This is a genomic window from Hymenobacter sp. M1-2, assembly GCF_057808495.1.
Genome location: NZ_JBTYZO010000030.1, coordinates 1 through 57671 on the forward strand (window position 1 = coordinate 1; position 57671 = coordinate 57671).

General features: G+C 57.0%; 48 protein-coding genes and 1 pseudogene (1 of these 49 running past the window's edge). 22 read left to right on the plus strand and 27 right to left on the minus strand.

The features are described from left to right. Positions 1–188: 188 nt before the first annotated feature. Positions 189–980, minus strand: coding sequence for an SDR family oxidoreductase (locus ACYSMN_RS22485; RefSeq protein WP_488926171.1), 792 nt, complete (start codon positions 978–980; stop codon positions 189–191). A gap of 184 nt (positions 981–1164) precedes the next feature. On the opposite strand from ACYSMN_RS22485, the gene ACYSMN_RS22490 reads away from it, so the two are divergent. The 6 genes from ACYSMN_RS22490 to ACYSMN_RS22515 all read left to right on the plus strand — a co-directional run bounded on the left by ACYSMN_RS22490 (position 1165) and on the right by ACYSMN_RS22515 (position 6836). Next, positions 1165–1695 carry a 3-hydroxyanthranilate 3,4-dioxygenase gene (locus ACYSMN_RS22490; RefSeq protein ID WP_488926172.1) on the plus strand — a complete coding sequence of 177 codons (531 nt, stop codon included), beginning with the start codon at positions 1165–1167 and terminating at the stop codon, positions 1693–1695. A gap of 3 nt (positions 1696–1698) precedes the next feature. Further along, positions 1699–2994, plus strand: a complete 1296-nt coding sequence (locus ACYSMN_RS22495) for a hypothetical protein (RefSeq protein ID WP_488926173.1) — start codon at positions 1699–1701, stop codon at positions 2992–2994. 27 nt (positions 2995–3021) lie between these two features. Further along, positions 3022–4047 carry an amidohydrolase family protein gene (locus ACYSMN_RS22500; RefSeq protein WP_488926174.1) on the plus strand — a complete coding sequence of 342 codons (1026 nt, stop codon included), beginning with the start codon at positions 3022–3024 and terminating at the stop codon, positions 4045–4047. 27 nt (positions 4048–4074) lie between these two features. Beyond that, positions 4075–5361 carry a kynureninase gene (gene kynU, locus ACYSMN_RS22505; RefSeq protein ID WP_488926175.1) on the plus strand — a complete coding sequence of 429 codons (1287 nt, stop codon included), beginning with the start codon at positions 4075–4077 and terminating at the stop codon, positions 5359–5361. A 139-nt stretch (positions 5362–5500) separates the two neighbouring features. Beyond that, positions 5501–6223, plus strand: a complete 723-nt coding sequence (locus ACYSMN_RS22510; RefSeq protein ID WP_488926176.1) for a hypothetical protein — start codon at positions 5501–5503, stop codon at positions 6221–6223. A 13-nt stretch (positions 6224–6236) separates the two neighbouring features. Then, positions 6237–6836, plus strand: coding sequence for an alpha-ketoglutarate-dependent dioxygenase AlkB family protein (locus tag ACYSMN_RS22515; RefSeq protein ID WP_488926177.1), 600 nt, complete (start codon positions 6237–6239; stop codon positions 6834–6836). A 12-nt stretch (positions 6837–6848) separates the two neighbouring features. Here the strand turns inward: ACYSMN_RS22515 and ACYSMN_RS22520 are convergent, their stop codons facing one another. The 4 genes from ACYSMN_RS22520 to ACYSMN_RS22535 form a co-directional block, all read right to left on the minus strand. Then, complete coding sequence (locus ACYSMN_RS22520) at positions 6849–7991, minus strand: putative sensor domain DACNV-containing protein (protein WP_488926178.1); 1143 nt, start codon at positions 7989–7991, stop codon at positions 6849–6851. 147 nt (positions 7992–8138) lie between these two features. Continuing rightward, positions 8139–10919, minus strand: a complete 2781-nt coding sequence (locus ACYSMN_RS22525; protein WP_488926179.1) for a TonB-dependent receptor — start codon at positions 10917–10919, stop codon at positions 8139–8141. A 308-nt stretch (positions 10920–11227) separates the two neighbouring features. Beyond that, a complete protein-coding gene (locus ACYSMN_RS22530) occupies positions 11228–13948 on the minus strand; it encodes a TonB-dependent receptor (protein ID WP_488926180.1) in 2721 nt (906 codons plus the stop codon). A gap of 281 nt (positions 13949–14229) precedes the next feature. Beyond that, positions 14230–14403, minus strand: a complete 174-nt coding sequence (locus ACYSMN_RS22535) for a hypothetical protein (protein ID WP_488926181.1) — start codon at positions 14401–14403, stop codon at positions 14230–14232. Between the two features lie 318 nt (positions 14404–14721). Between ACYSMN_RS22535 and ACYSMN_RS22540 the strand changes: the two genes are divergently transcribed. Further along, a complete protein-coding gene (locus tag ACYSMN_RS22540; protein ID WP_488926182.1) occupies positions 14722–16107 on the plus strand; it encodes an FAD-dependent oxidoreductase in 1386 nt (461 codons plus the stop codon). Positions 16108–16174: 67 nt separating this feature from the next. Here ACYSMN_RS22540 and ACYSMN_RS22545 read toward each other — a convergent pair whose 3' ends face one another. Together ACYSMN_RS22545 and rpoN are read right to left on the minus strand one after the other, a co-directional pair. Continuing rightward, positions 16175–16801 carry a hypothetical protein gene (locus ACYSMN_RS22545; protein ID WP_488926183.1) on the minus strand — a complete coding sequence of 209 codons (627 nt, stop codon included), beginning with the start codon at positions 16799–16801 and terminating at the stop codon, positions 16175–16177. A gap of 101 nt (positions 16802–16902) precedes the next feature. Then, a complete protein-coding gene (rpoN, locus tag ACYSMN_RS22550; protein WP_488926184.1) occupies positions 16903–18483 on the minus strand; it encodes an RNA polymerase factor sigma-54 in 1581 nt (526 codons plus the stop codon). Between the two features lie 213 nt (positions 18484–18696). Between rpoN and ACYSMN_RS22555 the strand changes: the two genes are divergently transcribed. Both ACYSMN_RS22555 and asnS read left to right on the plus strand, forming a co-directional pair. Next, positions 18697–19761 carry a hypothetical protein gene (locus ACYSMN_RS22555; protein WP_488926185.1) on the plus strand — a complete coding sequence of 355 codons (1065 nt, stop codon included), beginning with the start codon at positions 18697–18699 and terminating at the stop codon, positions 19759–19761. A gap of 87 nt (positions 19762–19848) precedes the next feature. Further along, a complete protein-coding gene (asnS, locus tag ACYSMN_RS22560) occupies positions 19849–21252 on the plus strand; it encodes an asparagine--tRNA ligase (RefSeq protein ID WP_488926186.1) in 1404 nt (467 codons plus the stop codon). 462 nt (positions 21253–21714) lie between these two features. Here asnS and ACYSMN_RS22565 read toward each other — a convergent pair whose 3' ends face one another. From ACYSMN_RS22565 to ACYSMN_RS22575, 3 genes are all read right to left on the minus strand, one after another. Next, positions 21715–23025 (minus strand): alginate O-acetyltransferase AlgX-related protein, encoded by a 1311-nt coding sequence (locus tag ACYSMN_RS22565; RefSeq protein WP_488926187.1) that lies wholly within the window; start codon positions 23023–23025, stop codon positions 21715–21717. 159 nt (positions 23026–23184) lie between these two features. Further along, on the minus strand, positions 23185–24603 hold the full coding sequence (locus ACYSMN_RS22570) for an MBOAT family O-acyltransferase (protein ID WP_488926188.1): 1419 nt from the start codon (positions 24601–24603) through the stop codon (positions 23185–23187). Between the two features lie 118 nt (positions 24604–24721). Then, the gene (locus ACYSMN_RS22575) at positions 24722–25174 is read right to left on the minus strand and encodes a hypothetical protein (RefSeq protein WP_488926189.1); all 453 of its coding nucleotides are present in this window, start codon (positions 25172–25174) and stop codon (positions 24722–24724) included. Positions 25175–25467: 293 nt separating this feature from the next. Here ACYSMN_RS22575 and uvrA point away from each other — a divergent pair, with 293 nt between their 5' ends. Then, complete coding sequence (uvrA, locus tag ACYSMN_RS22580; RefSeq protein ID WP_488926190.1) at positions 25468–28587, plus strand: excinuclease ABC subunit UvrA; 3120 nt, start codon at positions 25468–25470, stop codon at positions 28585–28587. Positions 28588–28695: 108 nt separating this feature from the next. Here the strand turns inward: uvrA and ACYSMN_RS22585 are convergent, their stop codons facing one another. Further along, a complete protein-coding gene (locus ACYSMN_RS22585; RefSeq protein ID WP_488926191.1) occupies positions 28696–29172 on the minus strand; it encodes a hypothetical protein in 477 nt (158 codons plus the stop codon). 400 nt (positions 29173–29572) lie between these two features. Here ACYSMN_RS22585 and ACYSMN_RS22590 point away from each other — a divergent pair, with 400 nt between their 5' ends. Together ACYSMN_RS22590 and ACYSMN_RS22595 are read left to right on the plus strand one after the other, a co-directional pair. Beyond that, on the plus strand, positions 29573–29719 hold the full coding sequence (locus tag ACYSMN_RS22590; RefSeq protein WP_488926192.1) for a hypothetical protein: 147 nt from the start codon (positions 29573–29575) through the stop codon (positions 29717–29719). A gap of 560 nt (positions 29720–30279) precedes the next feature. Next, positions 30280–31014, plus strand: coding sequence for a hypothetical protein (locus ACYSMN_RS22595; protein WP_488926193.1), 735 nt, complete (start codon positions 30280–30282; stop codon positions 31012–31014). Between the two features lie 123 nt (positions 31015–31137). On the opposite strand, the gene ACYSMN_RS22600 is transcribed toward ACYSMN_RS22595, so the two are convergent. The 12 genes from ACYSMN_RS22600 to queA all read right to left on the minus strand — a co-directional run bounded on the left by ACYSMN_RS22600 (position 31138) and on the right by queA (position 41593). Continuing rightward, complete coding sequence (locus ACYSMN_RS22600) at positions 31138–31488, minus strand: hypothetical protein (protein ID WP_488926194.1); 351 nt, start codon at positions 31486–31488, stop codon at positions 31138–31140. Positions 31489–31507: 19 nt separating this feature from the next. Further along, positions 31508–32506, minus strand: coding sequence for a type VI secretion system tube protein TssD (gene tssD, locus ACYSMN_RS22605; RefSeq protein WP_488926195.1), 999 nt, complete (start codon positions 32504–32506; stop codon positions 31508–31510). A gap of 211 nt (positions 32507–32717) precedes the next feature. Next, positions 32718–33656: an HNH endonuclease gene (locus tag ACYSMN_RS22610; protein ID WP_488926196.1), complete on the minus strand. Its 939-nt coding sequence runs from the start codon at positions 33654–33656 to the stop codon at positions 32718–32720. 103 nt (positions 33657–33759) lie between these two features. Continuing rightward, positions 33760–34740, minus strand: a complete 981-nt coding sequence (locus ACYSMN_RS22615) for a phospholipase D family protein (protein ID WP_488926197.1) — start codon at positions 34738–34740, stop codon at positions 33760–33762. 35 nt (positions 34741–34775) lie between these two features. Continuing rightward, entirely contained in the window at positions 34776–35723 is a 948-nt protein-coding gene (locus ACYSMN_RS22620) for an HNH endonuclease (protein ID WP_488926198.1), read from the minus strand. A gap of 443 nt (positions 35724–36166) precedes the next feature. After that, entirely contained in the window at positions 36167–36613 is a 447-nt protein-coding gene (locus ACYSMN_RS22625; RefSeq protein ID WP_488926199.1) for an ATP-binding protein, read from the minus strand. Between the two features lie 122 nt (positions 36614–36735). Continuing rightward, a complete protein-coding gene (locus ACYSMN_RS22630; protein ID WP_488926200.1) occupies positions 36736–37305 on the minus strand; it encodes a DUF4142 domain-containing protein in 570 nt (189 codons plus the stop codon). A gap of 261 nt (positions 37306–37566) precedes the next feature. Next, positions 37567–38271 carry a DUF4142 domain-containing protein gene (locus ACYSMN_RS22635; protein WP_488926201.1) on the minus strand — a complete coding sequence of 235 codons (705 nt, stop codon included), beginning with the start codon at positions 38269–38271 and terminating at the stop codon, positions 37567–37569. A gap of 232 nt (positions 38272–38503) precedes the next feature. Continuing rightward, positions 38504–38740: a hypothetical protein gene (locus tag ACYSMN_RS22640; RefSeq protein WP_488926202.1), complete on the minus strand. Its 237-nt coding sequence runs from the start codon at positions 38738–38740 to the stop codon at positions 38504–38506. A gap of 58 nt (positions 38741–38798) precedes the next feature. Further along, positions 38799–39374: a DUF4142 domain-containing protein gene (locus tag ACYSMN_RS22645; protein ID WP_488926203.1), complete on the minus strand. Its 576-nt coding sequence runs from the start codon at positions 39372–39374 to the stop codon at positions 38799–38801. Positions 39375–39706: 332 nt separating this feature from the next. Continuing rightward, positions 39707–40429: a 2-C-methyl-D-erythritol 4-phosphate cytidylyltransferase gene (locus ACYSMN_RS22650; protein WP_488926204.1), complete on the minus strand. Its 723-nt coding sequence runs from the start codon at positions 40427–40429 to the stop codon at positions 39707–39709. Between the two features lie 111 nt (positions 40430–40540). Then, on the minus strand, positions 40541–41593 hold the full coding sequence (gene queA, locus ACYSMN_RS22655; RefSeq protein WP_488926205.1) for a tRNA preQ1(34) S-adenosylmethionine ribosyltransferase-isomerase QueA: 1053 nt from the start codon (positions 41591–41593) through the stop codon (positions 40541–40543). A 211-nt stretch (positions 41594–41804) separates the two neighbouring features. Between queA and ACYSMN_RS22660 the strand changes: the two genes are divergently transcribed. The 3 genes from ACYSMN_RS22660 to ACYSMN_RS22670 all read left to right on the plus strand — a co-directional run bounded on the left by ACYSMN_RS22660 (position 41805) and on the right by ACYSMN_RS22670 (position 45562). Continuing rightward, the gene (locus ACYSMN_RS22660) at positions 41805–43067 is read left to right on the plus strand and encodes an ABC transporter permease (protein ID WP_488926206.1); all 1263 of its coding nucleotides are present in this window, start codon (positions 41805–41807) and stop codon (positions 43065–43067) included. A 256-nt stretch (positions 43068–43323) separates the two neighbouring features. Further along, positions 43324–44187: an LOG family protein gene (locus ACYSMN_RS22665; protein ID WP_488926207.1), complete on the plus strand. Its 864-nt coding sequence runs from the start codon at positions 43324–43326 to the stop codon at positions 44185–44187. A 196-nt stretch (positions 44188–44383) separates the two neighbouring features. Next, on the plus strand, positions 44384–45562 hold the full coding sequence (locus ACYSMN_RS22670; RefSeq protein WP_488926208.1) for a lycopene cyclase family protein: 1179 nt from the start codon (positions 44384–44386) through the stop codon (positions 45560–45562). A 210-nt stretch (positions 45563–45772) separates the two neighbouring features. Here ACYSMN_RS22670 and ACYSMN_RS22675 read toward each other — a convergent pair whose 3' ends face one another. The 3 genes from ACYSMN_RS22675 to ACYSMN_RS22685 all read right to left on the minus strand — a co-directional run bounded on the left by ACYSMN_RS22675 (position 45773) and on the right by ACYSMN_RS22685 (position 48270). Further along, positions 45773–46516 (minus strand): ABC transporter ATP-binding protein, encoded by a 744-nt coding sequence (locus tag ACYSMN_RS22675; RefSeq protein ID WP_488926209.1) that lies wholly within the window; start codon positions 46514–46516, stop codon positions 45773–45775. Between the two features lie 92 nt (positions 46517–46608). Beyond that, a complete protein-coding gene (locus tag ACYSMN_RS22680; protein ID WP_019948259.1) occupies positions 46609–46830 on the minus strand; it encodes a DUF2795 domain-containing protein in 222 nt (73 codons plus the stop codon). A 141-nt stretch (positions 46831–46971) separates the two neighbouring features. Beyond that, the gene (locus ACYSMN_RS22685) at positions 46972–48270 is read right to left on the minus strand and encodes a DUF349 domain-containing protein (RefSeq protein ID WP_488926210.1); all 1299 of its coding nucleotides are present in this window, start codon (positions 48268–48270) and stop codon (positions 46972–46974) included. 316 nt (positions 48271–48586) lie between these two features. On the opposite strand from ACYSMN_RS22685, the gene ettA reads away from it, so the two are divergent. From ettA to ACYSMN_RS22710, 5 genes and pseudogenes are all read left to right on the plus strand, one after another. Beyond that, positions 48587–50254, plus strand: coding sequence for an energy-dependent translational throttle protein EttA (ettA, locus tag ACYSMN_RS22690; RefSeq protein WP_488926211.1), 1668 nt, complete (start codon positions 48587–48589; stop codon positions 50252–50254). 177 nt (positions 50255–50431) lie between these two features. After that, the gene (locus tag ACYSMN_RS22695) at positions 50432–50827 is read left to right on the plus strand and encodes a hypothetical protein (RefSeq protein WP_488926212.1); all 396 of its coding nucleotides are present in this window, start codon (positions 50432–50434) and stop codon (positions 50825–50827) included. Then, a complete protein-coding gene (locus ACYSMN_RS22700; protein WP_488926213.1) occupies positions 50790–51224 on the plus strand; it encodes a helix-turn-helix domain-containing protein in 435 nt (144 codons plus the stop codon). Before ACYSMN_RS22695 ends, ACYSMN_RS22700 begins: the two co-directional genes overlap by 38 nt. Continuing rightward, positions 51224–51691 carry a hypothetical protein gene (locus ACYSMN_RS22705; protein WP_488926214.1) on the plus strand — a complete coding sequence of 156 codons (468 nt, stop codon included), beginning with the start codon at positions 51224–51226 and terminating at the stop codon, positions 51689–51691. The genes ACYSMN_RS22700 and ACYSMN_RS22705 overlap by 1 nt, the downstream gene beginning before the upstream one ends. A 9-nt stretch (positions 51692–51700) precedes the next feature. Then, a pseudogene (locus ACYSMN_RS22710) lies at positions 51701–51886 on the plus strand (energy-dependent translational throttle protein EttA); the annotation flags it as partial. Positions 51887–52398: 512 nt separating this feature from the next. On the opposite strand, the gene ACYSMN_RS22715 reads toward ACYSMN_RS22710, so the two are convergent. Continuing rightward, complete coding sequence (locus ACYSMN_RS22715) at positions 52399–55599, minus strand: reprolysin-like metallopeptidase (RefSeq protein ID WP_488926215.1); 3201 nt, start codon at positions 55597–55599, stop codon at positions 52399–52401. A gap of 472 nt (positions 55600–56071) precedes the next feature. On the opposite strand from ACYSMN_RS22715, the gene ACYSMN_RS22720 reads away from it, so the two are divergent. Both ACYSMN_RS22720 and ACYSMN_RS22725 read left to right on the plus strand, forming a co-directional pair. Continuing rightward, positions 56072–57193 carry a hypothetical protein gene (locus ACYSMN_RS22720; RefSeq protein ID WP_488926216.1) on the plus strand — a complete coding sequence of 374 codons (1122 nt, stop codon included), beginning with the start codon at positions 56072–56074 and terminating at the stop codon, positions 57191–57193. Positions 57194–57211: 18 nt separating this feature from the next. Then, positions 57212–57671 carry the start of a hypothetical protein gene (locus ACYSMN_RS22725; RefSeq protein WP_488926217.1) on the plus strand. It continues 956 nt past the right edge of the window, so only the first 460 of its 1416 coding nucleotides appear in the window; the start codon lies at positions 57212–57214; its stop codon lies beyond the right edge, outside the window.

Sequence of the window (57671 nt, forward strand, 5' to 3'; positions counted from 1 at the left end):
TTCTCAATGTGTACCAAAGCGCAAATAGGCAGGATGGAAAGTCTGCAAAAGTAAGTTAGATAGCTCAGTATTGACCTGCCAACTAGCTGAATGATGAATTGCTGACAGCAAAAGTGTAATGCAGTCAATTAGCTCATTCAAAGTGTATACAGTCCTAATTAAAACAAGCTCAACAGCAACGGAAGGTCTTATAAGCTGCTTGTGCGCCCGCCATCGACGGGCACGTTGATGCCCGTGATGTAGGCCGCCGCGCCAGAGGCTAGAAACGCTACGGCCGCTGCTACCTCTTCGGCCTGCCCAAAGCGGCCAGTTGGAATTAGCATCCGCATGGTAGCTTCTATTTCAGAAGTGGCTTGCCCAGTCTGCGCTGCTTTCTTTTCGATGAGGGAGGTGTGGCGTTGGGTAACGGTGGCGCCCGGTAGCACGTTGTTTACAGTAATACCGTATGGGCCTAGCTCGTTGGCTAAAGTTTTGGCCCAGCTGGCTACGGCACCCCGAATGGTATTAGAAACTCCTAGGCCTGGCAGCGGCTGTTTCACCGAAGTGCTGATAATGTTGATGATACGCCCGCGCTTGCGTTGTTGCATGGCGGGCACCACAGCCTGGGCCAGCAGATGGTTGCAGATAAGATGCTGCTCGAAGGCGGCTCGGAAAGCCTCGATGGATGCCTCGAGAATGGGGCCACCCGCGGGGCCACCGGTGTTATTAACGAGTATATCAAAGCCTACTGGATGCGCAGACAGATATTCTTGCAGGCGTTGTGCTAGGATAGCAGGTTTGGAGAAGTCGGCGACTAAATAGTCGTGGGCTTGACCCCGGGGCGTAGGTAGAGCAGTCGCAACCTCGCGCAGGCGGATTTCGTCGCGGGCTAGCAGCGTAACGGTGACTCCCAGGCGAGCTAACTCTACAGCTACGGCCCGGCCAATGCCTTGGGTACTACCGCCGACTAGGGCACGTTGGGAAAAAAGGTTGAAATCCACAAGATTGATAGCTGAGTGAAAGGTCAAAACTAAGTAAAATACCTGCCTGAGAACTGTACAAGCTTGGCTCACCTGCTTATTGTCAAAACCTGCGCACTAGAGATTCGTGCAGCTTTTGCGTAAGTTCGGCCACGCTGCCTTGCATTTGGCTAGCCTATTTTTTCTCACCCAACTACCCTTCGTTATGGCTGTTGCCCGTCCTTTCAACTTCCAAAAGTGGATTGATGAACACCGGCACTTGCTCAAGCCGCCCGTTGGTAATCAGCAAGTTTTCAAAGACAACCAGGATTTTATTGTAATGGTAGTTGGCGGACCTAATGCTCGCAAAGATTATCACTTCGATGAGGGCGAAGAATTGTTTTTACAGATCGAGGGCGACATCGTAGTGAAGATCATTGAGGACGGCAAGCCAGTGGACATCGAAATAAAAGCCGGGGAAATGTTCCTGCTACCACCGCGGGTACCACACTCACCCCGTCGCCCAGCGGGTTCGGTGGGGCTGGTCCTAGAGCGCTACCGCACAGCTGGCGAGTTGGATGGCTTCCAATGGTACTGCGAAAACTGTGGCAACAAGCTGCATGAAGAATTTGCTGAAATCACGGACATCGTGAGTCAACTGCCGCCCATCATGAACGCTTTTTGGCAAGATGAGCAGAAACGCACGTGCCAGGTATGTGGTACCGTAATGCCGCCGCCCGCACCGGTAACCTCATAATCAATGCGGGTATATTACCTGCTGCTACTCATTGTTGGGCTGGCAGCACTGCTCATGTTTCAGGATCGGCGCTGGAAGCCGCTAGAGGTTTTTGGTTCAGACCCTGGCGGTTATTATGTGTACCTCCCGTCTGTTTTCGTGTACCACAATTTAGCCCGCGCCGACTCTCTCGTAGCTCTACAGCAGAAATACAAACCGGGCTCGGAAGTAAATATTGGGCTAGTTGCACTGCCACATGGCGGTTACATTACAAAGTATCCGCTAGGAGTGGCCTTGGCCGATGTGCCGTGGTTTCTGGGGGCGCACTTTTATGCCGGCCAAGCTGGGTACCCGCAGGATGGTTTTGCGCGCCCCTACCAGCAAATTATTATGGTAGCTGGTTTAGCGCACGCCCTGCTCGGATTACTGGTGCTGGCCCAGCTGCTGCGCCGCTACTTCGACGACCGTACCACCACGTGGACCCTAGCCGCCGTGGGGCTGGGCACCAACCTATTCTGTTATGCTAGTTTGGAGGCAGCTATGGCTCATGCACCACTATTTTTGTGGCAAGCTGCGCTACTTTATTGCACCGCCCGTTGGTTCGAAACGTTTCGGCTACGCTTTATAATGGGCATCGGTCTGTTCCTGGGACTGGCCGTTCTTACGCGCCCTACCGAAATCCTCTATGTACTGGTGCCATTGCTTTGGGGCATCAGTTCCAGCGTAGAGCTTCGGCGCCGGCCGGCGTTGTGGTGGAGCTACAGAGGACAGTTACTGCTGGCTGGGTTGCTGTTTGGCGCGGTGGTAGGATTGCAATTGCTGTTTTGGCATGAGGCCACCGGGCACTGGCTGCTCTACACGTACCAGCACGAACAATTTGACTTCGCGCATCCGCATCTGTTAGAGGGACTGTTCAGTTTCCGCAAGGGGTGGCTGTTGTATACGCCTCTGGCGGGTGTGGCGCTGTTAGGAATCGGGTTGGGACTGCGCCGGCAACTTGTGGTAGCGTGGCTACCCGTTTTGACGACGGTAATACTGGTCGTATACGTTACCTTTAGCTGGGAGCAATGGTGGTACGGCGGCGGCTTCAGTGCGCGGCCGCTCATCAGCCTCTACCCACTACTGGCCCTGGCCCTGGCGAGCCTATTGGTACAAGCAAGAGTACACAGCCCTACTCGCTACGGGCTTTTGCGCGGGGTGCTAATACTAGGTATTCTGTTGAACCTGTGGCAAACGTGGCAATACGGTGCCGGTACTTTGCAATGGGATAATACCACGGCCAAAAGCTACTTTGGCAATTTCTTCACGCTCAAATACTAACTAGCCTTACCAGGCCGCTTTTCACCTGTGCTTAGCGTCGATATTCACACCCACATTCTGCCGGAGCGGTGGCCTGACCTGCGCGAACGGTACGGCTATGGCGGCTTTATCCGGCTGGAGCACCACAAGCCTTGTTGCGCCCGCATGATGCAGGACGACAAGTTTTTCCGCGAGATTCAAGACAATTGCTGGGACCCGCAGGTGCGCATGCGGGAGTACGACCAGTTTGGAGTGCAGGTGCAAGTGCTGAGCACCGTGCCCGTGATGTTCAGCTACTGGGCTAAACCGTTGGATGTGCTGGATCTGAGCCAGTTGCTTAATGACCATATCGCCGATGTGGTGCGGCGTTATCCTACGCGCTTTGTAGGCCTGGGCACCCTACCGATGCAGGCCCCTAATATGGCCGTGCGAGAGTTGGAACGCTGCATGAAAATTGGGTTGGCCGGCATTCAGATAGGCTCTCACATCAACGATTGGAACCTCGATGCGCCGGAACTCTTCGAGGTGTTTGCGGCCGCTGAGGAGCTGGGCGCTTGCGTATTCATTCATCCCTGGGACATGATGGCCCAGCAGAAAATGCCCAAGTATTGGCTGCCCTGGCTGGTGGGTATGCCGGCCGAAAGCACCTTGGCTCTCTGCTCTTTGGTGTTTGGCGGCGTATTAGAACGGCTGCCTAAGCTACGTGTAGCTGTGGCTCATGGCGGCGGTACCTTCGCCAGCACCATTGGCCGCATCGAGCACGGTTTCCAGGTGCGCCCCGATCTATGCGCCGTCGATAACAACGTGAACCCGCGCGAGTATCTGGGCCGGTTTTGGGTTGACTCGCTGGTTCACGATCCGCTGATGCTCGACTACCTGGTAAAGACCCTAGGCGCCGATAAAATTACGCTGGGCACTGATTATCCTTTTCCGCTAGGAGAGATGACACCCGGAGAATTGATTAAATCTATGCCTTTTAGCGACGACGTGAAAGCCCAAATGCTGGGGCAAAATGCCTTGGATTGGTTGGGCCTGCACAAGCCAGAAGTGGCCCAAATTCTGGCGGGTCGATAGCCATTGGGCCATCTATCTTTGCCTTTGATGAGCACTACCACTTTTGAGCCCACTTCGGATTTCGCTGCCCAGCTTGATGCGCAAGACTCGTTGCGCTGCTTCCGCTCCCGTTTCCACATTCCACTGGGCCCCGATGGTCGAGAGAGTGTGTATTTGTGCGGTAATTCGCTGGGGTTGCTGCCGAAAGCAGCCCGTGCAGCCGTTGAGCAGGAATTTGAAGGCTGGGAACGGCTAGGAGTGGAAGGGCATTTTCATGGTACTTCGCCCTGGATGCATTACCACGAAACCCTAACCGATGCTACGGCCCGCCTAGTGGGTGCCAAACCGGTGGAAGTGGTGGTGATGAACAACCTGACCACCAACCTGCACTTGCTCCTAATTTCGTTCTACCGTCCTACGGCTAGCCGCTATAAAGTGCTGATGGAAGGCGGCGCGTTTCCGTCGGACCAGTACGCGCTGGAAAGCCAGGTGAAATTGCACGGCTACACTCCCGAAGATGCTATTGTAGAATTAGTGCCTCGGCCGGGCGAGCATACCCTACGTACAGAAGATATTGAGGCTAAAATCGAGGAGCTAGGCGATTCACTGGCGACCATTATTATAGGTGGCGTGAATTACTATACAGGTCAGGCTTTTGATATGGCGGCTATTACCCAGGCGGGGCACGCCGTAGGCGCTACCGTGGGCTTCGATTTAGCTCATGCCGCCGGCAACCTGGAATTGCACCTGCACGAGTGGGACGTGGATTTTGCTTGCTGGTGCACTTATAAATATCTCAATTCTGGCCCCGGCGGCACGAGCGGAGTGTACGTACACGAGCGGTTCGCCAACCGGCCCGACTTGCCGCGCCTGGCGGGGTGGTGGGGCCACGACCCGTCCGACCGGTTTCAGATGAAAAAAGGCTTTCGACCCATGCATGGTGCGGCGGGCTGGCAGCTTTCCAACGCCCAAATCTTTCCAATGGCCATTCACCGAGCTGCCTTGGCCTTGGTAGAAGAAGCTGGAGGTATGGCCGTGCTACGCCGCAAAAGTGAGCAGCTCACGGCCTACCTGGAGTTCTTAATTCGGGGACTGGACCTGCCTGCCACGACGCTCGAAATCATTACGCCGCCGGACCCGGCGGCGCGTGGCTGCCAGTTGTCGGTGCTGGTGCACCAAAAGGGGCGGGAGCTATTCGACTTTTTGGCGGTGCAAGGCATTGTTGCCGACTGGCGTGAGCCCAACGTTATTCGGCTGGCGCCGGTGCCGCTCTACAACTCGTTTCAGGATGTACAGCGTGTAGGAGCAGCGCTGGCAGAATCGGCCCGTCAGTAGGCAGGTAATAAGTTTGATCTGTTTCCGGTCTTTCCATTACCTCAGGCTAAATAAACTACAATACTTAAGTTAACGTGAGGTGCTAAGTAGGGATTCCGGCCGTTGGATATCGTGTAACATTTCGGGCATCATTTCTTAGATGGCGCTGTTTTCCGTTGTACTACCGACCTTCGATGGTTTACTTTTTGATTTCAGCGCCATGCCTGAAGAGTACGCGGAGAAAATGAGCCGCAAAACCCTGCCTGAACTGCTCCTCTACGTGCGCAACCGCGCCGAGTACCGGGAGGATGCCGTGCTGGCCGCTCTCGACGAGCTAGATCGGCGGGGGCAGCAGCAGCCCGAAGCCGCCAGCATTCGGGCGGAGTTGCAGCCCTTAGTGGAGCAGCAGCGGCAAGCGCAGCAGACTCGAGCAGCCGATACTGTGCAGCCGGTAGCAACGGATGGCGTGCCCCTATTGCCGACGGCAGCCGAAGGGCCCGCACTTTACTCTCCGGGAACCATCGTGCTGTTTTCGATGCTGTTTTCCTTTCTGGCTGGTGGCATCCTGATGGTGCTCAATATGTTCCGGCTAAAGGAGTCAGGCAAAGCCATCCGGCTTGTGCTATTTATTGTGGGGTTTTTGCTGGCTGCCAAGTATGGCTTGGAGTGGCTAATGACATCGTACGGCCAGCAAATGCAAATTTTCAGCGTGGCCGTTAACCTGATAGCCATATTGGCTTATTTGCTTTACTTCTGGCCCCGCTACGTTGGCCCGCGGCCTTACGTGAGTCGGCAATGGTTGCCGGCTATGCTCATTTGCCTTGTCATTATGTTGGTGATCTGGCGGTTAGCGGCAACCCATCTCCCTGGTATGGTTCAATAATTCAGCCTGCCTCGTGCCTCTAACGTTGCTTGATTTGCCTGATGCGGAGGTGTTGCTCGACCCGCAGTTTCTTGCGCCTTCCGTTGCCGTTTCTCTGCTAGCCGAACTCACCGAAACGATTGCCTGGCAGCAAGAGCCCGTTATTCTTTTCGGTAAGGAAGTAATGCAGCCGCGTCTCACGGCCTGGCACGGCGACCCTGCGGCGCGTTATCAGTATTCTGGCCTTGCATTAGAGCCGCAACCTTGGGTGCCGGCATTGCAGCAGTTGCGGCAGCAGGTAGAAGCGGCTACCGGCACCACATTCAATAGCGTCCTGCTCAATCTCTACCGCACTGGCCAAGACAGCATGGGTTGGCACGCCGACAACGAGCCGGAGCTAGGCCCCACACCTAGTATTGCGTCCGTGAGCCTCGGGCACACCCGTCGGTTTCGGCTGCGCCCCCGCGACCCGCACCGCACGCCGCACGAGCCGGTTTCGTTGGATCTGACGGGCGGGAGCCTGCTCGTAATGCGCGGCCCTACGCAGCAGCGCTGGCTGCACGCCGTGCCTAAAACCGCACGTCCCGTTGGGCCGCGCCTCAACCTGACGTTCCGCTACATTGTGCCTCGCTAGGTTCCAGTGGCTTTACAGCAGAAGCACATCAATGCGGTGGGCGTGCACCATGCTCAACTCTTCGCACCAAGAAAATACCGTGAAGTAACCATCCTGCGATGCTACCAGGGCCAACGAGTCGTGCTGGTCGTGCACAAACTGGGCGGCGGCTAAGTGCCGGGTGCCACCATTCTGGGCCGGGTGTATTTTCTGCGCCTCATTGCCCACCACTGGTTCCGTTACGACGAGCTGCTCTACCGGCGCGCCGTCGGCGGCGCGGGTTACTTTCGCGCCAAAAGCCAGTAAATGATACTCCTGCGTGATAACGGTGGCTCCATCTACGGCCGTAAAGCCACCCACAATGTCAATGGCGTGCAATAAAGCTTGTTGCCATTCGAGGCTGTTTTTGTTCTGGTTCTTTTGGCGCAGTAAGTCCGCGATGTTCGTGTAAGAGGGTACTACCTCGTAGCTCATGGGCTGCACAATGGATGCCTGCCACTGCTCGGAATCTGGAGGCACTACCAGGACCAAGCCACCACGGCCGTGGGCGCGCATGGCGGCGGCCAACTCCACCAAGATGTTGTCAGCGTCATCGTCGGGCGGAAGCAGCAATTCCAGCAACGAGCTGCGAAGCGGAGGCTGGTCAGCGGCGCCTAGGTTGTCCTCGTCTACCACCTGGATTTGGTCGCCCCGCAAGATGGCCACGTTGATGAACTTACCGAACCCATCGGCCCGGCGGTGCTTGATTACCAGCAAGCCGGGTTCCACGACTTCCAGCACGAAGCACAACGGCGGCACGTTTGTGATGGAGCCCCATACGTACAAGCCTTCCTGATCGTGCCACACACCTAAGTGAGTGCCCGGCTGCTCTACGGCCGGAGCCAACTTGATGAGATTCTGCGGCGTGAGTCGCCGCCGATGCCCAAATACCAGGGGCTGAGCGGTATGGCTGGGCGGCAGCAGAACCAGGGATATTTTGGGTGGTCGCCCTTCTTCCCGGCGCAGGCTAGCCCAGAAAGCAGCATCAATAATAGCTTCAGTAACGGCCGTTGCCGGTAGCGGCGCCAGCAGCGGGTCGTCGCCGCGCTGGCTGGCTGCCATCTGGTGCTGCGCAAAGTGCGCTTCAATGGCGGGAGCCACCATGCGGGCCGCTAAGTAGGTGGGTTCGGAGAGCATAGATCGAGGGGCCATTAGTAGGCGGCGCAAATTACATCTACCTAGCTGGTAAGCCGTGCTTCCCCAAAAACAACAAAGGCCAGCTTCGTGAAGAAGCTGGCCTTTATTGTTAGCACAGAGCGTTGTTGCTCAACTAGCGAGCAAGATCTACTTAACGTCAATCAGCAAGCCCAAATAGCCAATACGGCCAATACTAGGGCCACCGTACACTTGCACGTTGGTGCTGTTGAAGAGGTTGGAAACGCCCGCCTGCACCGTCGCAAACGCCTTGGGCAGTGCGTATCCTAGGTAGGCATCAACGGTGCGGTAGTCATTGATGCGGCCGGTGGCGAACTGCGTTTCTTGCAAGTGGCCCTGCACCCAGCGGTAATTCACGCTGTAGCGGAAGGCAGAGCCCACAAGACCTTCGGCGCCTACGTTGTACTTGTGCTTAGGCGTGTTGAAGAACGTTTGGAAGCCCTTGGGCAAATCCGAATCGTCGAGCACGTTCAGCGTGTAGTTGCCCGTCAGGTGTAGGGCCCGCGTGGCGTAGTAGGTGAGGCCGGCGGCAGTGCCTTGGGTGCGGAGCGTACGGTTGTTGTTGTAGAACACGTACATGAGGCGCGTAGATTGGCCGGGGCCAAAGTTGGCCAACTGGCCTGCGCCTAATTGCAGCGGGGTAGGCCGGCTGCCATCCACGTTGCCGATGAAGGGCGAACCGCCGATGAAATCTTGGTAGTAGTTGAGGTAGTAATTGACGTCGAGGTAAAGCTTGGGGGCCACGAGGCCTTTGTAGCCTACTTCAAACGTGTTTACGCGCTCCAGCTTGAGCCGCTCGGCATTGAATTCAAACGACGAGAGCGGCACGCCCGGTGCGCCAAGCGGCACCCCGTCGGGGTTGGAAACGGTGTAGCCCTGGTAGCCGCTGCCGAGGTTGCCGCGCAGAAAAATGGAGGCGCCATCTACCTGCGAGTACTGCTCTACCTGCGAGGGGCTGCGGAAGGCGCTGCCGTAGCTGGCGCGGAAGTTATGCTGCTTGTCGGCGCCCAGCGTGAACACGGCCGACGCGCGCGGCGACACGGCGGGGTCGAAGTTCTTGAAATTGTCGACCCGAGCGGCTAGCGCCAGCTTTAGGTGGTCGTCGAGGAGCTGTTGGGTGAGCTGTGCATAGCCGCCGTACTCGTAGTTGTGGATGCGCTGGCCGTCGGCTTCAGGCACGAAGAACCGCCCGCTGTTGTCGAGGCGATATTCGCGGTAGGCGGCGCCGGCCGTCAGTTCCATGCCTGTCAACAGCCGGAAGCTATACTGGCCGCTCACGTCGTTCAGAAACGAATTAAACCCTATGCGCGCACCCTGCGTGAGGTCGTTACTGCCTTGCAACTGCTTGCGCAGAGTGGCGAAACGTGGGTCGGAAGGCTTGAGTTGGAAGTTGCCCGCCGCCGCCTGCGCCAAGGCCAATGCCTGGTCGGGGTTGGCGCCAGCGCCTCGGGCTTGCTTGTAGGCTTCGTTATACGCCACGAAATACGTTTGCGCGTAGCTGGCTTGGCTGCCTTCGGCAGTAGGCGACAATTGCAGGTTGTTGCCCAGGAAGATTAAGTCGTAGGAGTCTTTGCTGAAATCTTCGGTGGAGTAGGCCCGCAAAAAGCCGCGGGTGTTTTTCAGCTCGGCGCGGTACTGGTTCACACCCAGACCCTTCGCCCGAATGCGCGACAAGTTCTGGTAGATAGAAGAGCCTTCCGCGCGCTTTACTTCTACGGTGGCCTTCAGGTCGTTTTTGATGAGGTACGACAAGCTGCCCTGCACTCGGTAGCCCCGCGTATGGTCGTCATTGCCTAGCATCTCGGTTTCCGTAAAGCCAGGCATGTACACCGTTTTGCCGTAGAGCTCCGGGCTTACTTCGAAGACACCGGGCACGTTCTGGGCCGGCGAGTACGTATTAGGGACCTCACCGTAGCGGTTCACGGCATCGTAGCCGAGCGGCGAACCGGCGGTATTGCGCGAGAAGGGGCCGGTGTCATAGTTGCGCGCCAGCCATTCTTTGGCCGTGAAATAGCTGCCATTAACCTTGATGGCCCACTTGTCGCCCAGCTTTTTGGCGTAGCGCAACTGGCCGTCCAGGAAGCTTCGCTCGCCGCCCCGCAAGCGCGCGCTCAGGCCCTCGTACACGTAAGGGTCTTTGGAATTGAAGAGCACTACGCCGCTCAACGCGTTGGAACCGTACAGAGCCGAAGCCGGCCCGTGAATGATTTCTACGCTCTCCAAGTCCAGCTCCGGAATACCTACCAGGTTGCCAGGGCTGAAATTGAGCGTGGGCAGCTGCATATCGGCATAGTCGATGAGCTGAATGAGGCGCTCCGACTTGGCCGTATTAAAGCCGCGGGTACTTACGCTCGTAAACAACAAAGCGGCCGAGCTTACGTCCACGCCCTTGTAGTGGCTTAGACCGTTGAGAACCTCCGGCGTCGAAATCTTCTCTATCTGGCGCGTCGAGAGCTTTTCCACCGTTACGGGGGCGCGCAAGATGTTTTCTTCCACCCGCGACGCCGATACGACGGTTTCGTTCAGCAGCGTGGCGCTCTGCGTCAAGCCAACGCTCAGCGCATTGTCGGCTTGCGGCACTACCACTTCGCGGGTATCGTAGCCCACGTAGGAGACGACCAGCGTGACGGGCCCGTTCGTGAAGTCCAGCGCCAGGCTGAATCGGCCTTGGGCGTCGGTGCTCGTGCCAATAAAGCTGCCTTTGATGAAGACCGTGGCGCCGGGTAGGCTTTCGCCGTTATCGGTTAGAATGGTGCCAGCAACAGATTTTTCGGGCGTGTCTGGGGTGGTGAGAGTTGCGGCAGCGTGAGTCGCTTTTCGCGGTTGTCTGCCCCCTAGCGGAGCGGCGTTGGCCGGCGTTAGTTGGTGAGCTAGTAGGGCCGCCAGTAGAGGCGGGTAAACGTGTTTCATTGGGCAATAGGTGAGAAGTAGCAGGTCGGAAGGCTACAAACCTAGGCTCAACAAAAGGAAAGCTTGGCACTATTCGTTGAAAGTCATATAACAGCGGGTATAAGGTGTGAAAGATGCGACGAAAGGTTTACTGAAAATGTCATATGTTGTTTGCGGCGTCTACTTACAGGATGCTTTCCGAAAGTAGCAGAAGGGTATTCTCACTGCTTTTGCACGGGTTGTCCGTTGGTAGAAGCGGCCACGAAAAACGCCGCCCCCCAATTCAGGGAGGCGGCGTCAGGCCGAGCGGCAGGCAGTATGATTTATGATTACTTGATATCCACTAGCAAGCCGACGAATACCAGCCGACCAATGCTAGGGCCGCCGTACACTTGGGTGTTGTTGGAGTCGAGCAGGTTGGAGCCCCCAGCCTGCACGGTGGTAGACAGATTGGAAATGGCATAACCAACGTAGGCGTCCAATGAGCTGTAGTCGGCGAGTTGGCCCACCGCGAAAGGCGTTTCGTAGAGGTGGCCCTCGGCCCAGCGGTAGTTTACGGCGTAGTTCAGATTGCGCGCCACTACGCCGTTGGCGCCCACGTTGTATTTGTGCTTGGGCGTGTTGAAAAACGTTTGGAAACCTTCGGGAAGGTTGCCACGGTCCAGCACGTTAAGTGAATAATTCGCCGTGAGCGTAAGGGGCAGCACCGCGTTGTAGCTCGCACCGATTGCGGCACCTTGCGTACGCACTTTCTGGCTGGCATTGGTCCACACCTGCAATACGCGGGTCGAGGAGGTCGGCTCCTGGAAGGGTGGGCGGGAAGTGGGCACCTGAGCCCGCGCCAATTCCGCGCCGAGTTGCTGGGCCGTGGGACGACTACCGTCGCGGTTGCCAATGAAGCGTTGAGCGCCAATAAAATCATCGTAGAAAGAGCGGAAGTAGTTGACGTCGACGACCAGCTTTCCGCCCAGCGTGCCTTTATAACCGACCTCGTAGGTACTCAAACGCTCCAGCTTCAGGGCGGCGGCGTTGTATTCAAAGGGCTCTAATACAGCCGGATTCGTTTGCGCGCCCACAATGGTAGCCGGTGTCGCTACATCGGTGCGGTAGCCCTGAAACCCGTTGTCTACGTTACCCAGCAAAACTATTTGACCCACATCGAGGCGGATGAATTGGTCGAGCTGAGTGGGCGAGCGGAAGGCCCGGCCGTAGGAAGCACGGAAGTTGTGCTGCTTGCTGGCACCCGCCGAGTATACCACCGAGGCGCGAGGCGAGAAAGCAGGGTCGAAGTTCTTGAACTCGTCGACGCGGCCAGCTACGGCTAGCTTCAGACGCTCCTCAAACAGCTTCTGCGTGAGCTGCGCGTAGCCACCCAGTTCGTGGTTTTGGATTCGGGCATCATCGTCGGCAAACAAATTGCCTTTCGAGCCGAGCCGGAATTTGCGGTACGCGGCCCCCACAATGAGGTCGGTGCTTTCCGTGAGCAAAAAGTTGTACTGCGCGTTGCCTTCATTGAGCAGTGAGCTAGGATTCACGCGCGCCCCGCGGCCCGGAGTAGCATCGGTCGCAATGCGGCTGCGCAGTTCCTTAAAACGCTCATCGGAAGGGCGCAGCTGAGTGGCGTTAGCGGCCTGCTGGGCTTGCTCGTAGGAACCAGTAGAGGCGTACGTAAGAAGATAAGTGCGGAAATAGGTCTGCGCGTACGTTAGGCCCGTGCCATCAGATGCAACGGGTGAGTTCTGGATGAAAGCACCCAGGAAGTTCATATCGTACGTGTCGGCGCCGTAGTCCTGCACCGATTGGCCCCGTAGGAACCAGCGCGTCCCTTTGATTTCGCCGTGGTATTGGTTGACACCAAAGTTCTTGAACCGGTAACGGTCGCTGCTCTGGTAGGTGGCCGTGCCGCGCGAGTAATTACCACTCACCGTCATCTTGACGTTGTCGGTAAGCAGATACGATATTGTGGGCTGAATACGGATGGTACGCGCTTTATCGTCGTCGGCCACCACTTCCTGCTCCGTGAAACCGGGCATGAATACCGTGCGGCCCCGCAGGCCTTCTGGTACAGTCGCGCCCGTGCCAAACGTGTTGCCTACATCGCCGTAACGGTTCACGGCATCGTAGCCAAACGGTACGCCTTCGGGATTGTTGCGGCGCTCGATTAGCGTGCTGGTAGCGTCGTAGTTGCTAGCCAGCCAGTCGTCGGCCGTCAGGTAGGAACCCACCACTTTGAAGGCAAACCTATCTCCCAGCTTTTTGGCGTAGCGCAACTGGCCATCGAAATAGCTCCGCTGCCCGCCGCGTACGCGCACGCTCAGGCCCTCACTCACGAAAGGGTCTTTGGAGTTGATGAGCAATACGCCGTTGAAAGCGTTGGCACCGTAGAGAGCCGAGGCCGGGCCGTGGATCACCTCTATACTTTCCACATCCAACTCTGGAATACCCAGTAGGTTGCCCGAGTTCACGTTTAGGCTCGGCGACTGCGTGTCGAAATAGTCGTTGAGTTGGATCAGGCGCTCCGACTTGCCGGAGTTGAAGCCGCGCGTACTCAGCGAATTCATCAGCAAGCTGCTGCTGTTCACGTCAATGCCCTTGTAGTGGCTTAGGGCTACTTGCAGGTCGGGAGTTGGCACACGTTCCACTTGTTGGGTATTGAGCTTTTCCACCGTCACGGGGACTTGCTGAATACCTTCTTCCACGCGGGAAGCCGAGGCAACTACCTCGTTGGTGAGCGTAGCGTTGAGCTTCAGTGTCACCTGTACCGCGTTGTCGGGCTGCCGCAGGGCTACTTCCCGCGTTTCATAGCCCACAAACGACACCGACAACACTACCGGAGGGGCAGAAAAGTCGGCCCGCAGCTCAAATTTGCCTTCCCGGTCGGTGCTGCTCCCAATGAAGGTGCCTTTGATAAAAACCGTGGCGCCGGGTAGTGGCTCGCCCGTATCGGTTTGCACCACGCCGCTCACGTTCAAGGCCTCTTGTGCTCGTGCCGACCCAGCGCTCAGCAGTAAAAGCAGCAAGGAAAGAAACAGGGAGTAAGGTATTCTCATATCAAAGCAAAAAGTGAGGTAATAAAATGACGGTGTGCAGAGCAGAACATCCTGCAAAAGTATCAGGTGTGAAGCACAACAAAAAGGCTGCACAAGCTTTTGAGTATCATAAGTTTATTAATAACAATAAGAAAAGGAGCATTTTTAATATTGAAAAGGGGGCAACACTCAGGTTGTAACCTTCTGCGGTAGTGAGCTGTTAAAGGCTGCCGCGCACAAAAAAACCGCCCGTAGGCGGTCTGTTAGCAACGCAAAAAGTCTAGCTTAGCGGCTAGAATGAATTAGTAGCGGATGTCGGGGTGGCCGTACAGTTGTTGGCAGTCACCATCGCCGAGCACGAAGTCGCCAACGCGAAAAAGGTAGGGGAACTGAGGTTTCAGCGCCAGCACTACAACTGGCGGTAGCACCGCGACTGGTGGCTTGGCCAAGCTAGCTTCGGGAGTAGAAAGAGGCATAGAAAAGGGGTTCTGGTGGAAGCAGTAAGGAACCAGAGAGTAAGCCGAGAAAGAGAGTGAAGTTGTCAGCATATGCATTCTGTCTCTTTTTGAATTCAGGTACGAAACTTCTGCCTCAATCGGATTCACCGTTCAATATATCTAGTGAAAAATTCAAATTTATTTCATCGGCGTTGTACTTGTCTTGATTTTAGTTGAACTGATGAATTTACCCCGACTAACGGGTGCGTATACCAGACGGAACCTTACCACGGTATCTTCCGGATAATCTATTGTCAACCCTTAGCTTCGCCGTAGTTCTCCCTCTGTCCTCCCACCATGTCTGTCCCTGCCGCCCGATTTCCCTCACCCACCGAATCAGTAACACTCATGGGAGCCGGACTGGTTGGCTCGCTGCTGGCCTTGTACCTGGCCCGGCGCGGCCACGTGGTCGACGTTTTCGAGCGTCGTTCTGACCCGCGGCTGGTGGGTCCGGTAGAAGGAAGGTCTATCAATCTGGCGCTATCGGACAGGGGCTGGCGGGCGCTGGAAGGAGTGGGCATCGGCGACGAAATCCGGCGCGTGGCTATTCCCATGTATCAGCGCATCATGCACGATGTGCACGGGCAGCTCACCTACCAGCCCTACGGCCAAGACAACCAAGCCATTTACTCCGTGTCGCGGGCGGGCCTGAACCGTACATTGCTAGAGTTGGCCGAAGCTGAGCCGGGTGTAACGCTGCACTTCAACCAGCAATGTCTGCACGTGGGCTTGCGCGAGCGGGAACTGCACCTGCGCGACGCGGCCACTGGTGAGGAGCAAGTGCAGTCTTTCCAGCGGTTGTTCGGCACCGACGGAGCCTTTTCGGCGGTGCGCGGCGCCATGCAAAAAACCGACCGTTTCAACTACTCGCAAAGCTATTTGGAGTACGGCTATAAGGAGCTGAACATCGCGCCCGGTGCTGATGGCACGTGGCAGCTGGAGAAACACGCGCTGCACATCTGGCCCCGTGGCCAATACATGATGATTGCGCTGCCCAACCTCGACGGCTCCTTCACTTGCACGCTCTTCTTTCCTTATGAAGGTTCACACTCCTTTGCGGCGTTGCAAACGCCAGCGCAAGTGGAGCAGTTCTTCGCCGAAGTATTCCCGGATGCCGCGCCCCTCATGCCCGAACTCACGGACGACTTCTTCCAAAACCCCACCGGCTCGCTCGTAACGGTACGCTGCTTCCCTTGGGCTTTTGACGATGACGTGCTGCTGCTCGGCGACGCCTCGCACGCCATCGTGCCTTTCTACGGACAAGGCATGAATGCTGGCTTCGAAGACTGCACCGTGCTCAGCCAGCTTCTCGACCAACACGGCCCCGATTGGCATACCATCTTCCAGGAGTTTCAGCGGCAGCGCAAGCCCAACGCGGACGCCATGGCCGACCTCGCCATCTACAACTTCGAGGAGATGCGCGACCGGGTAGCCGACCCGCGCTTCCTGCTCCAAAAGAAAATCGAAAGCAAAATCTCGGCCCAGTACCCCGACCAGTGGCTGCCGCTCTACTCGCAAGTCACCTTCTCCCCGGACACGCCCTACGCCGATGCCTGGGCCAATGGACAACGGCAGGAACGTATCATGCGCCGCTTGATGAAGCATATCCAGTCCGAAGCCGACTACGACCAGCCAGCCGTGCAGGAACTAGTGCGCAAGGAGATGAGTGAAGAAAGTTGCTAGTGCGTAGTGTGGCGAGTAGCGTGGAACAGGATGCCTTCCACCTCCCTTAATAAACTGTGGCGAGTAGTTAAAAACGAAAACTGCCGACTCCTAAAGCTACAGCCGCGCCTAATGCCAAGCCAGCTGCTACTTGGGCGCGAGTGTGAGCTTGTAGCTTCAAACGCGCCCATGCCACGGCTCCAGCCAGCGCCAGCACAGCTAGCAACCACACCCAGCCAGTAGTGCCCCAGAGCCGTTCGGTCAGCAGTAGCCAGCCCAAAAGGCCCACTGCGCCGCCCATTCCTGCGCCGTGCGCGCTGATTTTCCACCACAACGTGATAAGCGCCGTCAGCAGCGCCGCCGCAGTCATGCCAAAAAATAGCTGGCCTAGCAAGCCACCGTGCGGCGTCTGGCATACCAGCACCGTAGCGCCTGCAAAACAGGCAGCCGCCAGCAGTAGCGGCACGGGGCGCTGCCGTCGCTCGGCCAATTCTACCGACGTCACAACACCCGCCCACGACAATAGCCCAATGACGGCGGCCGGCAGCACAAAGGTGAGGGCCCAGACTTGCAGCAGCAGAGTTGGGCGCAGCATGGCGCCAATGGGCAAGCCCATACCCGGCGGCAGGCCATAACCCAGCAGCACCAGCAGGTAAGACGGTACCAGCAGCGGGTGGAACAGCACCGATAGCAGCGTGGCCAGTTGCTTACTCAATGAGTGAATGTTGGAATGAGTGGATGAGTGAATAGTTGGAGGCCGTAAAAAATCGTTGCACGACATTCACTCATCCACTCATTCCAACATTCACTCATTGTTTATAACTCCTTGCGCAGGCGGGCTACCGGAATGTTGAGCTGCTCGCGGTACTTGGCCACCGTGCGGCGGGCAATGTTGTAGCCACGGGCATTGAGCATTTTTTCCAGCTTGTCGTCGCTCAGGGGCCGGTCTTTCTTTTCGCCTTCGATGATTTCCTTTAGAATGTGCTTCACCTCGCGGCTGCTGGCATCTTCGCCCGAGTCGGTGGCAATGCCTTCGGAGAAGAAGTACTTGAGCGGATAGATGCCGAACTCGGTCTGCACCGATTTGGAATTGGCCACCCGGCTCACGGTACTGATGTCCATGCCGATTTCTTGGGCTATGTCCTTCAGAATCATGGGGCGAAGCTTGCTTTCGTCACCCTCGGCGAAGAACTCGCGCTGGTAGCGCACAATGGCGTCCATGGTGCGCAGCAGCGTGTTCTGGCGCTGCCGGATGGCATCGATGAACCACTTGGCCGAATCCAGCTTCTGCTTCACGAACGTTACGGCTTCCTTCAGCTTCTTGTCCTTCTTGGCGCCCTTGTCGTAAGCCCGGAACATTTCCGTGTAGGCCGGCGACACGCGCAGATCTGGGGCGTTGCGCGAGTTCAGCGTGAGGTTGAACACGCCGTTGTCGTTAGTCAGGATGAAGTCGGGGATGATGTACTGCACCTTACCCATACCCACCGGGCCGGTGCCGCCGGGTTTGGGATTGAGCTTTAGAATCAGCGCAATGGCTTCCTTCAGCTCCTCATCTTCCAGGTCGAGACGCTGCTGAATGCGCGGATAGTGCTTCTTAGTAAACTCGTCGAAGGTCTCGTTCAGAATCCGTTCCGCGTGCTCCGTTACGTCGTCCTGCGGGCGGCGCTCAAGTTGGAGCAGCAGGCATTCTTGCAAGTCGCGGGCCGCGATGCCGGGCGGATCGAAGCTTTGAATTACGTGCAGCACCGCCTCAATTTCGGGCACCGTCGCTTCAATATTCTGCGCGAAAGCCAGGTCGTTGGCAATGGCCGACAAGTCGCGGCGAATGTAGCCGTCGCCATCAATGGAGCCGATGAGCTGGCGGCCAATGGCTTCTTGCTTCTCGTCGAGGTTGGCAAAGCCGAGCTGGTCGAGCAAGTTGTCGATGAGCGAGCCGCTGGTATCGGCCAGGGGCATTTCCCGGTCGTCTTCGTCCTCACCGGGACCGTCGCCCTGCATTTTGTAGCCGGCTATCTCGTCGTCGTTGAGGTAGTCGCTCAAGTCCAGATCATCGGCGCTTTCCGATTCTTTCTGGTCCGTTGGCTCTTCTTTGGTGGGCAGTTCTATTTCCGGTTGCTCCTCGCCGCGCTCGTCGAAATCCTCTTCCAGCGTATTATCTGGGTTATCGAATTCCGAATCGGGGTCATCGAAATCATCGGCCTCGTCCGAGTCGTCGCGCTCTTGGTCCTCGTATTCTTCGTCGGCGTCGTCGCCTTCTTCCAATGCCGGATTTGCCTCCAACTCCTCTTTGATGCGAGCTTCGAGCTCCACCGTCGGGATTTGCAGCAGCTTAATAAATTGTATCTGTTGGGGTGACAGCTTCTGCGAGAGAAGCTGCTTCATGTCCAGTCGTTGCATACTCTCAGAAACGCAGCGGCCCCGCCGAAAAGGAGCGGGGCGTTTAAGCCAAAGGTAGGGCTTTCTCTACTCCGGGAGAAGGCAAAATGTTGGCAAAGCTTCGGCCCCGATTATCTTGCCTCAGTCATTGGTATTTGAGGCTGGACTTGTCCGGACCCCAACGTTAGCGAAGAGTAACCAACTGTTATTTTACCTCTCTTTTTACCACACGCTATGTACAGCGAACTATCTGCCCTTCGCATCTGGGCCTTGCTGCCCACTACGCTGCCACCAGTTCAGTTGGTTGGTGAACCGGAAGTGCAGGATTTTATGGCCTGGACCAGTGAGCTACCAGTTGAGGCGGCTCATGAAGTTCTGACGGAGCTAGCCGACTTCCTGCCAACGGTGGAAGTAGCACAGGCTTCGGTGCTGGCGCTCTGCTGCGGGGCGTTGGTAGAGCAGAGTGGCGGCCCGGAGGTAGCTTTTCCGGCGCTACTGCTGCATTTCCTGCGCCTCAAGGAGCTTTTCGACACTGAGACGGACGAGACAGAAGTACCGGAGGGCGCGTGGCGGTTCACTATCATGGGCTTAATGGCCATGCTGTGCCGTTCGGCAGCCAATCGGCGGCAGCTTCAGCAGCAGCCGGGCTTGGCGGAGTGGCTGGAAGAGTACAATGACGTTTCTGGCCACTTCTACTACCTCAGCGGCATGTTGCAAGTGAGCGACGAGGAAAGCCTATACGTCCTCTTCCCGGAATATGGAACGGGGCTGGAAGTAAGCATCAGCCAGGTAAATAACGGATTCCACTTGCTCACGCTGCTTCAGCCATTGGTGCTTCAGCAAGCCGCCGCCCTAGGTCTGCAACATACCTACGAGCCTGTTGATGAGGAGTTGATAAAACTGGCTTCCGGCGACACTACGGCTGTTCCAGAAAAAGACGGCCTAGATGCCGCTCTATTCGGGTGGCTGAACGCCTTGGCCTACCAAGGTGGACCGCTGGACTCGTTGCAGTTGGTGTGGGGCGAGATGCCCGTCCGAAACCTGCCCCGCGTGCACAACCGGGTGGTGCTCCTAGCCACCGAAGACGAAGCCAAGATCAACCGCAGCTGGGATGGCGGTTTTTTCACCATCCTGCACGATGCCCACCGCCCAAAGGTGCAGTTCCGGCGCGTGCTGGCTCCTGCCGAAGTAGCCGACGTCCTAGCCGCCATTCACCCATCCGTAGCGCCGCCACTGCCAGCACCTCCAGTTCCTTCGGCTCCACGGTCGTGGTGGCAGCGGCTGCTGGGCGCTAAATGAGGGAATGGCCGCGTTTCTCTCCCTAGCCAAAAGCTCTACCTTTGCGAACAGTACTTGCTTATCTACAAGAAGAACACAATCTCTCTGATGTCTGACCTCCGAAAAACCAGCGTGCAGGACTTGCTCCGCAGCACTGAGCTGGACCGCGAAGTGCTAGTGAAAGGCTGGGTGCGCACCCGCCGCGGCAACAAATACGTGCAGTTCATTGCCCTCAACGATGGCTCAGGCTTCAACTCCATTCAGGTAGTAGCCGATGCCGAGAAGTTTCCGGAGGAAAAGCTGAAAGCCGATGGCGTCGAAAACGGTGCCGCTATTGCCGTGCGCGGCAAGCTGGTTGCCTCGCAGGGTAAAGGCCAGACGGTAGAAATTCAAGCCGAGCACATTGAGGTGTATGGCTCCGCCGACCCTACTACCTATCCGCTTCAGAAGAAAGGCCACTCGCTGGAATTTCTGCGCGAAATAGCCCACCTACGTCCCCGCACCAACACGTTTGGGGCGGTACTGCGCATCCGGCACGCCATGTCATTTGCCATCCACCAATATTTCAACGACCACGGCTTCTTCTACGTCCACACGCCCATCATCACGGGTTCCGATGCTGAAGGAGCCGGCCAGATGTTCCGCGTAACCACGCTGCCCGAGCAAAACCCACCGCTCGACGAAGCCGGCAAGGTCGATTACAAGCAGGATTTCTTCGGTAAAGCCACCAACCTCACCGTATCGGGGCAGCTCGAAGGCGAGGTGGCGGCTATGGCGCTGGGCAAGATTTACACTTTCGGCCCCACGTTCCGGGCCGAGAATTCCAACACCGCCCGCCACTTAGCCGAGTTCTGGATGATAGAGCCCGAAATGGCTTTCTATGACTTGCAGGACAACATGGACCTGGCCGAGGATTTCCTCCGCAGCCTCGTCCGCTACGCCCTGCAGCACTGCCCCGACGACCTACAATTCCTCAACGACCAGTACGATAAGGAACTGCTGAATCGTCTGCGTTTCGTGGTTGACAACGAGTTCCAGCGCCTCACCTACACGGAGGCGGTTGAAATCCTGAAATCGGCCAAGCAGAAGTTCGAGTTTCCGGTAGACTGGGGCACCGACTTGCAATCGGAGCACGAGCGGTACTTGGTGGAGAAGCACTTCAAAAAGCCCGTCATCCTCACCAACTACCCCAAGGAAATCAAGGCTTTCTACATGAAGCTGGACGAGGATGGCCGCACCGTACGCGCCATGGACGTGCTCTTCCCCGGCATCGGCGAAATCATCGGAGGCTCGCAGCGCGAAGAGGACTTACAGAAGCTCACCACTCGCATGGCTGAAATGCACGTGCCCGAAGAAGACCTCTGGTGGTACCTGGAGCTTCGCAAATTCGGTACGGCCCCGCACGCCGGCTTCGGCCTGGGCTTCGAGCGCCTCATCCTCTTCATCACCGGCATGAGCAACATCCGGGACGTAATTCCTTTCCCCCGCTTCCCCAAAAGCGCAGAGTTCTAGACCACGGATTCTCGCTGATTCCACGGATGATTATCAATACAACACAATACAACAGGCGGCCCTATAAGGCCGCCTGTTGTATTGATAACATATTGCTTAGCAGTAGTTCCGTAATTCCTTGTCATCCACGGCATCTAGCGCGTCGAGCCGCAGTTCGAACCCATCGGCAAGGCGGAGGTATTCCACTTTTTCCTTGATGAACAAGTCCTGAATGACGCCGTGGTAGGTGCTCGGCGGCGTGTCGAGCTCGGTACGGTAGGTGAGCGTGCAGGATTGGCCGGTGGTGGCGCGAGCCTCTAGTTCATCCTAGAAGCTACAGCTGATAGGTTGGGAAGAAGAATCTGGCATGGCGCAAGCGGAGTGGTATAGGCCTGGTACGCTATTTAAACTCAACTAGGTTGTGCTTTTGTACTCACGCATGAAGGCTATGCTTAAAAGAAACCGTGCAATAACAGTAGTAATTTATCGCTCTCGGTCAGACAGGTACAGTGCATCATCGTGGACGGCCTGTAGTAAATCCCGGTTTTGCGCGGCGGCTTTGCGAGCTATCTGCTCAACCCATTCAGGTGTGGCGAGTATCTGCTTCTCAATTCTTTGGGTGCGGAGGCTGTCTTCGGCTGTGCGAGGGACATAGAGATTAAATGCATCATCAAGAAAGCCAAAGCCAAGCTGATACAAATTTTGCTCCGTAGCCAGCAGAATCACGATGTCCCGGGCCGCATACTGTTCTCGTAAGTTTAACTCATGAACAGTCCGGCTCTCAGGCGTCTTTTCAGGCCAGAATATGTACTGGTTATAGCTCCAGTAACGCGAACGAGGATCTAGCAGCTTGTCATAATACGGGTAGAATCCGTACAGGCTCTGTGCAAAACTATCACCTATGATAAGTACATTGGGTTTATACTTGTTTCTGATATGATTGGTGGCAAACAAGACCTTGGGGTAATACATCGGATAAGGAGGGATATCCCACACCAGATTGGTTACTCCACCTAGGTCATTATCGGTGAAACGTAACTCTTCTGCTCTTTTGCAAACAGTGCCTCGACGCTGCTCGAAATCTGGCAAATCATACCCCGTAAGCGTCTCAACACGCCGGAAGAGTGTATCAGCCAACAATGCCACTGAGTAACCACTCCAGTGGGTTCCTGTACGAGGAAATAGAGGGTACTGCACAGTGTCTTTCCAGCGTAGCATCAGGTGAGCAGCATCCAACACCTCTACGCCTCCTTCCGACAGCCGCTGCGCTAGTACATCTAGGTTAGAAGAGCGAAGTGGCAGCACATTTGCGCAAGAGTCAGGTAAATGCTCTGGCAATATTCGGGCCTTGCCGGGAGCTAGCACCAATAGTAGTTGCGTGCCATGCGCCCGCAAAGTGTCCTGCATTCGTCGGACTCGCCGAACCCGAAAATTGATTTCATCATCTCCAATAAAGTCTCTTGCCAAATAGGAATTAATGGATACCAATTGATAGAGTTGCTGGTCGCGACCAAGCACTACCATCTTGTTCCTAATCATCCCTAAGAGGGAGTAGCTCCATTGATTATAAGTACGAATGAGCCACTCCCGAAACCCTAATCGGTCATCTGTATATTTTTCTATGCCAGCTTGGTAGGTGTTATCAAATAATGATTCTTCGTTCAGGTCAGGAAGTGGAGCTCGATCATCGAAGCCCTCTAATGGGCGCACCGTTGCCAAATGAAATTCTGATTGCAGTGCGGGAAGCACCAGCATAACCAGCAGGCAAAAAAGGAAAACGCGTTTCAACAGCATAGTTGGTACTGATGAGGCAGTGGTAGCAAAGGTGACATCATATGAAGTAGAAGATATTGCTACACGACCCGATCACAGAGTAGTCTAGCGATGGATGATGGAGGCGACGCGTGTGCGTATGGTGGTCCGTCCAACAGGCAAAATAGTGGAAGGATGTGTCTAGAAACGAAAATAGATGAACGGGTTGAATGAGCTACCAATAATGGCGCCGGCACTAAGGATAAGCAGAACTGCCGTTATCAGCGTGAGCCCGAAAGCACGCGGTAAGGCTAGCTTCTCGCCAAATAATAGGCTTACTTCCCAGCGTTCCACACGTGGCAAAGCGGCCATAAACGAGAAGAGAGTAGCTAGGAGTAGCGTGTACCAGAATTCGTTGCTGAAGTAGGGAAGTTGGGTAGGCTCAGTGCTGAACATTCTGCCTATCCACGTCAAGGCAGCCGATAAGCTCTCGGCGCGGAAGAGAACCCAGCCTACTACCGTAATTAAGAAGGTGGGAACGATACTGAATGCCCCAATCTTTTGGTAAATCTTGAGTAGAAACAGCCGGTCCAGAATCAGAAACAAACCGTGGAAGGCGCCCCATACAATGAAGTTCCAGGCGGCTCCGTGCCAAAAGCCTGATAAGATAAACACGGTCCACAGGTTGATGTAGAGCCGGCTAGGTTTCACCCGGTTGCCGCCAAGTGGAATGTAGAGGTAGTCGCGCATCCAGCGGCCTAGCGTAATATGCCAGCGTTGCCAGAACTCGGTGATAGAGCGTGAGATGTAGGGGTTGTTGAAGTTCTCGGGAAACTGAAAGCCCATGATACGGCCCAGGCCGATAGCCATATCGGAGTAGCCGGAGAAGTCGAAGTAGATCTGAAAGGTGTAGGCCACCGCGCCAAGCCAAGCCAGCGGGGCTGATACCTCGGCAGGGTTCATGCCGAAGATACGGTCTGCTTCCAGGCCCAGCACATTGGCGATGAGCACCTTCTTGGCCAAGCCAACACCAAAGCGGAACAAACCAGCTAACTTCTGATCCACCGTATCGAAGGCGCGACGGTCGGTGAGTTGGCTGGCTATTTCGTGGAAGCGCACGATAGGCCCGGCAATCATCTTGGGGAAAAGCATGATGTAGAGCATGAAGTCCCAGAAGGAGCGCAAGGGCTTGTTGACGCCGCGGTAGACGTCGATGGTATAAGTCAGCTTTTCGAAAGTGAAGAAAGAGATACCGATGGGCAGCACCACCTTTTCCCATTCCAGCGGATTATAGCCGCTGGCCGTGCGCACGGCACTCACATTCTCCAGGAAGAAGTTGGCGTACTTGAAGTAGAAGAGCATGGCCACGTTGATGACAATGCTCATAATAAGGTAGATCCGCTTTTGCCAACCCTCGGCCTTATCCATGAAGCGGATGAGCACGAAGTTGACCACGACGGAGGCCAGAAACAGGGCCAGGAAATTGAGGCCACCCCAGGCGTAGAAGGCGATGCTGGCTATCAGCGCTACGGCATTCTTGAAGCGGGTAGGCGTTAGGAAATAGAGCAGCAGGAAACCCGGCAGGAAATAAAACAGGAAGAGCGTACTGCTGAAGACCATGCAGAAGAAATGAACAGGCTGGATAAACGGTCAAAAATAAGGCATTACTTGTTCAGATAACGAAAAAACGCCAGCCCTTTTCAGGACTGGCGTCTCGCATCATACCTCAGCGCAAAACCTAGTGCTTGCCTTTGCCGTGGCCTTTACCGTTGCCGTTGCCGGGGTGGCCGCCGTATAGCTTCTTGGCCTGGCCGGGCGGCAGGCCCTTGCCATTTTCAAGACGCTTCACTTGGCCGGGCGGCAGGCTCGCCGGGTATTTAGTGCGGTGTTGACCAATCAGGGTCCAGGGTTGAGCACCTACGTAGTCGATGGCTACCGGGTGCAGGGAAGCGGGTGAATAGCCGGTGAGCGTAGCAGTGCGCAGCCATTTGCCGTCGCGCTCCACTAGGTAGCGCTGCTCGCGCAGGTCGTAGTAGCCGCCATATTCGGGTACGTAGTAGTACTGGGTGCCAGCCGGCACGGCCGGGCCCCAGCTGGGCGGCGTGACGATAACCTGGGCTTGGGCGGATGTCGCGGCGGACAGGGAGAGGGCGAGCAGGCTGGCGAAGGCGAATGTTGAGAGGCGTTTCATGGGAGTGAGAAAAGGTGAGAAAATGAGGTGCAAGCTCTGGTGGCAAGAACGGGGCCAGAGAAAGATGAGCGTAGTACGTAAGCTGAACGGGTAGTGGATGAGCGGCAGATAAGCGGATTTCTAAACGGTGGGGACAAAACCCCACCCCGCTTTGTTGGTGACGGTCTGCTCTGGCGCGGCTCAGGGAGGTAGCTTGGTTGGTCGGCGCTAAAACTGCTGGCAAATAAGCTATTCCGGCTGGCTAACCGGACGCGTTTTGCGTACTTTTGCAGACTTATCCGCTTCGTTGCCGCATGGCCAAAAAATCAACTACCGCTTCTGTATCTACTTCTTCTGCCGCGGCCAAACCTGGGCCGGCAGCTAAAGCGGGCCGCGCGGCCCAAAAGGCGGCTCCGGTAGCCGATGCGCCGACTCCCAAGGCTCCGAAAGCCAAGAAATCTGCCAGTGCGGCCGTGGCCGATAATGCTACCAGCCATTCCATTGCTGCCGTGCAAGCCATAGCGCGCGCGGAGCAAGTGAGTGAGGCTGTAATAGCCGCCGCTGCATCCATTACCGGCCAGCTTACGGGTCCGGCCGACTTGGAAGCTCCTTACATTGAGGTGTACGGCGCGCGGGAGCACAACCTCAAGAACGTGACGGTACAGATTCCGCGCGGACGGTTGGTGGTATTCACGGGCATTTCCGGCTCGGGCAAGTCGTCTTTGGCGTTCGACACGATTTATGCCGAAGGACAGCGCCGCTACATGGAGACTTTTTCCGCGTATGCCCGCAGCTTTATGGGCGGGCTGGAGCGGCCCGACGTGGACAAGATTGAGGGCTTGTCGCCGGTGATTAGCATTGAGCAGAAGACGACTTCGCGCAACCCGCGCTCTACGGTGGGTACCATTACGGAGATTTACGACTTCCTGCGCCTGCTCTACGCTCGTACTGCCGAGGCGTTCAGCTACGCCACGGGCAAGAAGATGATCCGGCAGTCCGACGACCAGATCATCAACTACATTCTCAAGCACTACGACGCCAAAAAGCTGGTGGTGCTGGCGCCGGTGGTGAAGGGCCGTAAGGGCCACTACCGGGAGCTGTTTCAGCAGGTGGGCAAGCTGGGCTTCACGAAGGTGCGCGTGGATGGGGAGCTGCTCGACATCACGCCCAAGATGCAGGTGGACCGCTACAAGATTCACGACATCGAAATCGTGATTGACCGGCTGGTGGTGAAGGAAGAAGACCGGTTCCGGCTGTCGGGCTCGGTGCAGAACGCGCTGACGCAGGGCAAGGGCACCATGCTCGTGCTCGACCCCGACAAGAAGACCGACAACACGCAGTTCTTCTCGCGCTTCCTCATGGACCCCGTCACGGGCATTGCCTACGATGACCCGGCGCCGAACACTTTCTCCTTCAACTCGCCTTATGGTGCCTGCCCGACGTGCAACGGCCTGGGCGAGGTGCAGGAAATAACCGAGGATTCGGTGATGCCGGACAAGAAACTCAGCATCAGCCGGGGCGGGATTGCGCCGCTGGGGGAGTACCGCGACATCTGGATTTTCCAGCAGCTTGGCCTCATTCTGAAGAAAAACAAAGCCTCCCTTAGTACGCCCATCGAGAAGCTGCCCGCCGACTTGGTGCAGCGGCTGCTGCACGGCATCGCCGAAGACGAAGACGCGGACCCTAAAAAGGCCAATTACACGGAGCCTTTCGAGGGCATCATCCCGTTTCTGCGGCGTCAGATGGAATCCGACTCGGAGAACATCCGGGAGTGGATTCAGCAGTACACGCAGGCCAAGGAGTGCCCGGAGTGCCACGGCTACCGGCTCAAGAAGGAGTCCTTGCACTTCAAGCTGAGCGACAAGCACATTGGTGAGCTGTCGGTGATGGACCTGAACGAGCTGGCGCAGTGGTTTGAGGGCGTGGAAGACCGGCTTTCGGAGCGGCAGAATCTCATTGCGCGGGAGCTGCTCAAGGAAATCCGCAAGCGTATCGGCTTCCTGCTGGAAGTGGGCCTCGACTACCTCAACCTGCACCGCTCGGTGCGTACGCTATCCGGCGGCGAGAGCCAGCGGATTCGTCTCGCTACGCAGATTGGTACGCAGCTCGTAGGCGTGCTCTACATCATGGACGAGCCCAGCATCGGCCTGCACCAGCGCGACAACGAGCGGCTCATCAAGGCCCTGCAACACCTGCGCGACCTGGGTAACTCGGTGATTGTGGTGGAGCACGACAAGGACATGATCATGCACGCCGACCACGTGCTCGACATTGGGCCGGGCGCGGGCATTCACGGGGGGCAGATTGTGGCGGAAGGCTCCCCAACGGCCATTTTCAATTCCGGCTCGCTCACGTCGCAGTATTTGAGTGGGCAGAAGCATATTGAGCTGCGCAAGAAAAAGCGGGCCGGCGAGGGCAATGAGTTGGTGCTGAAAGGAGCCAAGGGCCACAACCTCAAGAACGTGACCGTCAAGTTTCCGCTCGGCAAGCTCATTGCCGTGACGGGCGTTTCGGGCTCGGGCAAGTCCTCGCTCATCCACGACACGCTGTATCCCATCCTCAACCAGCACTTCTTCAACGCCAAGCGCGAGCCGCTGCCCTACGGCAGCATCGACGGGTTGGATTTCATCGATAAGGTGATTGAGGTGGACCAGTCGCCGATTGGGCGCACGCCGCGCTCCAACCCGGCCACCTACACGGGCGTGTTCACGGAGATTCGGCAGTTGTTTTCCTCGTTGCCGGAAGCCAAGATCCGGGGGTACGGGCCGGGGCGCTTCTCCTTCAACGTGAAGGGTGGGCGCTGCGAAACCTGCGAGGGCGCCGGCATGCGCACCATCGAAATGAACTTTCTGCCCGACGTGCACGTGCCCTGCGAAACCTGTAAAGGCCGCCGCTACAACCGCGAAACGCTGGAAGTGCGCTTCAAAGGCAAGTCCATCACCGACGTGCTCGACATGACGGTGGAAAAGGCCGTGGAGTTCTTCGAGTTTCAGCCCCGCATCCTGCGCAAGATTCAGACCCTGAACGAAGTGGGCCTGGGCTACCTCACGCTGGGCCAGCAAGCCACCACCCTGAGCGGGGGCGAAGCGCAGCGCGTGAAGCTGGCCACGGAGCTGAGCAAGAAGGACACCGGCAAGACCTTCTACATCCTCGACGAGCCCACCACCGGCCTGCACTTCGAGGACATCAACCACCTGGCCGTGGTGCTCCACAAGCTCGCCGACAAGGGCAACACCGTCCTCATCATCGAGCACAACCTGGACCTGATTAAAGTGGCCGACCACCTCATCGACATCGGGCCGGAAGGCGGCGCGGGCGGGGGCACCATTGTGGCGCAGGGCACGCCGGAGCAGGTAGCCAAATCCGGCAAAGGCCACACCAGCCGCTTCCTGGCCGAAGAGCTGAAAGTGAGTAAATACGCGGTGGAAGCGTAAGTTGCGGCTTGTACCATCCTTTAGCAAAAGCGCCAGCTACCTGCGAAGTAGCTGGCTCTTTTGCTTCTATAGAAGCAGTGCGCCATGTGGTACATAGAAGCCATTTATTCAAGTTTCAGAATCAACGACAAGTAATTTTTTGATCAGCACGATCTGTCCCAAGTGGTAGTGGCTGTGCTCGATGATTCCGTGGAGGTTTCGGTAGTAGCTGCCGTATTTCTCGTCCACCATGATTTCCCATAGCTTGTGCTCGGGCAACTGCTCAATCAGACTGGCAAAAAGCTCGGCATCTGCCCACGTCTTTTGCAGTAAGTCCTCCCAATCTTCTGGCGAGAGGAGGGGAGGATGATCAAAGCTGTACTTGTCCTTAGCGGTGAGAGGTTCTCCTTGTAATACCTTCAAGCAGGCGTTTACATAATAGTGGATGTGGTAAACGAGGGCTGCAACAGTATTGAAAGAGTGCACCTGAGTTACGGCTTGTTGCCATGTTACATCGGCTAGGGTGTCCTTGAGGTTGGAGCAAGTCCAGTTGCCGCCGAAGTAGACTTCCCGCAAGTGTTTGGCGATTTGCTCAGGCAGCTTCATCTTCTTAGGTTTTAAATTATTGCTGTAGTTGCCGGTAACAAGGGCCTGGTCGGCTCAATTCTCTGTTCAAAGCCCATCAGCTAGGGGCGAAGTAAGAAACGAACGATTACAAAATACTACAACCCCGATGCGGCGAGCTACAACGCGAGCATCGACAAGTATATAGGCCGCGTGAAGATCTTGAAACGGGATATGCACGTCGCGGCGGAATGAACCCGTTGATAGTACACCTAAGACTGAATACCTGAGGACCGCCCCAAGCAGCCACTACATAGCCGCTGAAAATAATTTCTCGCCCCAACCAACCTACCGCGAGCAGCTATTCAATAACGGTACCCTGACGGACGAGTACGGCTTCCGACGCCGCTCGTTTAACCTGCACGCTTCTGGCGGGCTGAGCATGGGCTACGGGATAGGTCGTCGGCGCCGCATCCAGCTTACGCTCGACTATGTTATAACCAAAGACTTGCAGACCGGCTTCCGGGGTTCGAATACCATGCAGTCGGGCGGTGGGCTTGGCCTGCGCTACCGTTTCGGCTACCAATAACGGGCAAGCCGCCTCTGCGGCCCGCCGCGCCGGTAGCGCGGCCTGCGAGGCGGCCGGGACGCGTGCCAACAACTCGTTTCTGGCGCGGGGCCGCTCTCTTCAGTGGGGGAGGGGCCTTGCGCCAGCGTCTTTTAGGGGCTAGAAGGGTTCTACGCCTAATACGCGGTTTCCTGCCGGCACCGCAACGGCCAGGCGCCGGGCCGCGAAGGAAGCTAACGCCTTCGCGAAGGCAACTAACGGCTTCGCGGAGGCATCTTCGCCCAGAACAAATCCTACTTACAGTCGTGCAGAGGCATCTCACGGTCTCGCGGAGGCATCTAACGGCTTCGCGGAGGCATCTAACGGTTTCGCGGAAGCTCTTGCGTATTCCCAAAATCCTAGTGTCAATTCAAAAAATCTAACTAACGGCTTCGCAAACGCCGCTAACGGTAGCGCGAAGGCCACTAACGGCTGCGCGGAAGGTAAGCACAACAATAAAAAGGGCTCTGCGCTTGTTAAAACGCTGTTTTCTTGGCACATTCCCGCCAGAATACAGTTTTCACCTTATTTCTTTTACGCAGATGAATAAACAACAAGCCGCCCGCCTCAAGCGCCACCGTAAAGTGGCCGAAGTGCTGGCCAACCACCCCGCCGATGTGCAAGCCGTGCCGGCTTTCGCCGATGTTGCCGAGGGCTTTCAGGAGCGGCTCGCGCAAGTGAGCGGCGTTCCGGCCCGGCGCACGTCCAAGGGCGCGACGGAGCACAAGGACGCGTTGCGCCAAAGCCTGGAAGCCAAGCTGCTGAAACTGGCTAACGCGCTGTACCTGCTCTATCGCAAGGAAGGCGACATAGAGGCGTCCCGCACGCTGCTGCGTAAGCAGAGCGAATACAACCGCCTCGGTGCGCTGGAGCTAAACAAAATCGGCACCGACCTGAGTGCCATCGCTACGGCCCGCGCCGCCGATCTGGTACGCTACAACCACAACGCGGCGGCTATCCAGGCCCTGGTCGAAGCAGCTGCTGCCTTCGACAAAAGTATTGACAAGCCCAAAACCATTGTGGAAGTTGGTAAGGTAACCACGGCCACTACGGCCCAGCTGCTCACCGAGCTGAACCGCTACCTGAACGACGAGTTCTTCTCGGGCGTGGAGATGCTGATCGATTCTTCCCCCTTGCTCTACGCGCTGCTGCAAGAAGCCATGCGCATCGACGATGCCGGCTCGCGCAAGCAAAAGGACAAGAAGAAAAAGCCGAAACCAAAGCCAAAGCCCGGCTCCGATGAGCCGACTGACGCTACGCCTACCCCCGAAGCCTAGACCCGGCCGGAGCTGCTTCGGCGGCCCCAGCTCTGGGAAAGTAACAGCCCCGTCCGCAGTGCGCGGGCGGGGCTGTGTTTTTGGCGTTCTTTATGTGAGGTGCCAGCAGTATAGGTGAGTAAGTTATTCCCAGCCCTTGCGCTGCTTAATAGCCTGCCACTCCTCATCCGTTGGATTCATGATGAGTTGTCCGTCCACAAATGCGTAGGGAGGTGTCGGCTTGGGCTTTAGTGGCACGGCTTGGTGATAAGCGTCCCACGTCTCGTACACGGTAAAACCTAGGGCGAGCATCTGATCCACGGCAAGCGCGGCTAGGTTGTTGTCCTCAATCAGGACGTACTGCCTGTCATCGCCACGCATAATCATGTATCCAAGAGGATTGCTCTCATCATCTTTAACCAACACGTAGTGGTGCTTATTGTCATGCTCCCAAAAGCGGGAAGCGAAGTCGTAGCTGTTCTTGAGCATGTCCATAATGTAATTGGAGAAGGTACTAGCCTATATAAGGTGTATCCGTGGTGAAAGTGATGCGGGGCTTACCGATAGGTAAGATAACCGACTTCTTTTGAGTTGACCCTAATTCTTGCTGCCGACGCAGGTATTTAATATCCGTAATGCTCGGATGAGGAGTGCCCATTGGGTGCGTGTGTTTGAGTAAGTATTCCTTCGGGTTTTCAGATAGGCTTACTCTGTCTTTCTGGCCCGCGTACAGCGTGTAGTGGCCTTTACGGTTGTTCGAGCCTACGGTATAAATAACGGCAAACTCAATGCCGTGGTCAACCGTTAGCTCGCGCAGCATTTCATCGGAAGGTAGATAGTCAATCGGGATGCCTACTGCTGGTGGTCCTACCTGCCGCATGACAGCCACTAATTGGGCTTCATCTTCCGTTAGCTCAGCTAATGTGTGTATAGGCCCGCCTAGGGTCGGGGTGGCACGACTGGATAAAGCGGGCATAGGTGGCAGCTCTTGCGCCACTTGGCGCAGTTTGGCCGCCAGCATAACCGAAGGAGGCAATTCTATGGCCGGTGTGCGCGCCCGTTCTCGCAGGGCTGCCTCCGCCGCCCAGGGTAAGACACTGAACTGTTCGGCCACGGTACCATTCAGCACCAGCGCGGCCGGTGAGAGGCGCACGCGCAGTACCAAGGCGGGCAGGCGTTCTGGGTTGCCAGGCTGGAAGTGTTCGAGTGTGGCGGTGCAGTAGGCATCTTGCAGCTCGATGCGCCGCAGCACGGCCCCGGTGCCCGGCTGGCGCACTAGTAGCAAGCTGCTGCGCCGGGCGTAGGAGTCGAGCATATAGTCGTAGACGGCACGCCCGGGTTCGCCCGCGACATCAGCCCCGACCAGCAGCAACTCTACGGGCTGAAAGCGTACGTCGCTGCTGGGGCGGCCCACGTAGTCGGTAGACTGGAATAGGCCATAGTGGACTTGCAGCGGGGTATAACAGTGGCCGCGAAAGTGCCACTCCAGGAGCGGCGGTGAGATACCAGACATAAACTATGGGTAAGGCACGAGTAATGAGACGCGGTAAAGAAAACACTTTTCCGTGTCTGGAAAAGCGGGTCCACGAGTTGACTTATTGGTGGCTGCTTCGGCGGCCCCAGCTACGGGAAAGTAACAGCCCCGTCCGCAGTGCGCGGGCGGGGCTTCTTTGTAGGACTGGCAGAAAAATGAGTGACTAAGCTATGTCCTGAACTTTGTGTCGCTACGCCCGAAAGATAGAGGAATTATGGTAGTTCAAGTAGTCAGAAGCTGGCCTGTTTTCAAGCAGTTTAGGTAATATCAATAGCTCCTTGCCATGGTATTGGTAATATTCTTTTCCGTTGTCGAACTCTTCACGAATCCGCTTGCTGACTTCAATTTTAAAATCAGGAGTTACCGTTATGTAGCCATCATCGAAAAGCTTGTGCATATCTGACCGAAGCAATAGGCCATTAGCAACTTTGTTTGGGCCAGCTTCGGCATACGGCTTTATGTGCGCTGCCTCCAATACTGGTAGGGTCTTTTCACCTGTAATAGCGCAGCGCTTTGAATAAGCATCAGTAACAGATAACCGAAACGCGCCTTGTCCAATGCGCACCTTACGCAATACTGTAGCTCCATATTGAGGAGTCTCTTCAGCTACTGCAAAAGAGTCGTTGGAGGCAACAGGAGCATCGACTAAATACTTGGTGACAGTAATTTGCACCCGCTGCCAAAGCTCTGCATCAACGGGGCTCTTCTCAGTGTCGTAGCTTTTCCCTTGTACAATACTGTTGCTCCAATTTGTAGGTAGAGGTATCCAGTCTTCTTTCTTAAAGAAAATTGGATTGGTCAGAGCTATACAGCCAATAATTGGGTTGCGGTCAGCATCTCCACGTATTCGTTGCATGGCTGCCCGAAACTGTTCAAGGGTTTCAAAGCCATTCCGGTTTTGAAAAGTATCCCATGCTAATGACAGGGGGACTTGACTTTGTGCTACGAAGAAACCAATACCGCCAATGGCATTGTGAGGGCTTTTAAGCTTGAACAAAAACGGCCCACTAGGCTCTAATACTCGAAATGCCGCTCGGCCGCCCGGTTGCCAGAAATTGACGTCTTCAGGGCTGCGCTTACTCAAATAGCTGTACCAGTTCCAATCGGTTACCCCTAGATAATATTTCATAGGTGCATAGTAAAATATTCATCAGAGGTGGAGAGGTTACACAAACATATTGAAAAGGGACTGCCCATAAGCTCGCCTACTGTTTTCTCCTGTTGGTGTCTATTTAACGGCGCGAGTACAGCACTGGATACCGCTTACTGGTTTGTCCATTGGAAGGACGTCCCGTTCGATGGCAATACACTTCTGGATAGTCATCATTACCAAACTCCGCCCATTTCTTAAAGGCTGCGTAACTGAACGGCCTGTCTGGATTGTACGGAATATGTGCCCCTGTGCGGATGCAGAATCCTTGTTCAGGCGAATTGGAGCGCGTGTTCAAAATAGGATGAGTGGAAAGCGAGCCGCGGAAGGAAGCCGTAGCGGGCGTCAATTGCGGCGTAGAAGTTACCTCTACTTGCTCACGGGTAGGCCGAACGGTGGCAATAGGCTGGCCGTGCTCTAACTCGGGTGGAAAGTCAGCAAGCCGCTTCGACACGAACTTGCGCCCAGCAAGTAGAGCGTCTGTTTCATCAAATAAAACCTGAGAGCTTATATAGTTTTTGCTACCCAGCAGTCCTCCAAGCATCTTGGAAATACCGCTCTTTTTATACACTGGACGTCTTGCGAAAATTACGTCGTGCTCTTTAGCCACCTGTAGCGCGCCAGCAAAAGCTTCTGAATCTAGCGTTTTCTTGTTGAGCGCTTCTATTAACTTTTCCATTAATACGGAATGCTCTGTGTATACGCCAAACTCAATATTATTCTTGAAAGAATAGTCGTACAGGTTAATTGAAGTCACAACACCTTTCGACTCATTTCCATAATATTTCGCATGCAGGTTCGGCACGTATATTAAGGTCACGTTCAGGAACTGCTGGAAATATTCGATATCAGCTCGGCTAACGCTACGGGTAACGTTACCCTCATTCTTGCCAAATACGAGGAGTATTTTCACCTCTGGATTGGTGCAGTGATTTTCTAGCAGCTTTTTAAAATAAGCGTCTAGTTTTATGTAAGGCGACATCAGTAAAAGATGCGTCTTTGCATGGAAGATGATGTCATAAACAGCATCTTCCAGTTCTTTGCCAGTTATAAATTTGGACATTTCAGGAAGGTAGAAAGTACGTAATGGCTTTTTCGTTAAAGTCGTTGAAACTGTAAATTCTCCTGTCCCGGCCACCACTCTCGTTTCTTGGGTAGCCGCAGTTGCTGGCCTTCGAAGCGTTGGACGCCGTAGTCGCCGCCGGCCAGCTCGCCGAAGCTGGGGGAGAGGCGGACGCGGTAGTCCTCATCCACCCAGAACAAGTGGCGGTCGAAGGCGCGGTGCAGGTTGGGGCATAGGGCCAGGCCGTTAGGCAGCGTGTCGTCGTGGCTCACGGCCCAGGGCACGATGTGGCAGGCGTCGAGCAGGGGCGCATGGGCCGTGGTGGTGCTAAGGAGCTTGAGGCCCGATACGGCGCAGGTGGAATCGTAGGCAGCCAGCACCAGGCGCTTAAACACCCCGCTCCGCACTTCCTTTTCCAGCTCGTCGGCCGTAGCGGGGAGGTGGGTGCGGTAGGTGGCGGCGGTTTCTTCCAGCATCTGGCGCTCAATGGTGGTCAGCGCCTCGGTCCCGGCCGTGAGGCGGTAGCGGCCTTTGGTTTGGGGGAAGTAGCGCGCGAGCAGCGTTTGGCGCAGCACGGCGCGGGAAGCGGGAACGGTCAGCAGCAGCCACAGCGCCTCATCGAGGGTGGCGTACTGCACCACCTCGCGCAGATTGCGGAAGCTCTTCACCGAGCGGGAACTCGTGAGCAGCACTTCCAGGCCGGGCCAGGTGCGCAGGTGCCAGAACGTATCGGACGTGAGGTGGTAAAACGGCAGCGCGAAGTTGTTGGCCGTGAACAGGCCGGAGGTGCTCAGGTCCTGGCAAATGGCTTTGAAGCTGGCAATCAGCTCGGGCGTAATCAGGATGCGGTTGTCTCGGATAGTCCCCGCCTCTATGCCTTCCAGCACCGCGAGCAGTAAAGCCGGCTTGTAGGGCGCTTCGCCGTGCTGCCGGCTGCTGGCCACGCGGAGCTTCTGAAAGCGGACAATGTAGGAATCGAGCACCGAAATAGGGCATTGGATCAACTACAAAGCTAACCAAGCTGAAGCGTTGGAAAAGAGGGTTTAGGAGGGTTCGGGTGCTTTTATTTTGGGATAGTGCTTTCCCATTTTGAGGCGAAGCAACGCCTCGGTTTCGCTCCCTGCGAATAGCCCTCCTAATCCGTAGTACCGCTGCAATGGGCCCCGCTGGACCGCCTAACTGAATCTCGGAGTCAGGATTCAGTTAGGAGGTCCAGCGGCGGCACGGAGGCAGGCGTAGCGGCGGTAAGTAGCGGCAGTTAGGCGAAAGACTGTGCCGGATAGGCAAGCGGGTTTGTAGTGACATTTATGGTGACATTCGACACCTGATGTCACTACAAATGTCACTACAAATACCGGCAGCAGCGTAATTGAGCCCGCTTTTCAATTTACTCTGACATCAAATGTCAGAGTAAATTTCTATGTTGTTACTCGTCTTTATTTAGCAGGATATAGTGACCAGTCTTATTAGACCCTACAAACACAATCTTTTCCGCATCCTGCAAGGCAGCGATATCGCGCTTGGCGGTGCGTTCGGTCACACCAAACCTTTCGCTCAGTGCAACAGGGCGCACATTTATTCCTCGGGCAATCTGCTGCATAAACCATTGCTGACGCTCATTGACAGCGAAGTTTTCAGGAACATTTGCGGTAACATTGAATGTCACTGAAACCTCTTCGCCCACCGGAATCTGTAGCTCCGGGTGCGGCAGCAGCTTCGCGCGTAGTACCGTGCCTTTATCTTCCCATTCCGGCAGCGCGTAGCCGTGCTGCCGGGCATCGGTTTCGATGCGCTCAAAGCCGGAACCCCAATTTTCCATGATGGTAAGCTTGTGCAGCACACCGGCGATGACGGGGTTGCGCGCGCGGCTCACGCCGTTGCGGAAATCGTGGACCCCACCCCCGTCCCCTCCCCTCCGGGAGAGGGGGGCGTCCTAGCGGCTCTTGCGTCTGGCGCCCCCTCTCCCGGAGGGGAGGGGACGGGGGTGGGGTTGTTCTACTTCAGCGCGTTGGCCCGCTCGAACAGCTCGGCGGTTTTGGTTTCGTGGGCCCGGATTTTGGGCAGCATCTCCGTGACGTAGGCCAGCAGCTCGGGGTTGCTGAGCTTGGTGGCCGCTTCGGCGTAACGCTTGGCCGTGCGCTGATGCAGGGCCAGCAAATCGCGCAGATATTTCTTGTCGAAGCCCAGGTATTTGCGGTCGTCCACGTCGTCGTAGATGCGGCGGTCTTCCACGCTCATCGTGGTGGGCACGGCAATGGTGTTGCGCTGGGCGGTAGCCTCCAGCTTTTGGCCGGCCTCGGTGTATTCTTGCTCCGTCGTTCTGCCCCAGTCTTTCACTTCCTGCACGATGGCCTTTTGCTGCGCCAGCTTGCCCAGCGCTACTACGAGCTGGCTGGCACTGGCCGCTGCCACGGCAAACTCAGAGTCGTACTTCCGCTGGGCCTTGGTATAAGACGATTTGGTAGTCTGCGTTTTGCTGCTCTGCGCCTGAACGGGCGCGAAACTACCTAGTATCGAGGCGGCTGCCAGCAGCAGACCCGCGTGGAATGACACGTGCTTTTTCATAAGAGGTCAGAAAGAAAAAGAGGTTGGAGCGGTTGCTCTAAGGGTCCGCAGTGGAGCGTTGCGCACTACTGCCCTGTTCTACGGGTGTTTATACTCCACTAGTCGCTAAGGGTTCTAAACTAAGCAATTAGAATACTGCCGTGGCAGCAAAAGGAGCGTTATGAACTTGAACTGCGTGGCAAACAAAAAGCCGCCACTCAGCAAGAGTGGCGGCTTTTTATTGAATAGGTGTTTTGCTCGCAATACAAGCTAGAGCCTGTACTACATCATGCCCGCGTGTTCTTTCGACATCGTGAGGTGATTGGCAACCACCGGCGTGGTCTTGGTGATGAAGCCTTGCAGGTCAGCATCCTGCGTCATTTTTTGGTGCGCGGCCATGGTGTTCAGCGTCTTCTGGTGGTCGAGCACCATCTGGTCCATGAACTTCTTTTCCAGCTCCTTGCCCGAGAGCTTACCCATTTGCGCGGCAATGGCTTTGTGCTCGGCGTCCATGTCGGTAGGCAAGGTCACCTTCTTCTTCGCCGCAATGGCTTTCAGGTTGGCCGTCGAAGTGGTGTGGTCCTTGATCATCATTTCGGCGTGGGTTTTAGCCATGCCCGTAGCGCCTTTTTCCAGCACCAGCTTGCTCAGCTGAATCTCATTCTGGTCGCTGTGCGCGGCCGACTTCATGAACTCGGGGTCCGAAGAGTGCGGCGCGGTGGGGCCGTTCGGATCAGCCGTGGCCGTAGCTGCCGCCGTGGTGCTGGCCGTGCTGGTAGCACCAGTAGTGGGAGCCGATGACATGGCAGAAGAGTCGCTCGTGGCCGAGCCACTCATATTGTCGCTGCTCATGCTACCGGCCGTAGTGCCCGTGGCTTCGCCGGTGGCGTTGGCGGTATCCGTAGCAGTGGTTCCGGTGCCGCTAGAGCAGGCGGTGGCGCAAAGAAGGGCGGAGGCTGCGGCTAGGTTAAGAAATATGCGTTTCATGGTGGGTAGGTAGTAGATTAAGCAGAAGAAGGGCAAGCCTCTAGGGAGAGAACAGGAGGCTAACTGCTTCGTCTGCTTTGCTTGTGAGAAAGGTTTAGTTTAGCCCTAGTCAACGGGTTGGTTTGAAGAAGGTTGCTAGTGTTCAGCTAGTTGCTTGGCCACAAAAGAAGGCCCGGCTTCGTCCTGAAACGAAATCGGGCCTCCTGTAAAGCCTGTAAGCGGCTGCGTATTACTACTTAGCAGCGCCAGAATCAGCAGCCATTGCCGAGTCGGCATCGGCTGTAACCGTAGGGCCGGCGTCGTTGTCGATAACGGTAGCGTCGGCTTCAACGCCGCCTTTATCAGCGGCCTTGTCCATGTCGCTTATTGCTTCGCCGGCCGTGCCGTCCGTCCGTTTTTCAGCGCCGCCGCAGCTACTTAGAGAGAGGACTGCTGCCAGGGCTAGAAAGGAAAAAAAGCGCGTTTTCATAGGTGGTGTGTCTTAGGTAGAAAGGAATTGCTGGTACGTAATGGAAGAAAGAACGGTGTTATTTGCTGAGTTGGTCGGCCAGCTTGTCGGCGGCTTCGCGGTGGTTCTTGAGCGTGGCCAAGTGGTTGGCCGCAAAGGCCCGAATGTCGCCATCGTACGCCTCGTCGCTCATGTCGTCAAACTCGTCGATGCTGGCTTTGTGGCTGTCTTCGAGCAGCTCCACGTATTTCTGGTCGAAGCCGGGGCCGTTGAGAGCGGCCAGCTCCCCGAGCGGCTCGCCTTGCTTTTCGCCCAGGCTGCTGGGCAGCACAATGTTCTTGCGGCCCGCCAGCTGTTTCAGCGCGGCTTGCATGGTGGCGTGTTCCCCAATGATGGTCTGGGCCAGATACTTCACATCGGGCGAAGTGGCTTTGCGTTGCGCTATCTGGCTCATTTCCACGTCCAGCATACTTTGGCTGGCCGCGCGCACCATAAACTCCGCGTCACGCTCCTGTTTGGCCGTCACGTTCTCATCGCCAATGCGCTTTTCGTTCTGAAATTTAGCCTCGGCGATGGGGTCTTTGTTGGCTTCCGAACCACAGGCCGAAAGTAACACGAGGGCTATGCTAGTGAGCTGCAAGGGAAAAAGCCGCATGGAGTCAGAGGTTTGGCGAAACAGAAAGGACACGCCAACCTATACGGCCGGTAAGACAGAGCAGTTATTTCAATGAACAATTAGCAATGAGTAATGAGCAATTTTCGGAAGCCACCAAGCCGGGTCGGGAGTAAGCCGAAGCTCCGGCTTCGCGCACCAGCGAAGCGAGTAGCTGGTACGGCGCCACCTAGCTCAGCCGCGGAGGAACTCGCCTGCGGCTCGTGCGTGAAGCCGGAGCTTCGCGCTACTGCTCAGCCGCGTAGGAACTCGCCGGTGGCTCGTCGCGGAACGAATTTGCGCGCTAAAGAACGAACAGCGTTGCTCATTGGTAATTAGTTATTGCCTTTCATTATCGCCTCTGCTACCACCAAATCTTCCGGCGTCGTGATTTTGAGGTTGCGGTAGTCGCCTTCCACGATGTGGATGGGGTGCAGGTCTTCCACCACGCTGGCATCGTCGGTGAACGTGCTCAGCTCCGGCAGCTGGTAGGCGCGGCGCAGCAGGTTGATTTCGAAGCATTGGGGCGTCTGCACCAGCCGTAGCCGGGCGCGGTTGAGGGCGTAGGAACCCTGCTGACTGAGGTTGCGCACCGAGTCTTTGGGCACTACCGCCGCCACCGCCGCCCCGTGGTTGTACGCCGCCTGGAACGTGGCTTCTATCACGCTGGCCGGCGTCAGGGGCCGCACCCCATCGTGCACAGCCACCGTGCCGGCCGTTTCCTGCGCCAGCAAGGCCAGTCCCCGCTGCACCGAAGCCCAGCGCGTGGCTCCGCCCGTGGTTAGCTCATGCGCCGGCACGTGTTCGTGGCGGGCGCATAGTTCTTGCCACGTGGCCACCTGGTCGGCGGGCAGCACCACTACCAGCCGCCGCACGCCCAAGGCCGCCTCGGCGAAGCGCCGCAGCGTGTGCAGCAGCACCGGCTCGCCGAGCAGCGGCAGAAACTGCTTGGGCTGGTCGGCCCCCATCCGCAAACCGCTGCCTCCCGCCACGAGAATAGCAAATCGGAGGTGAGTAGGTGAGGAGGTGATTAGGGGATTAGGTGAGGAAGTAGACATGGTAGGCGGGACAGTAGAACACGAAAACGGCAAATAACAAAAGTCCCGGCCATCGAAAGACAGCCGGGACCCCCAAACCTAATTACCTAATACCTTAATCACCTACTCACCTCAAAGAATCAGCATGGCGTCGCCGTAGCTGAAGAACTTGTATTTCTCTTTGATGGCGAGCTTGTAGGCTTCAATCAGGAACTCGTGGCCCGCGAAGGCCGAGGCCATCATCATGAGCGTGCTCTCCGGGGTGTGGAAGTTCGTGATCAGGGAGTTCGCAATCTTGAACTCGTACGGGGGGAAGATGAACCGGTCGGTCCAGCCCTCATTAGCTTTCAGACGCGAGTTGGCCGACACCGACGACTCCATGGCCCGCATCGAGGTGGTACCCACGGCGCACACGCGCTTCTTGGCGTCGAGCGCCCGATTCACCACCGTGGCAGAGGTGCCGGGCACGATGAAATTCTCGGAGTCCATTTTGTGCTTGGTCAGATCTTCCACGTCCACGGGGCGGAAGGTGCCCAGGCCCACGTGCAGCGTTACGGGCACCACTTCCACGCCTCTGATTTCGAGGCGCTTCAGTACTTCCCGCGTGAAGTGCAGGCCCGCCGAAGGGGCCGCTACGGCGCCGGTGTTTTTGGCGTAGATGGTCTGGTACCGCTCTTTGTCGGCCGGCTCGGCGTCGCGGGTGATGGACTCGCGGGGCAGCGGGGTTTCGCCGAGGTTGTGCAAGGCTTTATAGAACTCCTCGTCGGTGCCATCGAAAAGGAACTTGATGGTCCGGCCGCGGGAAGTGGTATTGTCGATAACCTCGGCTACCACTTCGCCTTCGTCGTCGAAATACAGCTTGTTGCCCACCCGAATCTTGCGGGCGGGGTCCACGAGCACGTCCCAGAGGTGAATTTCCTTGTTCAGCTCGCGCAGCAGGAACACTTCAATCTTGGCGCCGGTCTTCTCCTTGTTGCCGTAGAGGCGGGCCGGGAATACTTTTGTGTCGTTGACCACAAATACGTCGCCTTCGCCGAAGTATTCAATGATGTCTTTGAATACGCGGTGCTCGATCTTGCCACTGTCGCGGTGCAATACCATCAGGCGTGACTCGTCGCGGTTTTTGGCCGGGTGCTGGGCAAGCAGGGCTTCGGGCAGGTCGAATTTAAACTCGGTGAGCTTCATAGGGGCGGAAAGGGCAATAGCAGGGCAAGCTAACAAAAATTTGAGCCGGCGAAAGTACATAGTTTCGCTGGATTAATTGTTACTTTTCGCCCGAAAAGTAAGTTAATGGCTGAATTGCTTAATGGCTGCATGGTTGATTGTTCTGCATTGCTTCATCAGAACGGCCAATCATTCAGCCATTAAGCAATTCAGCCATTTAATCGTGCCCTAAATGAAAGCTCTGCGCCTGACCCTGGAAAGCTTCCGCTTCGCGTGGCAAGCCCTCAAATCGAACCTGCTGCGCACGGTGCTTTCTCTACTGGGCGTTACGGTGGGCATCTTTGCCATCATCGCTGTCCTGACCGTCGTTGATTCGCTCGAAGCCAACGTGCGCCAGAGCATGAGCTTCGTCGGCGACAAGGTCATCTACGTCATGAAGATGCCCTGGACCTTCGACCAGCCCGACTACCCATGGTGGCGCTACTTCCAGCGGCCCGCGCCCACGGTGCGCGAGTTTCGGGAGCTACAGCGGACACTCTCCGACAACCAGAAGGGCGTGGCTATTTACGCGGCTACGGGCGGCAACACGCTGCGGGCCGGCTCCAACAGCATGGAAGGCTGCGCGCTGCAAGGCGTCACGTTTGACTACCGCAACGTGTCGGATCTGCCCATTGCGGAGGGCCGCTACTTCACCCAGCAGGAAATAGATGCCGCCCGCAACGTGGCCATCGTGGGGGCCGATATTGCCACTAATCTTTTTCCCAACGGTTCTGCGTTGGGCAAGGAGTTCAAGGCCCGCGGCCTTACGTTCACCATTATTGGGGTGGTGAAAAAAGAAGGCAAAAAGATTCTCGACACGCCCAGTAACGACACCAACTGCGTTATTCCGTTCGGCGCTTTCACCAAGATATTCGCGCTGAGCACCAACGGCCTCACTGGCGTCACGCCCACCATTGCCGTGAAAGGCCGCGAAGAAGACGCCGGCCTGCTCGACTTGGAATACGAGATGAAAGGGCTGCTGCGCAACATCCGCACCCTGAAACCGCGCGAGGAAGACAACTTCGCCTTGAACCGGCCCGAAATGCTGTCCAACATGGTCGGCAAGCTGTTTTCGGTGATTGGCTTGGCAGGTTGGGTTATTGGCGGCTTCGCGATGGTTGTCGGGGGCTTTGGTATTGCCAACATCATGTTTGTGTCGGTGAAGGAGCGCACCAATATCATTGGCATTCAGAAATCCTTGGGCGCTAAGAACTACTTCATTCTGTTCCAGTTTCTGTTTGAGGCGGTGTTTTTATGCTTGTTAGGCGGCTCAACTGGCATTTTCCTGGTGTGGCTCATCACGCTCGTGCCGCAGGATGTGATGCCGCTCAACCTCTCGGCCTGGAATATCACCTTGGGCTTGACCGTGTCGGTGGTGATTGGCATGCTGGCTGGTATCATCCCGGCCGTGCTAGCGGCTAACCTGGACCCTGTTATCGCCATTCGGAGTAAGTGAGATAAATGGCTTAATTGTTTAATGGTTAAATGGTTGGTCGCTCAACGAGCCGCCAGAACATCAACCATTTAACCATTAAACAATTAAGCCATTCAACCATAAAACAACCATACGTTAGTAAATCGTTAACTTGGCCGGCCGTACTTTTGGTCGCCCTGCTTGCGTGGGGCGGCTTTCTTTTTGCCAAATCCCCCCCCATTTTTTCCGCGAATACGTTGCTGCTAGCAATGTGTCGTTTCAGTAAGTAGCATACCTCATGACCAAGCTCAAGAAGACCAGCCGCACCAAGGTGTCGGATGAAGCATTGAACGCCGGGAGCGGCCAAACTATCCACCAGCCCGACGTTAATAACAACAAAGTCAAGACTATCAGCGACATCCGGGAGCAAACCCACGGCGAGCGGACCGTGCAGCTCGATGATGAGCAGCGCATCCGCAAGGCCTTCGTTGACAAGGACTGGAACGAGATTAAGATTGCCGACTCCTGGCAGATCTTCAAGGTGATGGCCGAGTTCGTGGAGGGCTTCGAGAAGATGACCAAAATCGGGCCTTGCGTGAGCATCTTCGGCTCCGCCCGCACCAAACCCGACAATCCGTACTACCAGATGGCCGAGGAAATTGCGGCCAAGTTGGTGCGTCACGGGTACGGCGTTATCACGGGTGGTGGCCCTGGCATCATGGAAGCTGGCAACAAGGGCGCCCGCTCGGAAGGCGGCCGTTCGGTGGGCCTCAACATTGAGCTGCCGTTCGAACAGTTCCACAATATCTACATCGACCCCGACAAAGTCATCAACTTCGACTACTTCTTCGTGCGGAAGGTGATGTTCGTGAAGTACGCGCAGGGCTTCATTGGCATGCCCGGCGGCTTCGGCACCCTTGATGAGTTGTTTGAAGCTATTACGCTTATCCAGACCAAAAAAATCGGGCGCTTTCCCATCGTGCTGGTGGGCTCCGCGTACTGGAACGGTCTGTTTAAGTGGATTGAGGATGTGATGCTGCACGAGGAGCACAACATCTCGCCCGAAGACATGCACCTCATCCAAATCGTAGACGACGCTGCTTCGGCCGTGAAAATCATCGACGACTTCTATTCCAAGTACCTGCTCTCGCCAAACTTCTAATTGACGCCAAAGGACTACGAAACCAGCTTCTCTCGTCTGGGAAGCTGGTTTTTTTATGCTTGCCCGCCAGTTGTTGGCCTGCCAGTTGTTGAAGTGCCAGCGGGTGCCAGGCAGTTAGACCGACGCAGCCCTTAGTTCCCTGGTTTCGTAAGTGCATTAACTTGCGGCGGTGGCTTCTTTCCGGCCGCTGTTGTGTGTGGCCGCAGTCTTCGATTTTGATTATGTGATTGTTGGGGGCGGAGCTGCCGGCCTGAGTCTGGCGTATCATATCAGCCAGGAACCGCGCCTCGCCGACAAGCGGGTACTCATCCTGGAGTCCGAAGCCAAAGACCAAAACGACCGAACCTGGTCGTTCTGGGCCGATGCCCCGTCGCTGTTTGATGGCATCGTGGCGCACGAGTGGGGGCAGATTGCCTTTCGGAGTCCGCAGTTTGAGCGAGTATTCGCCCTCAAGCGCCACCGCTACAAGATGATTCGGGGGCTGGACTACTACAACTTCGTGCGCAAGGCGTTGGCCGCCAATCCGCAGTTTGAGCGGGTCCAGGCCACAGTAACCGCGCTAGAAAACACCCCAACTGGAGTTGCAGCGCAGACCAGCCAGGGCAGCTTCACGGCGCGCTACGCCTTCGATAGTCGTCCGCCGCAGCTCCAACCGCGCCTCAACCGGCACCGCTATCTGCTCCAGCATTTTGTGGGCTGGGAAGTGGAAACGCCGCAGGATGTTTTCGACCCCACGACGGTGGAATTCATGGATTTCCGGGGTGAGCAGGAGCGGGAAGCGCGTTTCATGTACGTGCTGCCGTTCAGCAAGCGGCGGGCCTTGGTGGAGTACACCTTGTTTTCCGCCGAGATGTTGCCCAAGCAGGAGTACGAAGCGGCCATGCGGCAGTACTTGCTTGAGCTGGGCGTCACGGAGTTTCGCACTGCGGCCGAGGAAATCGGAGCCATACCCATGACCGACCACCCATTGCCCGCCACCGTTGGTCCGCACATTATCAACCTAGGCACTCGGGCGGGAAGGGCCAAACCAAGCACGGGCTACGCTTTCAAGCGGATTCAGGCCCATTCTGTCCGGCTAGTAGAGGCTTTGGCCACCACCGGCCACCCACCCACGGACTCCACCGGCGACCAATGGCAGTTTCACCTCTTCGATACGCTGCTGCTCGACATCATGCAGCGCCAAGGCCAACAGACGCGCAACATTTTCGCGGAGCTGTTCAGCCGCAATCCACTCGAAAGAATCTTCGATTTTCTGGATGAGCGTACTTCCTGGAAGGAGAATTTCCAAGTGATGAACTCTGTCACCCCCTGGCCCTTCCTGCGCTCCATCTGGCACGTCCTGCGAGGCAAACCAGGAAATGGAACGAGGAATTAGGAATGAAGAAGAAGGAGGGCCATGCACTCCGGTCTGCCCGCTTTTCGCGAGCTGAACGGTTGCTGCTTGCTAAAGCTGTTTCGTCTGCTCATTTTTTACTCTAGTGGCGCTTTCCGCGACCGTTCAGCTCGCGAAAAGCGAGCAGACCGGAGCTAGCGTAAAAAAATAGACACCCCCTTTCATTGTAAGCCTCGTAGCCATTCCTCAGTCCTAATTCCCAACCGACGCTTCGCTTTCCAGAAACTCCCGGGCGGCTAGGACGGTGGCGGGGGTGAGTGGCTCCAGGTGTGGGCTGGGGTGGGAGAGGTTGAGCAAGTAGCCGCCGTTGAGGGCGGAAAGGTTATCGAGGTCGTGGGTGATGCAGAGCACGGTTTTGCGCTGCTCCGTTACCCAGCCGTGCAGCAGATCGAAGACGCGGCGACGGTAGTATACGTCGAGCTGCTGGGTAGGCTCATCGAGCAGGTAGATGGGAGCATCCTGGAGGCTGAGCTGGGCCAGCCACACTAATTGCTGCTCGCCGCCGGAAAGCAGCGTGAAATCCTGCTCCGCCAAGCGCGCCGCCCCCACGCGGGCCAGCGCGGCATCAGCCAGTGTATAATCGGTAGGAGAGTAGGCGCTGAGCAGCCCGCCGCGGTGTCGGTAGCGGCCCATTACTACCAACTCCCGCACCCGAATGGGAAAGCCGACGGTGGTGCGCTGGGGCAGATAAGCCAAAAAGCCTTCGGCCGCGGGCCGGCGCAGGGCGCGCAGGTCGTGGCCGTTTAGGTAGATGGAGCCTTCGTAGGCCAGCTGTTTAGTTAGAGTGCGGAACAGCGTGGTCTTGCCACAGCCGTTATGCCCCACAATAGCTACGAAACTCGGCTCGGAAATCGTAAAAAAAAGGTTGCGGAGTAGAACACGCTGTTCATACCCCGCAACCAGATTTTCTATATGTAGAGGTGCAATATCAGACATAAGAAGCGAGACGAAAATAAGCCCTTACCTGCGGAGCAGCAGAGCACACAAAAAAGTCTCACTTCTCACCTCTCAGATCTCACTTCTGACCCTTAGTACTCGTCTTCGTTGAACATGAAGTCCTCTTTGGTCGGATAGTCCGGCCATACTTCTTCGATGTTCTCGTAGGGCTGGCCGTCGTCTTCCAGGGCCTGTAGGTTTTCCACTACTTCCATCGGAGCACCCGAGCGGATGGAATAGTCAATTAGTTCATCCTTGGTGGCGGGCCAGGGAGCGTCTTCCAGGTACGAAGCAAGTTCCAGCGTCCAGTACATAGTGGTGTGGGCTACTTAAAAAAGGTGGTCGAATGAAAAGCCGGCTAACAAAAATCCGGCCGGTCCGGAGAGTCTGACAACGTGACCTTAGGCGGTTCTGTTGCGCCTGGCAGGCAATGTAATATAACCGCTTCGGCTGGGCTACGCAACTAGCCGTTGGCGCAATAGCGTAATCAGGTCGTTTTTGGTTCGGATTTTCCGGTCAAATGCCCGGATTTTGCTTTGCAGCATCTGCCGGAAAGCGTCGTTGGCGGGGGCGGAGCTGAGCTTACCCAGGTTTTCTACCAGGGCTTCCTGCTCCTGCTTGTCCGACTTGATAAAGTCGCGCAGGGCTTGTACCCGAATATTGACCTGCTCCTCGCGCGACGCTGTGCTATTCTCAGGCCGCTTGCGGACGTAGTGTTCCAAGGCGCTCATCTCAAACACCTTATCGCAGGCGAGGATGAATTGCTCCCACACTCGGTCCGATTCTTCGCCCCGCACCGGGCCCACCTTTTTCCAGGCGGCTTGCAGCTCTTTGGCGCGGGCTACGGCCTCGTGCATGGGCCGGTTGAGCAGCTCCACGGCTTCGGCAACCAAGGCCCGCTTGCGGCTCAGGTTGTCGTCCATGAAGTTTTCTTTGGAATCGGTGCGCTTGCTCTCGATGTGCTGCTTGAGCCGTTCGAAAAACAGGTTGTGCGCCGCCCGGAACTGGGTCCAGAGTTCGTTGGCTTGCTTGCGCGGCAACGAACCGCCCACTTCCTTCCAGGCCTGCTGCAACTGCTTGAGCTTGGCCGTGGTGTTTTCGAAATCGTCGGAATTCTGTAGCGCCTCCGACTGCCGGATGAGGGCCTTGTACTGGTCGGCGGCGCGGTTGGTCATGGCCTTCTTCTCGTTCTGGAAGGCCTTACGACGCTGGAAGAATATGTCGACTGCAATGCGGAAGCGGTTTTCCAGCTCCTCGGTTTGCTGCTTATCTACGGGCCCGGTCTTGATCCAGGCCTGGCGCAGCTCGTGAATCTGCTCGCCGGCCGTGGTCCAGTCCAGGGTGTGGTGCAGCTCTTCGGCCTGCTGGATAAGGCTGATTTTGGTGGCCAGGTTTTTCTCGCGGTTGCGGGCCACGGTCACCTTGATGGACTCTTCGGCTTCGGTGAGGCGGCGGTGCAGCGTTTCAAAGTCGCCGAGGCCGTCGTAGCTGGTCACTTGCTCCTTGAGGTGCAGGGCCTTCATCAGGAAAGAGCCTTTGTTCTCTGATTCTGCCATCTTCTGCAGCAGCTCCTCTACTTTCCCCTGGAATGTCTGAAAACGATTAGCAAAATACAGTAGCGAAGCATCGGCCGATTCCTTCACCTGGCCTACCTGGCGGGCGGGTAAGTCCATGAAAGGCCGGAGCCACACCTGGTCGCCCTCAACGTAGCCATAACGGCGGGCTTCGGCCAGCAAGTGGTCTTGTTGTTCCATAATCTAGATAACGCGGAAGCGAATAGGTGTGTGGTGAAAATGCCAGAAGGCGGTACTCGGACCGGAAAGATGTGCAAGTTTACGTCTTGTTGCAACATTCCTCGCATATATGCGGGGTAGCAAACGCCATTGGCCCTGCCTACCTTTGGCAATTCCAGTCTGTAGCAGAGTCACTCCTAGGCGGATCTGAGTTTGAACAATGAACTCAGGAATGCTGACAGAGTGGGCGCTTGGACGGAGCAAAATAGCATTTTCAGACAGATAAATTGACGATTTTGTCGGTCTCAGTTCATTCACCCTCTACAACTCCCCACGCATGAGTGACCAGCCCACCATTATTTTCTCGATGGCCGGGGTAAGCAAGATTTACCCGCCGCAGAAACAGGTTCTCAAGAATATTTATCTCTCGTTTTTTTACGGCGCCAAAATTGGCGTACTCGGTCTCAACGGGTCGGGTAAGTCGAGTCTGCTGAAGATTATTGCCGGCGTCGACAAGCAAATTCAGGGCGACGTGGTATGGTCGCCGGGCTACTCGGTAGGCTACCTGGAGCAGGAGCCCCAGCTCGACGCCAGCAAAACGGTGCTGGAAGTGGTGCAGGAAGGCGTAGCCGAAACCGTGGCCCTGCTCAAGGAATTCGACGAAATCAACGAAGCCTTCGGGGCCGAAGACGCCGACTTCGACAAGCTGCTGGAGCGCCAAGGTGCCGTGCAAGAACGCCTCGACCAGCTCGACGCCTGGAATCTCGACAGCAAGCTGGAACGAGCTATGGACGCCCTACGCACGCCCGCGCCGGAAGCCATTACCGGTAACCTGTCCGGGGGCGAAAAGCGCCGGGTGGCGCTGTGCCGTTTGCTGCTGCAAGAGCCCGACGTGCTACTGCTTGACGAACCCACCAACCACCTTGACGCCGAGAGCGTGCTGTGGCTGGAACAGCACTTACAACAGTACAAAGGCACCGTCATTGCCGTAACCCACGACCGGTACTTCCTCGACAACGTAGCCGGCTGGATTCTGGAGCTGGACCGGGGCGAGGGTATTCCGTGGAAAGGCAATTACTCGTCGTGGCTGGAGCAGAAATCGACCCGACTGGCCCAGGAAGAGAAGACCGAGAGCAAGCGCCAAAAAACCTTGCAGCGCGAGCTGGAATGGGTGCGCATGGCCCCCAAAGCCCGCCAAGCCAAGAGCAAGGCCCGTCTCGCCGGCTACGACAAGATGGTGAACGAAGACGTTAAGGAGAAGGAGCAGAAACTGGAGCTGTTCATCCCCGACGGCCCGCGCCTCGGTGCGCAGGTTATTGAAGCAGAAGGGTTGAGCAAGGCCTTCGGCGACAAACTGCTGTTTGAAAACCTGAGCTTCGCGCTGCCGCAGGGCGGTATCGTGGGCATTATCGGACCCAACGGCGCCGGCAAAACCACGCTCTTCCGCCTCATCACCGACCAAATGAAGCCCGACGCGGGCACCTTCGCGGTGGGCCCCACGGTGCAGACGGCCTACGTAGACCAGCAGCACGACACGCTGGACCCCAACAAGTCGGTGTTCGAAACTATTTCGGGGGGCACCGAAACCATGCTGCTGGCCGGCCGGCCGGTGAATGCCCGCGCCTACGTGAGCAACTTCAACTTCCGCGGCGGCGACCAAGAGAAGAAAGTAGGCTCGCTCTCGGGCGGAGAGCGAAACCGCGTGCACCTGGCCACCACGCTCAAGCAAGGCGCCAACCTGCTGCTGCTCGACGAGCCCACCAACGACCTCGACGTGAATGCCATTCGAGCGCTGGAAGACGCGCTGGAAAACTTTGCCGGCTGCGCCGTCATCATCAGCCACGACCGGTGGTTCCTGGACCGCCTGGCTACGCACATCTTAGCTTTCGAGGGCGATTCGCAGGTGGTGTGGTTCGAAGGCAACTTCTCCGACTATGAGGAGGCTAAGAAGAAGCGCCTCGGCGACGTGGAGCCCAAGCGCGTGCGGTACCGGAGCCTGGGATAGAGCGTGAAAATTATTATGGTTTCGATTGCTGTTCGAATATTTCCTTACTTTTGTCTTAACTTTTAAGTGAAGATCAGAGTTGAAATAGTGTGGTTCGCTGAGGGGCTAAAAGCCCGCTTGTACTCGGTACGGCTCCCGCAGCAGGATGCCCCGGAAACAGTTCGTTTCTTCAACCGCATGCTTATTCATCCTCGCTGCCAATCAGATAAGCGCTTTGGTGCCGCTCTACGAACCTTACTCGATTGGCTGGATAGAATTGCCCGGTTGGAAGGTGCTTTGCTGCGCTTCTTCCGACCGGGTGAAGGCCACGGGTACGCACTGCCCATAGACAAAGGTCCGCTACGTTTGTACTGCTACCGGTTTGACGACCAGAATCTGCTGCTTTGTGGTGGCGGTATCAAATCCGGCCAGACGGTACAAGAAAGCCCCGACTGCTTACCCCACTTTCAGTTGATGAATTATGTAGTACAGGCCCTGCGGCGGCGTCACGTAGGGCCGGAGCGCTTACCCGAAAACGCGACGCAAGCCTACTCACTTGAAATCGAAATTCCTGACGATGAATACCCTAGCTGACTTACTCGCGCAAAACCCTCCCAGAGAAGAAGAGAAACGATTCGTAGATAAGTCAATGCAGCTGTCTGGCTTGATTGCCGCGGCCATGAAACGGAAAGGACTAACGCAAAAAGCATTGGCGGATCGGTTGGGAAAGAAAGAATCAGAAGTAAGCCGGTGGCTCAGCGGCTTGCACAACTTCACCCTCAAAAGTCTGACGCGCCTTGAGGCAGTGTTGGAAGAGGATTTGATTCTGACCTTTCGTGACCAAGCGGCAGCCGTTGCGCGTACTGCGCCTGCCAAGTTGCAGTGGGCCGAAACCGGAGCCGATTGGCAGCTACCAGTACGCAACCAGGAGCCCCGGCGTCGGGGCGCTGCCCCAGTAGAAGAAGCATATTCACTTACAGAAGCAGCTTAATGGCTGAAACTCCTGCTACCGCACCGCGTTTTACGGTCGAGGCTTTGACACTATGCCAAGTGCAATTGATGCACTTGACCCTAGATGACACCATGCCGCCCTTGGCTGTTGGCAGGCGTTACGTATTCAAATCGAAGGCCGACATCCTCCTTAGTTCAGAGGCGGATCGGCTGCGGGTAGATATGTACACGGACATCACTATTCCTGCTAAAGCCCGACCAGCTGACGGTATCAAACCGCGCGTGAAAGCCCGTATTGCTGTTGTGTTTGAATACCGAGGACTGGATGAGTTGCGCAAAGATGGAAAGCTGCCCCTGCCGCTGGCTCACACGGCCGTCAGCCTGGCATATTCAACCATGCGGGGGCAATTGCAAGCGCGACTGGCGGGTACCTCGTTTGGCGGGGCCTCCTTGCCAATTATCAGTCCGCAACAACTTTGGCAGCCACCAACGGCTCCAAATGAATAGCAGGCTGCTGGCTGCGCCGTCATCATCAGCCACGACCGGTGGTTCCTGGACCGCCTGGCCACGCACATCTTAGCTTTCGAGGGCGATTCGGAAGTGGTGTGGTTCGAGGGCAACTTCTCCGACTATGAGGAGGCCAAGAAGAAGCGCCTCGGCGATGTAGAGCCCAAGCGTGTGCGGTACAAGAAGCTGAACTAGGCGAGGCTCCTTCTCTCAAGCCTCATCATAGCGGCACTACCTCAATAAGAAGGCCGACGCTCAAGCAGCGTCGGTCTTTATTTTGTCTCGTATCCTTGCTCACCCAGACCAGCCTGGACCATCCACCGCACGGTCGCCGAAAAGCTGGCACTTTTGGGATTGGCAATAAAAAGTGCCAGTCCCAAAAGTGCCAGCTTTTCGGCTTCTGCCTCTGCATTCGCAGGTGCTGCGCTTTCGCCCCCGGCAACGTACATGGCCACTTCAGCCGCAGCTAAGTCGAGTACAAGTGGGGTGGGATGCGCCGCCTTTACCGCCCGTGGCCAGACTGTGGAGGCAGCTGTGCCGGGAGCTGCCCCCGCAGAATATCAGAGTTTAATGCGGGAGCCTACCAAGGAGCTACAGGGCTTGGCGGTTGCAAGAGCGGACGTGAGGAGGGCATCGGAAGACATCGAAACAGAAAAGGCCGACGCTGCTCCAGCGTCGGCCTTTTTGAATAACCGGTTATAAGCCTGTTATTCCACGATTACGCGGCGCACGGCGGGAGCCTGACCAGCTACCTGTACCGTGAGCAGGTAGGTGCCGGAAGCCAGACCCGCAGTAGAAACTTCAGTGGAAGCTCCCGTGAACGTGCGCTGAGTTATTTGCTGACCCAGCACGTTGTGCAGGGTAGCCGTAGCGGCCACGGCCGCGGTGGGCAGCTCTACCCGGAAGGCGGCCTGCGTGCCCACTGGGTTCGGCCACACCTGGAACGCCGCCTGGCCCTTAGCCGACTTGTTCGCCAGTGGACTGCAAGTGGCCAGCAAGCTGAAGTTGCCTACTTCTTCTTCGAAACCCGAGACGAAGACGAGGTAGGTGGCGCCGCTAGTAGAAGGGAAAGAAACGGCAGAAGTCACGCCGCAGCTTAGGGGGCCGTCATCGTTGCCAGTTACGCAGGTGTAGATGCCGCCGCAAGTGCCCTGGTAGACGAACAGCTTACTGTCGTAGTTGGTGGTGGGGCTGCAAGTGGTGAGGCTGATAGTGCCGCCCGTGCCGGTGAGGGTGTAGAATACGCCGCCCTGGTCTACGGAAGTACCACAAGCAGCAGTTGGGTCGCCGGTGGCGGTAGCGCCTTCGGTGGTGCCCGTTACGGCTACGCCGCAGGTCAGGGGCAGCGCAGCAGAGCAAAGGTCATTGGCGGGAGCCGGGGCCAGCGTGCGAAAAGGCAACACGGCCGTAGTAGACGTGGCACCACCCGCGCAGTTGGCTACTATGCGCACCTGGTAGGTGGTACGGGGCGTCAGGCCCGTCAGGGTCACCGGAGAGGCGGTTACCGTCCGACTGGTAGTGGCGGGCACCGTCGTGATGGTGTAGCTGGTAGCGGAGGCCGCGCCCAGAAAGTTGATAGTAGCCGAAGTCAGCGTGATATTGCTCGCACTCAGCTCGGAAGGTGCCAGGCAGGGTGCGGGCGCGGTGGTAGTGAAGCTGGTCGTAGCCGCTACCGAAGTGCTGCCGCTGCCACAATCCGACACGATTTGTACCGTGTAGGTGGTGCCGGGCGTCAGGCCCGTCAAGTTAACTGGGGAGGCAGTTACGTTTTGAGTGGTAGTGGCGGGCGTGGTCGTTACCACATACCGAGTGGCTGTGGTGCTAGCCGTGAAGGCCACGCGGGCGCCGGTGTTGGTGATATTGCTCACGGCCAGCGCTGTGGGCGGCGCGCAGGCCGCAGGACTGGTGATGGTGAAGTCGGCGTTCGAAATGTCGAAGAAATAGTTGCCGGCGGCTTCTACCATGATGCGGGCCGTGGTGGTCGCCACGCTCGGCACCGCAACGGTGGCCGTGCCGGAGTTCGGCACGTTCGAGGCCAGAATGGTGGGGTAGGTGAGGCCGCCGTCGGTGCTGAGGCGGATGTTCACCTGGGCGCAGTTCACGCCGTTGGCGGTGGTGCCGGCCACGTCCCAGGTCACGGGTTGGCTGGAACTGCCCGGCCAGGTTACGGCTGTATTGGGGCTGGTAACCAAGAACGGACCCGCGGTACTCGTGACGAGCAGTTTCACGGAGTCGCTGCTCACAACGCCGCCAATTACGCCGGCTGGGCCCGCGTGTTCGTCGCGGGCAGTGCACTTGAAGGTGAGTTTCCGCGTCACGGTGGGCAGCCGCTCGCCAAGTACTACCGTATTATTTACTAAGTCGCTCAGGCGGGGGAAATAGCGGGTGGGCGAGGCGCTAGGTACGAAAGAGCGAAACAGGGGCACGTTGTCGTTGGCTACCTGCGTGGCCGTGGGCGAGCCGGCAGTGCCCAGGTCCAGTTCTTCCCAGTTGTAGGTGAGCCGGTCGCCTTCCACGTCGACGCCGGTGGCAGTCAGCTTGAAGGGCGTGCCGCTGGGCAGCGTGAGGCCCGAGGCTGGCACACTCACCAGCGGCGGGGTGTTGCCGGTAGCCGTAGCCGTAGCGCAGGTGGTATTCACGATAAAGCCGCGCATCTCCTCGTAGTTGCCCACGTGAAAAAATGCGTCGGAATTCGGTTGTAGGTCTTGGTTGCTGCCGCAAATGCCCGCATAGGCCATGATGGTGCTGCCCGAGCCGGGCTCCCAGGCCGCTTCCGGGCTACGGTTGCCACCGCCGCAGCTACCCGAGTTACCATTGAAGGGGTGACTGCCGCTGAACTGGTGCCCCATCTCGTGGGCTACGTAGTCGATATCGAACGCGTCAGCTACGGGCGAGCTGCTGCCAGTTACTCCTTCGGCCTTGCGGCTGGCGCGGCACACCACCGCGTAGCCGGCGATACCACCGCCTCCGGTGCTGAACACGTGGCCGATGTCGTAGTTGGCGGAGCCAATCAGGGCATCCACGTTGGTTTGGTTTTCATCCAACATAGCTTCCCCGTTGTCGTTGGTATACGGGTCGGTGGCGGCATCCGTGTACACCAGCCGGTCGTTGCTGGGCACCAGCACCAGCCGCACGGCCAGCTCTTTCTCATACACGCCCACCACCCGGTTCACGCTCGTCACGATGGCGGCTTGGGCCAGAGCCACTGTACCACCGTGGAAGGTGGTGTACTCGCCCGTGGCGGCTACGGCTAGCCGGTAAGTACGGAGCAGACCGCCGCTACTCAGCTCAGCTGGGGCGCTAGCACCCTGAGTAATGTGGGGCTGCGCAGCAGTAGAGCGGTCCTTTTTAATTGGCTTGAAAGTACACGTTCCTGCGCCCGAACCCGACCGACGCATGTCGCGCTTGAAGAAGCTGAGGTAGTGCTGTGTGTCGTTGCGGCGGGCGGGATCGATGAAGATGGTGCCCGTGGTAGTAGACAAAATTTGGGCGTGAAAGCCGGCCGGCGTTAAGTCGAGGCGCACGCTGGCCGTGGCGTCGTCGAGGCCGCGGCCGGCGTAGGTGCGGATTTCGGGGTAGCGGGCGGCCAGGGCCGGCGCCATCACGGCCGTTTGCCACACGGCAAAATGGGCGGTGCTGCCATCGGGTAGAGGCAGAGCAAGTACCAGCGGGGCGGCGCCCGCCTGGTTTTCAGCCGGCGCGGCTGCTAGCGTGGCGCGAGCCGCGGCCACGTCGAGCGTGAGCGGGCGGGAGCGTTGCAGGGCCGCTGCCAGAGGCGAGGCAACGGCAGCTTCATCGCGAAGCAAAACGGCCGCGGTCCGTTGCTGGGCCGTGGCCGTCGATAGGGAGCCGGTGAGCAGCGCCAAGCCAAGCAGACGCCGCGTTACGGATGAATAAGTTTGTTTCAATGGAAATGGGGTTAGATGATGAGTTTTGCCAGAAAAGTTGCCAAATGTAATCATATCGTCAGCCCAGACCCATTCATAAGCAATAGATGTGTAATGAGCACCCGCGCCGGGCTCGAATGACTACCTGGCTCCCCGGCGCCCTCAATGCGCTTTTTCAGTAGCCATGTTTCTTATCAACTAGCAGCAAGGTAGGCGCTACACTGCTTATACAGCGCGCGGCATAGGGTAGAGAAGGTGGGTTTTGCCTGGACCTGCTCAAAACGCCGCGCTTCTCGACCGTGCTCTTCATAGCATTCGGCGTAAGCTGCCGAAGAAGATTTTTTCAATAGCCGCTGCGGGCGGGTGTGTTACGGGCGCGCTGGATCGGAAGGCGGCCACCACGATTTGATGAGATTTTGACTCCGCGTAAAAGAAATAATCCTTTCTTTATGCGAGGCTAATGGTTGGTTGACCAGGCCGCAAATCATATCCTATGGCCGCCAAAAAAGATATGTACGCCGACAAAGCGGCGCAGCACCGCCAGTACCTGCGCATTGTGGCAGACACGGAGGCTCGGCTGGCCGCTAACCCGGCCGTGCAGCAGTGGCTCGAGCAATTTGCCAACGATGGGCAAGGCTTGCTCAAAGACTACGCCGAGCAGAAAGCGCGCTACCTGATCCATGGACCCAACTGGCTCAGAAACGAACAGGCTCAGCTGCGTCGGCCCTACGCGCAAGCCTACCGCCGGCTGTGGGAAATTCAGCAAAAGAAGCTGTTCAACCTTCAGTGCCGGTGGCGGGCCGGACAGGTGGAAGTGGCGGGCGTGACGGACGGCCACGAGTTCAGCCAGTGGGGCAAGCACATTCATACCTGCCCGGTGCTTGAGCCTGTTACGCCCGAGGAAGTAGCGCTCTACCAGCGCTACCTGGCCAGCGACGAATGTCAAGACCTGGGCGCCGACGCCCTGGGGCCAACCAGCTGGCAAGACTACCACGAGTTTCGGCTGTGGTGGCGGCTGGAGGATGCTGGTTCTGGCTCCCCCGGCCACGATATGCTGCATCCTGATGTGCCAGACGGCCTTGCCGAACCGCTGGGCGACTTATTCAATATGTTCTACCGGTACCCCGACTGGTATACCTTCTACGACCAGCACCAAGGCACCAGCTTCTTGCTGCAACTCCCCGATGTGCGGGGCCCCAAACCCCGGGGCTACGACGAGGATGACGCCCTAGCGCCCACCGATCCGCTTCCTGAGGTGGAGAGCCCCGAAGCTCCGGCCCAGCCTACGCTGCGCTATCTCAGCCCCTACGACTTAGCGCTCACTGAAACGCTGCTGAAGCGGTTTGAAGCGCCGGAGCTGGTGCAGGCCATGCGGGTAATGGAGCACCGCGAAGAACAGGATTCATTGGCAAACACGGCTCACTCCACCTACAGCTATCTGTCGGAAATCTATGAGCCGGTGCCCATCAAGGCGGGACCCGACTGGCGACAGTGCCTCGACGACGCTTACGTGGCCTACCAGCGCCGCGTACTAAGCGCTGCCCTGGAGGCGGTGTACGACGAGTATTGCCTGCGCGAGCGAGTGGGCATCGCGCACCCTGATCCCAAAGACTAACTTTTTTCGGCTACTACGATGTCTGACTACCATAGCCGAGCTGCGGAAGAACAGGAGCAGCTGGCCCAGCTTGTACGCGATACCGAGCACGAGCTGCGTACGAATCCGGCCTACCAGCCCTACTTCGCCGGCTATACCCCCGCGAGCGTGGAGGCCTTCATTCAGGAGTACGCGCGCCGCAAGGCCAGCTACGTGCAGAACGGTGCCAAGCGCGTGAAGCAGTTTGAAGACAAGCTCACCGGTGCGCGCGACCAGGCCCGGCTGCGGCTGTGGGAAATCCAGCAGAAGAAGCTGTTCGATTTGCAGTGTCGGTGGCGGGCCGGCCTCATCCGTCTGCCCGAAGCGCAAGTAACGCGGCAGTTTGAGTATTGGGGCGCTCACCCTGATGAGTGCCCGTTTCTGCCGCCCATCACGCCCACCGAGTTTGCCTTGTATTGCGACTACGTGAACAGCCCGGCGAGCGTAGCCGGCCGCTGGC

Bases quoted from the DNA above. Each gene is read 5' to 3' on its own strand.
- ACYSMN_RS22585 (WP_488926191.1), bottom strand. From the start codon at position 29,172: ATGAAGCTGCCTGAGCAAATCGCCAAACACTTGCGGGAAGTCTACTTC.
- ACYSMN_RS22705 (WP_488926214.1), top strand. From the start codon at position 51,224: ATGGCTGAAACTCCTGCTACCGCACCGCGTTTTACGGTCGAGGCTTTG.
- rpoN (WP_488926184.1), bottom strand. From the start codon at position 18,483: ATGCAACGACTGGACATGAAGCAGCTTCTCTCGCAGAAGCTGTCACCC.
- ACYSMN_RS22525 (WP_488926179.1), bottom strand. From the start codon at position 10,919: ATGAAACACGTTTACCCGCCTCTACTGGCGGCCCTACTAGCTCACCAA.
- ACYSMN_RS22595 (WP_488926193.1), top strand. From the start codon at position 30,280: ATGAATAAACAACAAGCCGCCCGCCTCAAGCGCCACCGTAAAGTGGCC.
- ACYSMN_RS22650 (WP_488926204.1), bottom strand. From the start codon at position 40,429: ATGTCTACTTCCTCACCTAATCCCCTAATCACCTCCTCACCTACTCAC.
- ACYSMN_RS22490 (WP_488926172.1), top strand. From the start codon at position 1,165: ATGGCTGTTGCCCGTCCTTTCAACTTCCAAAAGTGGATTGATGAACAC.
- tssD (WP_488926195.1), bottom strand. From the start codon at position 32,506: ATGTCTGGTATCTCACCGCCGCTCCTGGAGTGGCACTTTCGCGGCCAC.
- ACYSMN_RS22510 (WP_488926176.1), top strand. From the start codon at position 5,501: ATGGCGCTGTTTTCCGTTGTACTACCGACCTTCGATGGTTTACTTTTT.
- ACYSMN_RS22530 (WP_488926180.1), bottom strand. From the start codon at position 13,948: ATGAGAATACCTTACTCCCTGTTTCTTTCCTTGCTGCTTTTACTGCTG.
- ACYSMN_RS22590 (WP_488926192.1), top strand. From the start codon at position 29,573: ATGGGCTACGGGATAGGTCGTCGGCGCCGCATCCAGCTTACGCTCGAC.
- ACYSMN_RS22675 (WP_488926209.1), bottom strand. From the start codon at position 46,516: ATGTCTGATATTGCACCTCTACATATAGAAAATCTGGTTGCGGGGTAT.
- ACYSMN_RS22685 (WP_488926210.1), bottom strand. From the start codon at position 48,270: ATGGAACAACAAGACCACTTGCTGGCCGAAGCCCGCCGTTATGGCTAC.
- ACYSMN_RS22540 (WP_488926182.1), top strand. From the start codon at position 14,722: ATGTCTGTCCCTGCCGCCCGATTTCCCTCACCCACCGAATCAGTAACA.
- ACYSMN_RS22665 (WP_488926207.1), top strand. From the start codon at position 43,324: ATGACCAAGCTCAAGAAGACCAGCCGCACCAAGGTGTCGGATGAAGCA.
- ACYSMN_RS22640 (WP_488926202.1), bottom strand. From the start codon at position 38,740: ATGAAAACGCGCTTTTTTTCCTTTCTAGCCCTGGCAGCAGTCCTCTCT.
- ACYSMN_RS22610 (WP_488926196.1), bottom strand. From the start codon at position 33,656: ATGAAATATTATCTAGGGGTAACCGATTGGAACTGGTACAGCTATTTG.
- ACYSMN_RS22495 (WP_488926173.1), top strand. From the start codon at position 1,699: ATGCGGGTATATTACCTGCTGCTACTCATTGTTGGGCTGGCAGCACTG.
- ACYSMN_RS22680 (WP_019948259.1), bottom strand. From the start codon at position 46,830: ATGTACTGGACGCTGGAACTTGCTTCGTACCTGGAAGACGCTCCCTGG.
- ACYSMN_RS22535 (WP_488926181.1), bottom strand. From the start codon at position 14,403: ATGCCTCTTTCTACTCCCGAAGCTAGCTTGGCCAAGCCACCAGTCGCG.
- ACYSMN_RS22575 (WP_488926189.1), bottom strand. From the start codon at position 25,174: ATGAAACGCCTCTCAACATTCGCCTTCGCCAGCCTGCTCGCCCTCTCC.
- ACYSMN_RS22630 (WP_488926200.1), bottom strand. From the start codon at position 37,305: ATGAAAAAGCACGTGTCATTCCACGCGGGTCTGCTGCTGGCAGCCGCC.
- ACYSMN_RS22615 (WP_488926197.1), bottom strand. From the start codon at position 34,740: ATGTCCAAATTTATAACTGGCAAAGAACTGGAAGATGCTGTTTATGAC.
- ettA (WP_488926211.1), top strand. From the start codon at position 48,587: ATGAGTGACCAGCCCACCATTATTTTCTCGATGGCCGGGGTAAGCAAG.
- ACYSMN_RS22600 (WP_488926194.1), bottom strand. From the start codon at position 31,488: ATGGACATGCTCAAGAACAGCTACGACTTCGCTTCCCGCTTTTGGGAG.
- ACYSMN_RS22570 (WP_488926188.1), bottom strand. From the start codon at position 24,603: ATGGTCTTCAGCAGTACGCTCTTCCTGTTTTATTTCCTGCCGGGTTTC.
- asnS (WP_488926186.1), top strand. From the start codon at position 19,849: ATGTCTGACCTCCGAAAAACCAGCGTGCAGGACTTGCTCCGCAGCACT.
- ACYSMN_RS22565 (WP_488926187.1), bottom strand. From the start codon at position 23,025: ATGCTGTTGAAACGCGTTTTCCTTTTTTGCCTGCTGGTTATGCTGGTG.
- ACYSMN_RS22555 (WP_488926185.1), top strand. From the start codon at position 18,697: ATGTACAGCGAACTATCTGCCCTTCGCATCTGGGCCTTGCTGCCCACT.
- ACYSMN_RS22720 (WP_488926216.1), top strand. From the start codon at position 56,072: ATGGCCGCCAAAAAAGATATGTACGCCGACAAAGCGGCGCAGCACCGC.
- kynU (WP_488926175.1), top strand. From the start codon at position 4,075: ATGAGCACTACCACTTTTGAGCCCACTTCGGATTTCGCTGCCCAGCTT.
- ACYSMN_RS22635 (WP_488926201.1), bottom strand. From the start codon at position 38,271: ATGAAACGCATATTTCTTAACCTAGCCGCAGCCTCCGCCCTTCTTTGC.
- queA (WP_488926205.1), bottom strand. From the start codon at position 41,593: ATGAAGCTCACCGAGTTTAAATTCGACCTGCCCGAAGCCCTGCTTGCC.
- ACYSMN_RS22645 (WP_488926203.1), bottom strand. From the start codon at position 39,374: ATGCGGCTTTTTCCCTTGCAGCTCACTAGCATAGCCCTCGTGTTACTT.
- uvrA (WP_488926190.1), top strand. From the start codon at position 25,468: ATGGCCAAAAAATCAACTACCGCTTCTGTATCTACTTCTTCTGCCGCG.
- ACYSMN_RS22695 (WP_488926212.1), top strand. From the start codon at position 50,432: ATGCTTATTCATCCTCGCTGCCAATCAGATAAGCGCTTTGGTGCCGCT.
- ACYSMN_RS22660 (WP_488926206.1), top strand. From the start codon at position 41,805: ATGAAAGCTCTGCGCCTGACCCTGGAAAGCTTCCGCTTCGCGTGGCAA.
- ACYSMN_RS22520 (WP_488926178.1), bottom strand. From the start codon at position 7,991: ATGCTCTCCGAACCCACCTACTTAGCGGCCCGCATGGTGGCTCCCGCC.